This window comes from Allomuricauda sp. TY007 (assembly GCF_010468565.1).
Taxonomy (GTDB): domain Bacteria; phylum Bacteroidota; class Bacteroidia; order Flavobacteriales; family Flavobacteriaceae; genus Flagellimonas.
This window is the reverse complement of record NZ_WUEG01000004.1, coordinates 288,358-346,028: the sequence shown is the minus strand read 5'-3', so window position 1 is coordinate 346,028 and position 57,671 is coordinate 288,358. Positions and strand designations below refer to the sequence as shown.

Sequence of the window (57,671 nt, the reverse complement as noted above, 5' to 3'; positions counted from 1 at the left end):
GGGGAGCTACCATCCGTCCTCCATCAATAAAGGGCGGGGTGTCCCAAGTCCCAACAAGTCCTCCCCAGGTTCGGGTACCTACCAAAGGCCCCAGTCCTTTTTCCTTGAACATATAGGGCAATAAATCCCCTCCAGATCCTGCACGTTCATTAATGATCATTACTTTTGGTCCCCATATTCCCGCTATGGGACTGGTCCAAGGACGATTATCATTGGCTTTACTGTTGAAATATCCAAAAGGTTCCCTGGACATGATGTCGATCATATAATCGGCTGCCGAACCGCCACCATTGTTACGCTCATCCAAAATGACCCCTTTTTTATCCTGTTGGGAGAAGTAGTACTTGTTAAAACTACGGAAGCCATTGCCACTGGTGTTTGGAATGTACACATAGGCCAATTTACCTTCCGAAAGTTCGTCCACCTTCCTTCGATTTTCCTCCACCCAGTCCATATACCGTAGTTGATACTCGTTGGCAACAGGCTTTACGGTGAGCATTCGCGAACCTTCCATACTTGGTTTGCTGTTTACTTGGATGTTGATGGTACGGTCTGCAGTCTGGGCCAATAATTCATACATATTCTTGTTGGCGGATAGCGCTTTGCCGTTAATGCTAACAAGGTAATCCCCTTCCTTGACATCCATACCTGGCATGGCCAAAGGAGCGCGCAACTCTGGGTTCCAGTGTTCTCCGGTATATATTTTTTTGATTTGATAGTGGCCGTTGTTCACCTCAAAATCCGCTCCCAAAAGACCAACGGGAACGCGGTCCACATCGGGCATGTCCCCACCGGAAACATAGGAATGGCCAATGGCCACCTCTCCACTCAGGATATCGACCACGTAGTTGAGATCGGTTCTATGTTTTACGTGTTTGATCCAAGGTTGGTACCAACTGTAGACTTTGTCCCAGGGAGCACCGTGGACGTTATCGACATAAAGAAAATCCCTCATGTAGCGCCAACCTTCCTTAAAGATTTGTGCGTATTCCGCTTTAGGGTCAATTTTTATTTGGGCATTGATGCTTAGTTTGTCCTCTGGTTTTGGGGAGGCCTTGGTATCGGTAATCATCCAACCACCTGAATTTTTGACCAATGCATGTGCCCCATTCGTGGAGGTTCGCATAAAGTTAACGCCTTCGGCAAAATCAGTGGCTTTTTCTTTTGCAACATCATAAGAATGCACTTTTAGGCCAGAGGTATTGGGAATTGCTTCAGCCACAAAAATTTGCTTTTCGGGACCAGACTGTATAAACTGATAGTCCCTAGCAGAAAGCTCCAACGCGACCACCCTATCCTGAATGTTGGTAAAATCGATTACCACAGGCTTGGATGTCGATTCTTCTTCTTTTTTGTCATCCTTTTTTGATTTGGGTCCCTTGTCCGATGAACTTTCTTCCGGTTTGGAGCTTTCTTCATCAGTTTCGGGAAGGTTCGGGGCCTTGCCCGAAGCACTCAATACCAAAGCGTACAAACTCCGGGTAACTCTTGGATCATAAGAGCTCATATCCAACCAACCCGATGCCAGGCCATAATCGGTGCTGGCTAAAAAGTACAGGTATTCACCAGAAACATCCCAAATGGGACTTGTGGCATCAGCCGTTCCTTCCGTTACCTGAACCGTTTTTCCGGTTTGGGTGTCGTAAATAAAAATGGCTTTAAAATGACTGTCCTGTTGTTTTTCATAGGTAATCCAGCGGCTATCGGGCGACCAAACGGGATTCATTGTCCTGTTTGGGTGGGCATAACGGTCTGTATCGACCTTGACCACTTTTCCCGATTCAATGTTCACGTACCACATATTGTAATCCGTATCGGTATAGGCAATCAGTTTGCCGTTGGGGGACCAATCCGGTTGAAAGTAGAAGGTCGGGTTTTCCAAAGGATAGGATTTTTGGTCATTCCCATATTGATCGGAAACCACCAATTGATACTCCCCGCTGCGGTCGGAAAACCATGCAATTTTATCGCCTTTGGGCGACCACACGGGATACCGGTCCGCTACCCCGGAGGATTGGGTTATGTTTCTCCAGCTACCTTCTTCTTTAGGGAAGGTGAAAATATCGCCACGATGTTCAAAAATGGCCCTTTTTCCATTGGGCGAAATGTTTGCGTTTCGCACCGAATTCGCCGAAACCTCTTCCCATCGCTCGCGGCTGAAGTTCAAATCGCCCTTCACGGTTATGGTCAAAGGATTGCTTTGCTTTGAGGTCAGGTCTATTACGTGTAAGCGACCTCCTTGCTCATAGACCAATTGGTTGCCACGGACATCCAAGTTTTTTACATCAAATTTTTTGTGAAACGTAATCTGTTCCTCGGTCTTGGTGTTGATATCGAAGCTCCATACGTTACTGGTGTAGTCGCGTTCCGAAAGGTAATACACCTTGTTGCCCGACCATACGGGGTACAAATGACGTTCTTGGTCCAATTGAGGGGTAGTCATTAATTCGTAGGTATCCAAATTTACGATCCAAATGGGCATGGCCTGTCCACCACGATAGTTTCGCCATTCGGGGTCCCACGAAGTGATGGGAGTGTAGGCGATATGTGAACCGTCGGCAGAGATATTGCCATAGGCCCCTCTAGGTATTTCCAATGCTATGGGCAGTCCTCCGTTTGGTGAAACGGTAAAAAACTGACTTGTCATGGTCGGTCGTGCATTTCGGGTGGAACGAAACAAGATAGTTCCATCAGGTGTCCACCCCTGTACTTCGTCCATTGCAGGGTGGAAGGTAATCCGTTTGGGTGTGCCCCCATCCGAAGGTATCACATACACATCGCTGTTGCCATCGTATTCTGCGGTAAAGGCAATCCATTTTCCGTCCTTTGAAAAACGGGGATCGGACTCGTTGCCCACCCCGCTGGTAAGGCGTTGGGCTTCGCCACCGCTAAGTGGGGCTTTCCAAAGGTCGTTGGCGTGTACAAACACTAAGGAATTGTTGCTCAAGGTGGGCTCACGCAACAACAAAGTGCCTTCTTGGGACAGTAGTTGTGCCGTTGCCAGTAATGCAATTCCTAAAACACATATTTTTCTCATTGGATTGGTTTGAGGTTACTAACTAATTATTGGGATACTTCCCTAGTGCCTTAAAAATACATAAAACAATGGAGGAGTTATCCGACTAATGTATCAAAGCTGCTTCAAGAGGATAACGTACTCAACCGCTTCAGTTTTTCCAACACTTCATAGACCGAAAAACTCCGGGCGAAACGGTACATTTCCTTGTCGTCGACCTTGATGATGACTACCGGAAGGGTAAATACCATGGATTGTCCCGTAAACGCTTCTTCCTCTTCCACATCCACCAAACGGATGCCTACTTTTGGGAAGTTTTCTTGAACCGCCTCAAGGAGTTTAGGCTTTAGGACCTTGCAAACCCCGCAGGTTTTGCTGGTAAAAAAAATCAATTCCGTCATGTGATACTTCAAGTTCGAATTACCTAATAATCGGAATATTCAGTGGGGTACAAGAGCCATATATCAGCATGGTTCACATTGTTTTCATATTCGGGCATGGCAATCAGTGCCTTCCATTCTGGAGAATCCACAAAAGCTTCCCAGTTCTTGTCCCTAGTGGCCATATCGGGATGTGTGGTCATGTACATTAAATTGGGCATTTTGGGCCCGGAGAGCACTTCACCGTAAAATACAGCGTTAAATCCCAGTCGGTCAAACAGCTTTACTTCTCCTCCCGCATTGAACATATCCACTTTGTTCCAATAATATTTTTCCGTCGGAGATTCATAACTGCGTAGTTCATAAATCCGCTCCGACCTTGGACTCTCCAAATCGGGTGTTTTCATTTGGGGCATATCAACAAAGGCACGCATCAGTATGGATTGGATGCGATCATAAGGCGGATTGTCGTAATTCGCATCGATATATTGGCTGCCAGTACTTACATAGGTGCTGTCTTTCATGATTTTTTCCTCCAACGTCTGGAACTGTCCGAAATCTTCAAAAGGTAACAGTACAAAGGTTTTCTGAACTGTGTCAGTTTCGGTTGGACGTGATTTAAAAACCCCGACCTTGTCGATACCCTGTCTTTTTACAGCGGGCATAAAGGCGTTCTGAAGGTAATTGTCCACTATGGCCTCTTGTTCTTCGGAGCTGAAAGAATAGATTTTCAGTTGATAGAATTCACGATCGTCTGATGCAGTCTCTTGTGATTGGGTAGTTTCCTCGGTTTCTGGTTTTGGGTTGCCACAGCTTGCCAATGCTACTGTAAGCAATAACAAAAGTAGTTTGATAGGTTTCATTTTTATGTGCAGTTTAGTTTGATATGGTGTCTAATCTTGATTCTTCAAGTTTAATTTTGGTTTATACTATTTCTTCCGCTTCGCCCTTAGTTTTTTCACCTCCTCCACGGAAAGTCCGGTGATTTCGGAAATAGTTTCTACATCCATTCCCTTTCCCTTCATTTCTCGAGCGATTTCAATTTCACGCTTTCGTTTGGCGATGTCGGCGGCCTCTTTTTTAAAGCGTTTTTCCAAAATGTAGCTGGGTACGTACTGGGTGCTCTCCAAAAGTTCGTCCATAAGCCCAATGTCCTTAAAGCTCAGGTAGCTTTTGGTGGAGATGATCAAATGGTCCAGCACATGGGTGTTCACGATGATGCCCACTTGTATAAGGCGGTCGGTAATGTCCTTGTCCACCTCCGTGGGCGTGAGTTCGCCCGTAGGGTGGTTGTGGCACAGGATGATTTTTACGGCCCTTTTTTGCAGGGCCAGGCTAAATACCTCCATGGGCTCGGCCAATGCGCGGTTTACGGTGCCCAGACTGATCAGCTCAATGAACAAAATGCGGTTGTTGTTCTCAAGGCCAATGACCCAAAAGTGCTCCCGGTTCTGGTCTATTTTGTCCTCCCGCAAGAGAATGCGCTGCATAATGCCGTACAGGTCGTCCGAGTTCAGGATTTTGACCTTTTGGGCTTCTGTGAGTTTAATGTCCATGGATTAAAGATAGTTGATTACAAGAAATTTCGTGTAATCAAAGCAAGTTACCCAAATCTTGCCTTCCCACAATGGCCATGATTTCAACCATATCATTGTTCAGCCTAAAAAATATACTGTCCGAACCACAGACACAGCGCCTATATCCTTTTTTGATATGATCTACGGATTCAAAGGAAAAAGGGTTTTGGGCAATCCGATCAAAATGTTCAAAAAAAGCTTCAAAGTAGGTATCGGCCTGTGCAATGCCAAATTTGACCACGCCATACTGGTGTATTCGTATCAAATCTTCCTTGGCCTCATTGCTCAACCTATACTTGGCCACGCTAAGAGGATTTGGATTGCTTTAAAATATCATCCTTACTATCTGTTGTGAACCCGCTGTTTTCGGCCTTGGTGAGTTTGGCCCGTATCCAGTCCAATTGCGCCTGTTGGTTGCGAGCCTGCCGGATGAGGTCGTTTACCAATTCGCTTTTGCTGGAATATTCTTTGCTGTCCACTTGGGATTTTAACCATTCATCATTGGGTTCTGTAAGGGAAATGCTTTGTCTTGCCATGATTGTGGTGATTTGGTGCAAATATACACCAAAAATGAATCAATTTAGATGTTGTCTGTGGTATCCGAGGATTTGCTTATCAATAATCAATCATCAATGCGTCTAGAACCAATTCTCACCCACTTCCACACATTTCTTCCCCATTGCCCGCAAACCAAAGCGAAGTGCAGAAAAACTGAGACAGCACGGTGATGGGGAGGATGAGGTTGGAGGGTTTAATTAAAATAGGTTGCCATTGCACAAAATCAATTAGGATGATTTTTTTCTAGTTCTGTCCACAAGTTGTGGCAATTGTCTTCAAAATAGTCCATTTTCAGTTTGGAAAGATTCTCTTTGGATTGGTAGAATTTTTTATCGATTTCATACATTTCATTTTGAAGTTCGGGATTACTATAAAGTTTGGGGAAATCAATAAACTGGTATAACTTTTTTGAATTGATCTTATCGTGAAGATGATTGGGGGGGTCACTGTGTTTTGACAACACCTGAAAGGCACTTTTTAAAAACTTGTGGTTATAAGTGGCACCAATTAATTTCAAAGCGTCCAACGTTTCGTCAACATATCTACCCGAAGAATTAGTGAAAAATTGAAGATAGCCTCCATTGTTTACCTCCGCTTCCAGTTCGTATATCAGCCAAACCAATTGAAGCAGTTCGGGCATATTTCTAAATGAAGCTTCACTATAATTGCCAGCTTGTCTTAATTTATGAGTGAAGTAATACAACAACTCCTGTTTTTCTTCAGGAGTTGCTTTTTTAAATTTATCCTTGTTGAGTTTGGCGAATTTTACGCGGTAGTGCCATTCGCTTTTAGGTTCAGATTTTTTCGGGGCACCAAAATCAACCAATCTAGGAAGCAAAAATCTTAGGACAACAATAATGGCAATGAAAATGGTTAGTTTCATTTGAAATGAATTAAATCAATGCGCCTCCAACCAATTCTCACCAATCCCAACTTCCACATCCAGCGGCACTGAGAGTTCGTAAGCGTGCTCCATTTCAGATTTAATGAGTTTTTTCATTTCCTCCAGTTCGGGTTTGTAGCAATCGAACACCAATTCATCATGCACCTGCAACAACATCTTGGTCTTGTATTTTCCTTCGGAAAGCTTTTTGTGGATGTTGATCATCGCGATCTTAATAATGTCCGCAGCACTCCCTTGAATGGGGGCGTTCACCGCGTTGCGTTCCGCGGCACCGCGTACCACTTGGTTGCCTGCATTAATATCCTTTAAATAGCGGCGACGGCCCAAAATGGTCTGCACATAGCCATGCTCCCGGGCAAAATCTATCTGCTCACTGATGTAATTGCGTAATTTCGGGTAGGTTTTGTAATAGGTCTCAATGAGTTCCTTGGCCTCGGTACGGTTCAAATCCGTTTGGTTGCTCAGCCCAAAGGCCGAAACCCCGTAAATGATCCCAAAATTCACGGTTTTGGCATTGCTACGTTGCTCACGGGTTACTTGGTCAATCGGTACATTAAATACCTTGGATGCAGTGGAAGCGTGAATATCCTCCCCATTTTTAAAGGCGGAGATCATGGTGTCTTCCTCGCTCAATGCTGCAATAATGCGCAGCTCAATTTGGGAGTAATCCGCAGCTAACAGCACGTAGTTTTCATCCCGTGGGATAAAGGCCTTTCGCACTTGCCGTCCTCGCTCGGTACGGATGGGAATATTTTGCAAGTTGGGATTATTACTGCTCAAACGGCCCGTAGCGGCTACCGTTTGCATATAATCGGTATGCACGCGACCGGTTTTTTGTTGCACCTCGTTGGGCAACGCATCCACATATGTGCTTTTTAGTTTGGCAAGCCCTCGGTAGTCCAATACATTTTGGATAATCTCATGGTCTTTCGCCAAATAGGAGAGTACATCTTCCGAAGTGGAAAACTGTCCTGTTTTGGTCTTTTTGGGCTTGTCCACCAATTTGAGCTTTCCAAAAAGGATGTCGCCTAACTGTTTGGGGGAGGCAATATTGAATTCTTCGCCTGCATCTGCATAAATTTTCTTTTCCAGTTCGGCAATGTCCGTTTCAAGTGCAGTCGATAATTCTTTCAGATAACTTTCGTTCAAATTGATGCCCTCCAGTTCCATATCAGCAAGCACCCGAACTAACGGAATTTCGATTTCATCAAACAGCTTGTCGGTATGGGCATCCTTGAGTTCCGGGGTAAATTTCAGCCCCAGTTGAAACGTTATGTCTGCATCCTCCACGGCATACTCCGTTTGTTTTTCCAAAGGAACTTCCCGCATATTGAGCTGGTTTTTCCCTTTTTTGCCGATGAGTTCTGTTATGGAAATGGGGGTATAGTTGAGATACGTTTCAGCCAATACGTCCATGTTATGGCGCATATCTGGATTGATGAGGTAGTGGGCCAGCATGGTATCGAACAATTTTCCTTTGACCTCCACGCCATAGTTTTGCATCACCTTAATGTCGTACTTTAGGTTTTGCCCTACTTTCTCAATGGTTTCCGATTCAAAGAAGGGACGTAATTTTTCAATCAGTGGTTTTGCATCATTATGGTTATCGGGGAAGGGCACATAAAACCCTTTGCCGGGCGACCAACTAAAGGCAATACCTACCAATTCTGCTTCCAGTGGATTCAGGGAGGTAGTCTCGGTATCAAAACAGACGGAGGGTTGTTTCATCAAGGTTTCAAGGAACAGTTCCATGCCCAAACCATCTTTTACATGCTGATAAAAATGGGGGACATCGGCAATGGTCATGCGGCTGTTCACGTCTTTTATGGTGGCCGCAGCTTCCGACGGGTCGCCACCAAAGAGGGTAAACTGACCACTGCCCGCTACTTTGGCCTCTTTCTTGGCGGTTTGGGTGCTGGTCACTTGGGTGGTCGCTTCCGCTTCTTCGGTAAATAATTTGATGAATTGATCTTTCAGCCTACGGAACTCCAATTCTTCGAAGATTTCTTGCACTTTTTCCGCATCTGGCGGACACATTTCGTAATCCTCCGCGTGAAATTGCACTTCGCAATCGGTTTTGATTTCTGCCAATTGCCTGGATAAACGGCCCAGCTCAGCATTGGCTTCCACCTTTTCCTTCATTTTGCCCTTCAATTGGTCGGTGTTGGCCAAAAGGCCCTCCATGGAGTCAAACTGATCAATGAATTTTTTGGCGGTCTTGTCGCCCACACCGGGCAGTCCGGGAATATTGTCGCTGGCGTCGCCCATCATTCCCAAATAGTCGATTACCTGCTCCGGACGTTTTACGCCAAAGCGCTTTTGTACTTCGGGAATGCCCCAAATTTCGATACCGTTGCCCATTCTGGCGGGGCGGTACATAAAAATGTTCTCGCTCACCAACTGCCCAAAATCTTTGTCGGGCGTTACCATAAATACTTTGTAATTCTCTTTTTCGGCCTGTTTGGCCAAGGTTCCGATAAGGTCATCGGCTTCATAGCCCTCCAATTCCACCACGGGAATCTTCATGGCCTCCAAAATTTGTTGGATGTATGGCACCGCAATGCGGATGGCATCTGGGGTTTCGTCACGGTTAGCTTTATATGCTTCAAACATTTCGGTGCGCTCTACACTTCCCCCTTTGTCAAAAGCCACGGCTAAATGGTCGGGCTGTTCGCGTTTGATTACATCAAACAGGGAATTCATGAACCCCATAATCGCAGAGGTGTCCATTCCTTTGGAGTTGATTCTCGGGTTTTTGATCAAGGCATAATAACCACGGAATATAAGTGCGTAGGCATCGAGTAAAAAAAGTCGTTTTTGTTCGGACATGTATTTTTAGTTGTCAATTATCAATGTTCAATAAACAATTATAAAAGGCAGGTTTTAAAAGTAGAAAAAAGAACCTAGAGTTTGGAGACTAGAGCTTAGACTTTTCAATTGTTTATGCTTTTGATTTTATGTGCTTTTTCTATTATTTTCTTTCTGTTAATCAAAACTTCCTTGCTCTTGCAGTCTTTTTTCTAATAGCGTAGCGGTCTTGGTTCTTTCTTCTAACAACGCAGCGGTCTATTATCAAATGTCTATTCATAAAAACTGACGACCTCCCGGTTCTCGTGCCCATTATCGGAGTATTCCCGATAGGTAAACCCAGGATGCACGCAGTAGCCGCCCGTTTCTCCATTTTTGTTGATGGCCAAGAACCCGATTTGGAAATCTTTTCGACCCTTGTTTTTCTTCATAATACGTTTTACACCTTCTTCACAGGCTTCCTGCGGACTTTTTCCTTGCCGCATGAGTTCCACGATCAAAAAGCTGCCCACGGTACGGATTACTTCTTCGCCTACACCTGTTGCAGTAGCACCGCCCACTTCGTTATCAATAAATAGCCCGGCGCCAATAATGGGGGAGTCCCCAACGCGCCCTGCTACTTTGTAGGCCATTCCGCTTGTGGTGCAAGCCCCGGAAATATCGCCATTTTCATCAATGGCCAACATACCAATGGTATCGTGGTTTTCTATATTGATGGTGGTCTCATATTTGGAGGTCTTCAACCACTCTTCGTATTGTTTTTTGGTACTTTCGGTCAATAGGTCTTCTTTTTTGAAGCCTTGTTCATAGGCAAATTTCTCCGCACCTTTGCCCGCCAAGATAATGTGCGGGGTTTTCTCCATTACTTTTCTGGCCACGGAAACAGGGTGCACAATGTTTTGCATGCAGACCACCGAGCCGCAATTGCCATCCTTATCCATAATGCAGGCATCCAGGGTAACATTACCATCACGGTCCGGTCGGCCGCCTTTGCCTACCGTTTCGTTGGTTTCGTCCGCTTCTTCGACCCTTACGCCCTGTTCTACGGCGTCCAAGGCATTACCGCCCGATTTTAAGACCTCCCACGCCTTCTCCGTGGCATTGAAAAAGTTCCAAGTACAGACCACAATGGGTTTTATGGGATTTGGAGTTGGAATTGTCGTAGCTGGAGTAACTTCGGGTTTAGGTTCCATTTTACAGGAAACCAAAGTGGAGGCGGAAACCAGTCCGGCTGCGGAGAGGCTGGAATTTTTAAGAAATTTGCGTCGTTCCATGCGATGGTATGTTTATTTTTAAGGGCTATAAATATACAATATGCTGGTAGAAGTTTGTGCCAATTCCCTAGAATCGGCAAGGAATGCCGAAAGGGCAGGGGCTAATCGAATTGAACTTTGTTCGGAACTCGGGGTGGGGGGCATTACGCCATCCGCTGGATTGATCCAATTGGTTAAAAGAGAGTTGAATATCCCCGTTCATGTACTAATTCGTCCAAGGGGTGGGCATTTCACCTATTCCAGTACTGAGTTTGAGGTGATGAAAGCCGATATTTTGGCGTGCAAGGCTTTGGGTGTGCAGGGTATTGTTTCTGGAATTTTGATGGAAGATTTTACTGTGGATGTGGAAAGAACCAAAGCGTTGGTGGATTTGGCAAAGCCAATGCATTTTACCTTTCATCGTGCGTTTGATTGGGTGGGGGAGCCCTTGGATGCCATCAAGCAGCTTGATGGACTTGGGGTACAGACCATTTTAACCTCTGGAGGAGAGATTTCAGCGAAAAAAGGAATCAATCACTTAAAGTTATGGCAGCAAAATACCACCATGACCATTATGGCAGGTGGAGGTGTGTCTCCCAAGAATGCATTGGATTTCAAGGATATTGGACTTAGTGCCATCCATTGCTCGGGGACTTCCTTCGGACATCAAGTGGCGTTAGAAGGTAAAATCAGTATGAACTCTGCAAAACATTTGGTGGAAGATGAGGTGGCAGTTTCCAATTTGGAAACGCTGACCAGCATTGTTCGAGCCGTTAAATAAAATTAAAAAGCACTGCTTAATAGGAGATTAGCACTAATTTTGTAAAAAAATTGTATGTCCCGATTTATTGTTTTGGCAATCTTGTATGTGGTGCTGGCCTTTTATGGTTTTCAGGCATTCCGTACACTGTTCAAAAGTCCGTTGATGCAATGGGCTTATATTGTACTTTTTTTGGGTGCCTTGATTTTCTTGACCATCAAAGTAATGACATACGACCCTGGCGATGGGTTTAAAGGTACCGCCGCCATTGCAGGAACCATATTTGCTTCATTTTTTTTATTGGCTTTGGTCTTGGGCTTCTTCCTTTTGCTGGAAGATGTGGTACGCGTGATTGGCTACGGGTATAACAAAATTGTTGGGGTTTCGGATACTGATGCAGGTTACTTCCCTTCACGAAGAAAATTTATTAGCGGTATTGCCCTTGGTTTGGCTGCGTTGCCTTTTGGGGCTTTGTTGTATGGCATGTACCGTGGAAAATACAATTATCAAGTTTTAAAATACGAACTGGAGTTTGATGATCTTCCGGATGCCTTCCACAACTATCAGATTACACAGATTTCCGATGTGCACAGTGGTAGTTTTGACGATTATAAAAAAGTGGAATATGGGGTAAGTCTTATCAACCAACAAAAGAGCGATGTAATTTTCTTTACCGGAGATATTGTGAACAACCGTTCGGATGAGTTGGAACCTTGGAAAGAGGTTTTTTCCCGTTTGGATGCCAAAGATGGGGTGTTCTCTATTTTGGGCAACCACGATTATGGGGATTATGCTGTTTGGGATACGGAAGAAGAGAAGGCACAAAACTTGGAGAACCTCAAAACCATGCAAAAAGAAATGGGTTTTGACCTATTGCTCAACTCCAACCGATTTTTGGAAAAGGGTGGCGAAAAGATTGCCTTGGTAGGGGTGGAAAACTGGGGCCGTGGTGGATTTAAAAAAGCGGGCGACCTACAAAAGGCCAAAGTGGGTGTTTCCCACGATGATTTTAAAATATTGTTGAGCCACGACCCATCGCATTGGGAAGATGTGGTGATCCATGATGATTACCATTTTCACTTGACCTTGAGCGGACATACCCATGGCATGCAGTTCGGTGTTGAGATTCCTGGCTGGGTTAAATGGAGCCCTGTTAAGTGGCGTTACAAATATTGGGCGGGCATTTACAAGGAGTTGGACCAGTTTATCAATGTAAACCGAGGGTTTGGGTTTATTGGTTACCCCGGTCGTTTTGGTATTTGGCCCGAGATTTCGGTGATTACCTTGAAGAAAAAGGGAATGGCGGCGTAAATCCGATTTTATGGGTTTACAGGAAATTTTTACGACTTATGATATCATTTCCAGTTTTGGCCCTTTATTCCCATCGTAGCTTTTAGAATATCTTTTTGGGATATTTGACCAACAAGTTTTCCGTTTTCCAAAATAGGGAAACGGCGTCTTCTGACTTCGAGGAACATTTTTGCCGCATCAAAGATGTTCATATTGCCATCAATGGTCTCTACATTTTTAATCATTCGAAGCTCTACCCTGCTGTGTTCCATGGGCAAATTGTAATACCTGCTGTCACTAATGTGCTTTATACAATCCCCTTCTGAAATAATCCCTATCAACTCGTTGTTTTCGTTAACGACCGGGCCTCCCGAAATTTTATGCCGTATCAAAGCTTCGATGACCTCCTCTATAGATTGGTCAGGACTAAAGGTGATTAAGTCCCGAGTCATATAATCACTCACTTTGAGCGGTATTTCTTTTGGTATTTCCTTTACCCTTTTTCCTGTGTAACTCTTGATTCCCATATCCAATTTTTTAATCCCTCTATTAAATATACTGAATTTCAGGAACTTAAAATCATAAAAATTGTAAATAAACTGCTTTTGGAATATGGGTTTATGATGATTGATTGTATTGTTTGTGAGAACAAATATTGTAATAAGACACGGTAATGGATCACTATATGCAGAGATGGTTTAATGAAAATTTGCCATAGACTGATAGGTAAAGCATTGACTTGCTATAAAAACATTCACATTTTTTCTTATTTTTGATTGTAAACCTTAGAATACATGTCCAAATTTGGTGAACTTATAGATTTACAAGTCCCTGTATTGTTAGACTTTTACGCAGAATGGAACGAGGAGTCCACTTCCATGCATCCTGTTTTGAGCGATGTGGCCGCTGCCCTTGGCGATAAGGGAAAGGTTATAAAAATTGATGTGGACAAAAACAAGGAGCTTTCGCAGGCACTCCGCATTAAGGGATTGCCCACTTTAATGATTTACAAAAAAGGAGAGATGGTTTGGCGCCAAAGTGGCGAGCAGGACGCCAATACCCTCATAGGTATCCTAAACGAATACATCCAATAAAGAAAGAGGCTATAAAGCATTGAAACCCGTCATTCTGAATTTATTTCAGAATCTCATCATACTGATAAACACATCGCTATGAGAACCTGAATCAAGTTCAGGTTGACGAAAAGCGACATTTTGGACCCCCTCGTTTTTTATTTTCTAGTTAAAGGTTAAAACCCTGCCTTTGCCGGCAGACCTGCAAACTTGCCTTGGACGGCGGTCTGGTTTTATTGCAGTTACTTTAGTTTCTATAAGTTTTTTGGATAATCCCCTCTCCAGTCTCCCCAAAGGGGAGAAGTTTCCCTCCTTGGAAGGATTAAGGGAATATTTGATACAAGATGACAAAGAATTTTATTCTTTTTTCTTTAAAACTATGGATTTCAAATCCATAATAGCGGTTTACTCTTCAGGAAGTGCGGAATCCGGAACACTTTCTATGGTGTCCAGCAACATGGAATCTTCCATATCTGGGTCAAGAGGGAGTGGTTCGTCCAAACTCTCTTCTTCTTCGTCCACAAACTGCGAGAACTTATCTATATACTCATTAAAAATAATTGTTTCAGATTCGGCTAGCTCTTTATCGCCGTTTTCAATAAGGATGTCAATATTTCTACGATAGGCCTGCATATCGGACAGGATATCGTCAATTTTATCGTATTGCTCATCCAAAGGAATGTTGGCGTAATACTCCAAATGTTCTTGGTATACTTTTTTGAGCTTGCCGAACAACGCACGGGCCTTTTCGGTCTCGCCGACTTTGTAGTATCCATCTACAAATGGTTCCACAAAGGCATAAAAGCCATAATGGTCCACAGGCATGTTGTCCATGGCAGTGTTGATAACGTCTTTGGCCTTGTCTATTTTGTTTTCTTCGATAAGAGTTTCCATCAAACGAGCCAGATTGCTCCTAAAGGAGAGCCCTTGGGAACGCGTTTGTGGGTCGTGGTAAATTTCATCGCTTCCTGAGTTGCCCCAATCCCAATCCTTTACAATGTCGTACATCAATTCGGAATCAATACGGCCCATTTCAAAGGAATTTCTATTTGGTGTTTTAATGGGCACCAATTTGTACACCAGGCCATCTAATTGAAGATAATCCTTCATCCAAATGTATTCGGCACTGTCAAAACTTCCCCCAGAGAAATAGATGGGGCGTTTCCAATCGTTGTTAGCTATTACATCCAACATCAATATTCTGTTTTTGGGAAGTGCCCCGGTTGGAAGGTCGATATCGATATAATCCACAATCAATGCGGAATCTTTTTCCTTGACCAACCCACTTTCCAGTACATTTTGTTTGTTGACCGGAATCCTAATCTTATTGGTGGGATAGTACACAATATCCAAGGTGCTTTCCGAATAGTTACTCAAATCGGCACCTTGATTGGTTAAAATATGTCTGAACTTGGTTTGGGGTTTATCGCTCCCGATCCAGTTCATAAAATCTTTGATGTTCCATCGGTTTTCAGTAATGCCTTGATAATAAACTGCATCCCTTGTTCCATAGCTGTACTTGTCGTGGGTCAATTGCGATGGTATGGGGTCGCTCTCGTAGGCTTTACGTTTCATCTGGTCTATGTACCAGTCGGTGGCAAAAAGACTGGTGTTTACCACACGAACATCGGTTCTATAGTTTTCAATTTCCTGTGCATACCAGATCGGGAAGGTATCGTTGTCCCCAATAGTGAACAGAATTGCCCCTGCATCTTCTTGGCAGGAATCGAGATAGGCTTTGGCAGTGGCCGGTGCGGTATATCGGTCGGATCTATCGTGGTCGTCCCAGTTTTGGAAGGCCATCAACAGGGGTACAGCCAATAGGCATAAGGTTGTAATGGCTGGTGCAGCAATTTTGGCCGAAATCAGTTTTTTAAATTCTTCAAACAGGCCGTAGACCCCAATACCGATCCAAATACAGAAAACATAAAAGGATCCCACCAAAGAATAATCCCTTTCCCTAGGTTGGAAAATGTAGGGGTTGGTGTAGAACTGTATGGCCAGTCCCGTAAACATGAAGAATACGAAGAGGACCCAAAATTGTTTCGGGTTTTTGGATATCTGGAATACAATGCCCAAAATTCCGAGAAGCAACGGTAGGAAGAAATAGGTGTTGCGCCCTTTGTTGTTTTTCCAGTCGCTGGGTAGGTTTTCTTGGCTTCCCAGACGGATGCCATCAATAAAATTAATGCCGCTCAGCCAGTTCCCGTTTTCATCGTATCTACCTTGTACATCGTTTTGCTTTCCGACAAAATTCCACATAAAGTAGCGCATGTACATGTAGCTGAACTGGAAATCGAATAGGTATTCGATGTTTTGCCATACGGTTGGCGGTTCCACTTCAATGTACTCTCCAAATTCGCGCAAAAAGCGAATATATTGTTCGGTGTCGAGTTCTCCTTGGGAGTATGCCGTTTTAAATTGGTTTACGGCATCCCTAAGATCGTTGTTTGAGATGTATTCCGATTTTATCCGAAATTCCAGTGCACCAAAATAGCGCATGTAATTTTCGGCATGCTGGTCGCTCCACATTCTGGGCAAAATGCCCACATGCTTTTCGTTGGGCCCGGGCAAGGCATCTTTGTAGTGGTTTACAATAACATATTTGCCCAGTTCCAGGTCTTTTTCATATTTGGGGCTGTCGTCCCTATCTTCTCCAGCGGGAGCAAAGGTGTCCGAATAGTAAGCGCCATAAACGGGACTGTCCACACCGGGATATTGTTCCCTGTTATAGTAGGCCAAAAGGGCCCTTGCATCGGCAGGGTTGTTTTCGTTGACCACGGTTTTGGCGTTTGCACGAATGGGAAGCATCAACCAAGATGAGAATCCAAGGATAAGGAACATGAGGCAAAGCACCACAATGTTTGCATTGTAGTAATTGTGTTTTCGGGTATATCTCAATCCAAAATAGAAGGCCGCCACAAATAGGAGCCCCATGATGATGGAACCTGAATTGAACGGAAGGCCAATTTCATTTATAAAGAATACTTCGCTCCATCCAAAGAGCTCCAGTACATAGGTCAAAGAGAATTTGTAAACCAAGATGAGTACCGCTACCACTGCAATGTTGGCCAACAAAAAGTTCTTTACCGTGGTGGTTTTATATTTTTTGAAATAATAGAGTAAACCTATGGATGGAATGGCCAAAAAGCCCATAAACTGGATTCCGAAGGTAAGGCCGATGACAAAACAGATAAGCATAAGCCAACGGTGGCCTCTGGGATCACCTAAATTATCCGTCCATTTTAAACCTAACCATAGTAACAAAGCCATAATTAAACTGGCCATGGCGTATACTTCGGTCTCTACGGCATTGAACCAAAAACTATCTGAAAAAGTAAAGGCAAGCGCCCCAACAAGTCCGCTTCCAAAAACAGCAATAGCTTTGCTATTGGTCATTTTACTCTTTTTGGAAACCAATTTCCCGACCAAATTGGTAATGGTCCAGAAAGTGAACAATACGGCAAATGCACTCGAAACAACGGAGACTGCATTAACCATAAGGGCTATTTTGGTTGCATCGCCAAAGGCAAACATGGCAAAGAAAGCCCCTATCATTTGCAACAATGGAGCCCCTGGAGGGTGGCCAACCTGCAATTTTGCCGAAGTGGAAATATATTCCCCTGCATCCCAAAAACTTCCTGTGGGTTCAACGGTCAGGGCATAAACTATAAACGCGATGGCGAAGGAAATCCATCCAAGGATGGTATCCCATTTTTTGAAGTCTTTTGCAAACATAGAGTTGGTTATTAACCGAATTGTGGCGAATTTAGTAAATCTAGAACAGATGCCTAACCCTTTTTGGAAAACCTTTAACACCCTTGTTCAAGAAAAATAGGGTGCATTCTTGTGAAAAATATTTGTTGAAACCAAAGTTTGTTATAAATTTGCACGCTCAAATACGGTACTGGCCTATGGTGTAATTGGTAACACAGCTGATTTTGGTTCAGTCGTTCAAGGTTCGAGTCCTTGTAGGCCAACAAAAAAGCCCCGCAAAATTCCATTTGTGGGGCTTTTTTTGTCTTAGTATTGCGTTTCATACAATTTTCTTGTCCAAATTGGGAGCAGGTCTATAAGTGTAGTATTGTAAAACTTCTTCCAAAGCCATTTTAAGGGCCTTGTTTATGGGTACTATTTTGGAGCCCAATTGAAAATCTATTTGGCTTAATTGCATGTAGTAATCCGTGAAGACCGGGACATGCATTCCTTTCAAAATAGCTTCGGATGCAACCAAAAAGTTATCGGTCCGCCCTTCTTTGATGGTTTTGCAAGTTGCCAATCGTAAATTGCCATGTTTGTCCCTGTTGGCCGCATAGCCGAACAACCTGCAAATGAGGCCCCTGTGCCTGTAACTGCCGCAATGTCCCTTTCCAATGATGGAAACGGGTGTCAATATAAAGCAGGACATAATCGGGTATTCGTTGATGCTTGTAAGTGCATCCTCTGCTTTGCCAGATAAAAATAGATGAAATGCCCAAGGTAAAAACTCCAAAGGAGAAGCTTCAATATTAGGGTAAGTACAACATTTTCCACAACCCGAAACACAGCCAATTCCAGATGCTTCTTGAAATTGATGGGTTTCTTTCTCCAATTGATCAAATAACTTTTCAACCAATTGAACTTTATTTTCCAGTGTCATTATTCTTTACCGAAAGTATGTTTTATTTCGATACAGAGGCAAGATATTTTCAATTGAATTTTTGATACTCCTTTATGTGGGAAATACCAATGGAAAAGGTCTTTCAGCTTGAAGCATTACAACAATTGTGAATCACCTAAAAGAGGTATTTATCTGGTTTTGGGCAATACATTAGTTGTTGTTCACGCGGTAAGTTACCCCTCGGTTGGTGATGACTCTTCCTGTTTTAACGGTCAAAGATGCCTGATCCGAAGTAATTGGACTGCAGCTTCCGGTACTGTTGGAGGCAAGTACCCGGAAAATATATCCATTTTTAGAGGTGTCCGGAGAGTTTACGATGAGGTTTGCTGTTTGGGTGCCCGAATATTCAGTTCCATCCAAGATAGGCATAAAATTACTGCCTCCATCTGTGCTTACTTCCCATTGATAGGTATCTACGTTAATAGCTGTAACCGAAAAACTTCCATTATTGCCCATAACAACTGTTTGGTCTGTGGGTTGTGATGATATGGTGAAAGGCGTTATCGTAATGATCTGCTCTACATCAGTGGTGTTACCAGCCATATCCGTAATCCTGTATGTGCGAGTAATGATTTCGGGGTTGCTTCCCCCGTCGCTAACGTCACTTACAAAAGTTACCGTTGGATTTGGATCGCAATTATCAGCTTCATCTGTTATTACGGTTACATCTGGTGTAGGAATGTCAGCCGAACAATTTACCATTATTGGAGCTGGAGTACTTGCTGTAGGTGCTGTTGACTCCACAGTGATCATTGTTGTAGCTGCTAAGTCTGGATGAGTGGGGTCGCCGGGCATGCCTCCATATTCTACCAAATATCCTTTTGGTTGATAGTCCCCGCTGGCAGCTCCCGTGTTGGAAAGGTCGTTCCAAGACCCGGGCAAGCCAACTCCTGGGGCGGTGATGTGGGCATAATCCTCATCTCCGGATTGATTGGGTTCGCCGGAATTCCAGAATTCATAACCAAATGAGGTTCCGCCTCCAGTTCCTCTCCAGAACAAGGTTCCTGCTTCAGGGCCGGTTACCCAGTACCAATCTCCTTCTGTGGCGGCATCACTTGCCCCGATCCAACCTGCTCCCGGTGCTTGTGAACCCAGCAGGTCCGATTCGTCTTGAATGGAAATGGTGGCCAAATAGCCTTGGAGTCCGTAAAATGTTCTTAAGGCTGCGGCATCTCGGGCAGCGGTCCAAGTAATTCCTTCGGAAGGGACATACTCATAATAGTGCCCTGTCGATTCCAAATAGTTGGCCTCGTTCATTACTATGGAAAAAGTTCTTGTGTCGCCACTGCTTACGGTGGCCGTAGTTTGGAAAGCTACAGCGCCAATGGCTGCCTCAAATTCGGACAAAGTCGCCGGTCCTTCCAAGAACAACCTTCCTTCGGAAGTGTCATAGCTGGCCGTTATGTTGGGGTGTGTTCCCGTTAAGCTCAGAACATCGCCGGAAACATCGTAATTTGAAGTGACTTGCACATAAACACCATCCAACGTGCTGCTATCAGCGTCTGAAATATCTACACTTTCAACAATAAAAATCGTATCGCCGGGACAAAAAAATTGGTCTCCCGTAGCTGTAATGGATGGTGGTTCGTTATCGTCAAAAGTATCGTCCCTAAAATCCAAGTCACCTCCCGAAGCAACATCGCCATCGGAATCGGATAGCATCAAAGAACCGCCGTTGGTGTTCAAGGGGTTGTCTATAGTGCCTCCGGGGTCGGAATACCCTGTCGAGCTATCCACATTGTTGTCCAGGCCATCATTATCGCTATCCGATCCAGCAAGGGTAAGGGTAGCTTCAATGGTATCCAATGTCCCATCATTATCGCTGTCGGTATCCATAAAATCGGGAGTGCCATCGCCATCGGTGTCCACAGCGGATAAGCCACTTCCTTCGTAGGCATCATCCAGTCCATTGTTATTGGCATCAACTCCCGAAGGGGATATATAGTTTAAGGATGTTTGTGCTTCCACATTGTCGGGTATGCCGTCACCATCACTATCCAGATCTTGGTAATTGGGTATACCGTCGCCATCGGTATCGACCGTGGTACAATCTACAGACCCACCGTAACCGGCCCCGTGAACTCGGGCTCCAAGTTGATATGCTACTACTCTAAAGGATTGAAAATTGCTGGCTGAAACGTTGAATGTTATTTCTGTTATAGATCCGGGTGTAATGTTGTTGGCACTTGCAATCCAGCCGCCACCGGCATTTTGGATTTGCATATCTGTGGAGCTGACTGAAGGATCCGCACTTAAAAAAACGCTCACAGTGGTCCCCATGGGAATAGGTTGGGCGAACTGGAACGATAATATGGACTGACCCTGATAGGTGGAAACTGCGTTGGCAGCATAAGTGGTTCCCGGATCTCCCTCGGCATTGGAGGGATTGTTGAAATTTTGAACGTTGGTCGCTGTTTGGACAAAATTCCCAGAGGCTCCGCCACATTCATCAGTATCAAGGATTCCATCGTTGTCATCATCAATATCGGCCACATCATTAACACCGTCTCCATCAAGGTCGGCACTGGCCACACTACAATTCGAGTATAATTTGGAAAACGGCACATTTTGTTTGGACAAGTAGGGTCCTTGATATTGTACGTTCAGTGTTTCACCGCCACCATTTTCAAAAAACAGAACGGTAATGTCGTGCAGTCCAGTGGTCAGCGAAATGTTGCCAGACCTTTCTTGTGTGCCGTGGTTTCCGTCATTGTCAACCACTTCGGTTCCATCAATAAAAAGCTTGGAGCCGTCGTCCGATGATGTAAAAAAGGTATATGAGCCTTCCGTATCAATCTGAATGTAGCCCGAATATCGAATACTGAAATCGTCGGCATCGCCAGGGTCTTCTTGGTTTTGTAATGCATCGACATTAAAACTGGTAAAAGTCCCGGCCCCCTGATAACCCGTTGTGGGAATATTGTCCGTGGTGTACCCGGAAGGTGCACTATCATAAAATTCAAAATCAATTTCACCATTACATAGGTCCAAAACTCCATTCACGGTCAAATTGTCCAAATAATATCGTTCGTTGCCTGAATCATTGTACATTCTTACCCTGATTTCCAAAGTGGAGCCCGTTGAGGGGAGGTTAACCGTGTACGAGGTGTCCAATGGGTCCGAAGTAGCCCCGGAAGCATCTTCAAACTTTACCCACGAACCTCCATCAATACGATATTCCCCAATAAAATAGTCTGAGTTTTCAAATCGATTGGCCTGAAAAACCGTAGCGTTCATGCTAAAATCCACGGCGGTGTACCCATATATATTTATAGGCCCTGTTTGAAAAATACTTTCAGTGCCCAGGTTTTTGCCTTCAAGTCCGTTGTCAATGACCCTTAACCTTCCGGGGTTGTTGGAAGACCAATTTGTATTGGACGGGCCTGTGGCCGTTCCGTTGGAAGTTTCATCGGGATAGGAGAAGCTTTCGCTCCAAATAGTGGTTTGGGAAAATGAAAGAAATGTTCCCAGTAGGAAAAATGTGATAATCAGCATCCATCCATTCGGAAAATGATTCATCTTCTTATCGAAGAAAGAGGTTGTGCCCATGTACTTTAATTGATTGTACCACAAAATTAGCGGGGGCTACTTAGCTTCAAAATATTTGTTGTGAAAGGGAGGGAAACGAATGTTAACCCTGTAATAATGTAGGGATTGTTGTTGTTACGTTTATAAATAACCCTGCAAATGGCATTCATGTTATACAGATTATTGGGAAGCCGGTCATCTATAAATTATTGTAATACACTGAAAAGTAGATGGCAAAAGGTTTATTTTTGTGGTTGAATGAGTTGCACAAGCGATATTATTTGTTGTATATTTGCAAAACTGAACGGATATAAAAGTATTCATGAGGGGACCTTGAGTCCCCTCTTTTATTACTTATTTCTCATTTTTATGTTGAAGGATAAAGTGGAATCGTTGCTGGGCAAGGCGTTGGAAGAGCACTCTTCCTTGTTCTTGGTAGATTTTAAAATGGGCAGCGACAACAGTATCAAAGTGGTTTTGGATGGTGATGAAGGGGTGAGTCTGCAAGACTGTATGAACATTAGTAGGGCCATTGAACATAATTTGGATCGCGAGGAAGAGGATTTTTCCTTGGAGGTTACATCGGCCGGAGCTACTTCTCCGTTGAGATTGCCCCGTCAGTACAATAAAAATGTTGGAAGAAAATTACAGGTCAAGACCAGCTCCGAGCAATTGGAGGGTACATTGGTAGCGACCTCGACAGATAGCATTACCTTGGAGTGGAAGGCGAGAGAGCCCAAACCAGTAGGTAAAGGAAAAGTTACAGTGCAGAAAAAGCAGGAAATCGCATTTTCTGATATTCAAGAGGCAAAAGTTAAATTAAAATTTTAATTGTAGTAGAAAATGGAAAACCTAGCGCTCATCGAATCCTTTTCGGAGTTTAAGGACGATAAGTTTATTGATAGGGTTACTCTTATGGCGATTTTGGAAGAAGTATTCCGAAGTGCGCTCAAGAAAAAATTTGGTTCTGACGACAATTTTGATATTATTATCAACCCCGATAAAGGGGATTTGGAGATATGGAGAAACCGTGTGGTTGTTGAAGATGGCGAAGTAGAAGAGCCTAACGAGGAAATTTCCTTGTCCGAAGCTAGAAAAATTGAGCCCGATTTTGAAGTGGGCGAAGACGTTTCGGAAGAAGTAAAATTGGTGGACCTTGGTAGAAGGGCGATTTTGGCATTGCGTCAAAATTTGATCTCCAAGATCCATGAGCACGACAATACCACCATCTACAAGCAATTTAAAGATCTGGAAGGTGAGATCTATACTGCAGAGGTGCACCATATAAGACATCGTGCAGTTATTTTGTTGGATGATGAAGGAAACGAGATTATTCTTCCAAAAGAGAAGCAGATTCCTTCCGACTTTTTCCGTAAAGGAGACAATGTGCGTGGCATTATTGAGAGTGTCGAACTTAAAGGAAATAAGCCGGCAATTATCATGTCCAGAACTTCCCCGAAATTCCTGGAGCAATTGTTCTTCCAAGAAATCCCAGAAGTGTTCGATGGGCTGATAACCATTAAAAAGGCAGTTCGTATCCCTGGCGAAAAAGCTAAGGTTGCTGTGGATTCTTACGATGACAGAATTGATCCCGTAGGGGCCTGTGTGGGTATGAAAGGGTCCCGAATCCACGGAATTGTACGTGAGTTGGGCAACGAAAATATTGATGTGATCAATTGGACCAACAACCCACAATTAATGGTCACCCGGGCACTTAGTCCTGCTAGGGTGTCGTCCGTTAAATTGAACGACGAGAAAAAAACAGCTCAAGTATACCTTAAGCCAGAGGAAGTTTCCAAGGCAATTGGTAGAGGTGGGCATAACATACGATTGGCAGGTCAATTGACTGGTTACGAAATAGATGTGTTCCGCGAAGGCGTTGAGGAAGATGTGGAGTTGACCGAGTTTTCCGATGAAATCGAAGGCTGGGTGATCGAAGAATTCAAGAAGATTGGATTGGATACCGCACGTAGCGTTTTGGAGCAAGATGTAAAAGATTTGGCAAAGCGAACCGATCTAGAAGAAGAAACAATCCAAGAGGTCGTTCGCATCCTCAAGGAAGAATTTGAAGATTAGGCTTATATTAGCAGCGAAAATTTAGGGCAAGTAAAATTATTTATGGCAGAAAATCCAACAATACGACTTAACAAAGTTCTCAGAGAATTGAACATTTCACTGGATAGGGCAGTCGATTACCTAGCCTCGGAAGGGCATGAGGTAGAGGCGCGTCCTACCACTAAAATATCCAATGAGGTGTATCAAGTTCTGTTGGATGAATTCCAAACGGATAAGAGCAAAAAGGTTGCTTCCAAGGAAGTTGGTGAAGAAAAGCGCAAGGAAAAGGAGGCCATCCGAATCCGAATGGAAAAAGAACAAGAAGAGCGCAGATTGGCCAAGGAGAAAAAAGAAGCTGAACAGCAAGTTGTAAAAGCCAAGGCCGAACTTTCCGGGCCCAAGACCGTGGGTAAAATTGATTTGGATAAAAAACCCGATAAGCCCAAGGAGGAAGAGCCAAAACAAGAAGAGGCGCCAAAAGCTGAGCCGGAAAAAGCCAAAGAGGAAGTAGAAGTAAAAGAAGAAGTACCAGCTAAAGAAAAGACTGAAAAGTCGGAAGCTGAAGCACCGGAAAAGAAAGCGATTGAAGCCAAGGAAGAAAGTGCCGAAAGCAAAGAAGAGTCCGAAAGCGGAACCATAAAGACTAAATACCAAAAGCTTTCAGGTCCTAAGATAACTGGGGATAAAATTGACCTTTCCCAGTTCAAAAAACCTGCCAAAAAGAAGAAAGAGGATAGTCAAAAAGCCAAAGGTGGTTCATCCGATGCCGGAGAGCGAAAAAAGCGCCGAAGAAGAATTGTGAAGAATGGCCCACAAGCAGGTGGTGGCCGAAATACAAGAGGAGGTGCTGTAAGAAAGGGACAACGTTCATCCGCGCCTAAAGTAGAGCCTACCGAGGAAGAAGTACAAAAACAAGTACGGGAAACCTTGGAGAAACTCCAAGGCAAATCCAGTAAGGGCAAAGGAGCCAAATATCGTAGGGAAAAGAGAGATCAGCATCGTCAACAAACGGAGAAAGATCTTGAGAAACAAGAAATGGATAGCAAAATCCTCAAGGTGACCGAGTTTGTAACGGTTAATGAGCTTGCAACCATGATGAATGTTTCCACGACCCAGATTATTTCGGCCTGTATGTCCTTGGGAATAATGGTAACGATGAATCAACGTTTGGATGCCGAAACGCTTTCCATTGTGGCTGATGAATTTGGTTACGAAGTCGAATTTGTAACCGCTGAAATCGAAGAAACCATCGAGGAGGTGGAAGATGCCCCTGAAGATTTAAAATCCCGTGCACCAATAGTTACCGTGATGGGACACGTAGATCACGGTAAAACATCCTTGTTGGATTATGTTCGTCAAGAGAACGTGATTGCAGGTGAAAGTGGGGGAATTACCCAACACATCGGAGCCTACGGAGTTTCGCTTGAAGATGGACAAAAAATAACATTCTTGGATACACCGGGCCACGAGGCGTTTACCGCAATGCGAGCCCGTGGTGCCCAGGTAACGGATATTGCAATTATTGTAATTGCTGCGGACGATGATATTATGCCTCAGACCAAAGAAGCCATAAGTCACGCTCAAGCGGCGGGAGTACCTATTGTATTTGCAATCAACAAAGTTGATAAGCCTACGGCAAACCCCGATAAGATCAAAGAGGGCTTGGCCAGTATGAATCTGTTGGTGGAAGACTGGGGAGGAAAAGTTCAGTCCCACGATATTTCTGCCAAAACAGGGGAGGGAGTTAAAGAATTATTGGAGAAAGTACTGTTGGAGGCAGAATTGTTGGAGCTTAAGGCAAATCCGAACAGGCTTGCATCTGGTACAGTTGTAGAAGCTTTCCTGGATAAAGGTAGAGGGTATGTGGCCACAATCTTGGTACAGACCGGTACCTTGAATATAGGTGATTACGTTTTGGCCGGAACTTGTAGTGGTAAGGTCAAGGCAATGCACGATGAAAGAGGTAAGAACATAGAAAGTGCCGGGCCATCCACGCCAATTTCAATTTTGGGATTGGATGGAGCGCCCCAGGCAGGTGATAGATTCCACGTATTGGAAGATGAACGTGAGGCAAAACAGATTGCAGCAAAACGTTCACAGTTGCAACGTGAGCAATCCGTAAGAACACAACGCCATATTACCTTGGATGAAATTGGACGTAGAATCGCTTTGGGCGACTTCCAAGAACTGAACATTATCCTTAAAGGTGATGTGGACGGTTCAGTGGAAGCCTTGACAGATTCATTCCAAAAATTGTCCACCGACGAGATACAGGTGAATATTATCCATAAAGGAGTTGGAGCCATTACAGAATCCGATGTGTTGTTGGCAAGTGCTTCCGATGCGATTATAATCGGATTTAACGTACGGCCAATGGGCAATGCCAGGACCATTGCGGATAAGGAGGAAATCGATATCAGGACATACTCCATCATTTATGATGCAATCAACGACCTTAAAGATGCGATGGAAGGGATGTTATCCCCAGTGATGAAAGAAGAAATCACGGGTAACGCTGAAGTTAGGGAAACCTTCAAGATTTCCAAGATCGGAACCATTGCTGGTTGTATGGTTACCAGTGGTAAAATATTCAGGAACTCACGCATCAGGTTGATTAGGGACGGTGTTGTGATCTACACTGGAGAATTGGCCTCGTTGAAACGATTTAAAGATGATGTCAAGGAAGTGTCCAAAGGATATGATTGTGGACTACAGGTTAAAAACTACAATGACGTTAGGGAGGGTGATATTATAGAAGCCTTCCAAGAAGTAGCAGTGAAGAAAAAGCTGTAGGAAGAGATGATCGAATAAAAAAATCCCGCCTTTAGAGCGGGATTTTTTATGGCTAAGATTCTTTTTCTTCCGGTTTTAGTAGCATGGCATGCGGATATTTTTTACGCACCTCCAAATACTTCCTTTCTGCCTCTAATTTGGTTTTGAACCTTCCCAACCTAACACGGTAGGTGGGGGATTCAAACTCTATTTTGGAATACCAGTCAGGGAAATCGACTTCCACTTGGTTCAAGAGATCTAGTGCTTTTTTATAATTGCCAAAACCCACCTGAATCTGATAATACCCGGTATTGGAATTAACCTTGGTGTAGAGTTTTACCAATTCATCAATCTTTGGATCTTGTTGAATGGTCACTTGGGCGTTCTGAGCCGAAAGATGCGTTGTTAAGCCAATTAAAATTGCTGCAAATACAGTGGTTTTCATGTCGTTGCTGTGTTGTATCGTTTACGCTTTTTGCAAATGTAGATTATTATAGGTTAATCATGTGCGGACAAAGTTATTTAGAATCTTTATAAATTATGAGTTATAAATACCTTAACATTTCAAAAAATGACTGTATGTCTTACTTTTGTTGCCATTCTTGGCAGGGTAAAAAGCTATTGCTCTCAAACTCAGTAGAAAGAATCATGCCAAAGATTTCGATAGAAATTTCACGAATATGAAAAAGGTTTTATACCGCCATCTATTTTCTAAAGTTTTAGGTTTAACTTTCCTACTGTTCTCATCATCTTTTTATGCACAGGAAGAGGCTGAGGTCGCTACGGATGCTGCAGCGGAACAAACTGCCGATGCCGTTGAGGGCGACCCGGTAAAGGGGAAGCAGTTGTTCAACCAGAACTGTGCTGCATGTCACTCCTTGGACAGGAAAATGACCGGTCCTGCATTGGCCAATGTGGAAACAAGGTTGATGGAAGATGAGGGGTTGGATAAAGAATGGATTTATGAGTGGATAAAAAACAGTCCTGCTGTTATATCTTCCGGCGACGCTTATGGAAACAAGATTTACGCAGAGTACAATCAGGCGGCAATGACGCCATTCCCAACGTTGTCGAACGAGGATATTGACGATATTTTGGCCTACACGGCCGCACCTCCATCTACACCCGCACCTACTGCAACTGCAACAACGGCTGGAGGGGAAGCAACTGGTTCAAGTTCGGGAATATCCAATGAGATGATTCTTGGGGCCTTGGCTTTGGTATTTGGTCTTTTGGTGATCATGTTGGTCTTGGTGAACAAGACCTTGAGAAGAATCGCCGAAGCCAATGGAGTTGTTCTTGAAAAGGAAAAAGAAAAGCGTTTGCCTCTTTGGAAAGCATTTGTTCAAAACCAGTTCTTGGTTTTGGTAAGTGTGGTGTTCTTGCTATTGGCCAGTGCTTATTTCGCCTATGGTTGGATGATGCAAATTGGTGTGGATCAAGGTTATGCCCCTGTGCAGCCAATCCATTTTTCGCACAAAATCCACGCTGGTGATAATAATATTGACTGTAAATACTGTCACTCTTCTGCTAGGGTGTCAAAAACTTCAGGGATTCCATCTTTGAATGTCTGTATGAACTGTCACAAATCCATATATGAATACACAGGTAACCCGGAAGGTCCATCTGCAGAGGATTTGGCGGCGGGCCATACCAATGAGTTTTATACTGGAGAGATCAAAAAATTATATAAGGCAGTAGGTTGGGATGAAGAAAACCAAAGCTACACGGGTGAGACACAGCCAGTAGAGTGGGTAAGGATTCACCAATTGCCCGATTTTGCCTACTTCAATCACTCCCAGCACGTTTCTGTTGCTGGTGTTGAATGTCAGACTTGTCACGGCCCGGTCGAGGAAATGGAAATCGTGGAGCAGTTTGCTCCGTTAACCATGGGGTGGTGTATCAATTGTCACCGCGAGACCAATGTCAAGGTTCAGGGCAATGCGTACTACGAAGCAATTCACGAGGAGTTGTCCAAGAAGTATGGGGTAGAGAAATTGACCGCTGCCATGATGGGTGGTCTTGAATGTGGAAAGTGTCACTATTAAGAATTAAAAGAAGATAATCTCAGATATATCGTATGGCATCAAACAAAAAATATTGGAAAAGTGAAGCGGAGTTGAATCCGAACGATTCCATTGTTGAGGCGCTAAAAAACAACGAGTTTACCGAAGAGATTCCCGTTGATGAATTTTTGGGCGACAAGGAAAACCTGTCTTCCTCCAACACATCCCGTAGGGATTTCTTGAAATATGTAGGTTTCAGTACGGCAGCAGCTACAGTTGCGGCTTGTGAGGGCCCTGTTCATAAATCCATTCCTTATGTGGTACAGCCGGACAGTATTGTTCCCGGTGTGGCCAATTACTATGCCACCACCATTGCGGACGGTTTTGATTTTGCCAGCATCTTGGTGAAGACCCGAGAAGGTAGGCCCATCAAAATTGAAAACAATACCGATGCCAAGGTTAACGGAGGTGCCAATGCAAGAGTGCAGGCTTCTGTTTTAACCTTGTACGATAGCAAAAGGGTTCAGGGGCCGATGGCCAATGGTGAGCCCGTGGAATGGAAGGTGTTGGATGCTACTGTTAAGGCGAAGTTGAATGCCTTGAAAGGTTCCAATAAGCAAGTGGTTTTGTTGACGCAAACTTATGCCAGCCCCTCAACTACAAAATTAATATCTGAGTTTAAGGCAGCTTACGGAGAAAATGTGAACCATGTGGTTTACGATGCCATTTCTGAAGATGCTGCATTGAATGCATACCAAAAAGCTTACGGTGAGCGTGCCTTGGCTGATTATGATTTTGAGAAAGCAGGATTGATTGTTTCTTTCGGAGCGGATTTTCTTGGTGATTGGCAAGGTGGGGGTTACGACTCTGGTTACGCCAAAGGACGTGTTCCCAAAAATGGAAAAATGTCCAGACACGTGCAATTGGAGTCCAATATGTCTTTGACTGGAGCCAATGCCGACAAGAGATACCCAATGACGCCTACGCAACAAAAAATTGCCCTTGCCAAATTGTACGGCAAGTTGAATGGCAGTAGTGTTGGAGGTGGAACTTCTGATGTAGACGAAGCTGTTGACAAGGTTGCGGCCGAAATTAAAAAAGCTGGCCGTAAAGCGGTTGTGGTAAGTGGTTTGAACGACGAAAATGCACAGACAGTTGTGTTGGCCATCAACAAATTGTTGGCTAGCGAAGCTTTTGATCCTGAAAAACCAAAATATGTACGTCAAGGTGATGCTGCAAAAGTGGCCAAATTGGTTGCTGATATGAACGCAGGACGTGTTGGGGCATTAATTATGGATGGGGTTAACCCGGCGTATACATTGCCAAATGCTGAAGAGTTCCTTTCTGGGCTTGAGCAAGTGGATCTGTCGGTTGATTTTGCTTATACCAACGATGAAACCGCACAAGCGTCCAGTTATGTCGCTGCCGCATCCCATTATTTAGAGTCTTGGGGTGATGCCCAGTTCAAAAAAGGAGAATACAGCTTGATGCAACCTGCCATTCGCGAGTTGTTTGATACAAAACAGTTTCAAACAGCACTTTTGACATGGATGGGTATCGAGAAGACATACTACGAATACATCAAGGAAACTTGGAGTACAGATGTGCTTCAGGGTGGATCTTGGAATCAAGCATTGCAAGATGGTGTGTTCGCTGCACCTGCGGTGGCTATTGAAGATACCGAGCCAACAACTACTGCTGAATCGGAAGAAGAACAGCCCGAAATAGTTCCGATTGCCTCGGCAATCCGTTCTTTGGTAAATTCAACAAGCCCGGGTACCGAGTTGGTGCTCTATTCCAAAGTTGGGATGGGTGACGGCCGTCAGGCCAACAACCCTTGGTTGCAAGAGTTCCCCGATCCTATTTCTAGGGTGTCTTGGGATAATTATGTAACGGTTTCCAAAGCTGATGCTGAGTCTTGGGGGCTTGAAAATACTATCGAAGCCGATGGGGGTGTTAACGGTAGCTATGTAAAATTGACCGTAGATGGTAAAGTACTGGAAAATGTCCCGGTCATCATTCAACCAGGTCAAGCGATAGGTACTGTTGGTCTGTCTTACGGTTATGGTAAGAAGGCCGGTATGCAGGAAGAGATGGCAACAGGAGTTAATGCTTATACTTTGTATAGTAACTTCTCCGATGTGCAATCTGTAACCGTTGAGAAAACTGGAGGTGAGCATGAGTTTGCTTGTATCCAATCACATAAGACATTGATGGGTAGAGGAGATATCATCAAGGAAACTACCTTGGAAATCTTCAATACCAAAGACCACGAAGAGTGGAACCCAATGCCTCACGTTTCGTTGAACCATCAGGAAATTCCTGTGACTTCGCCAGATGCGGATCTATGGGATGAATTTGATAGAAGCATTGGGCATCACTTTAATTTGTCCATCGACTTAAATGCATGTACCGGATGTGGTGCTTGTGTTATAGCATGTCATGCAGAGAACAACGTTCCTGTTGTTGGTAAAGCTGAAATGCGTCGTTCCAGAGATATGCACTGGTTGCGAATCGATAGATATTATTCTTCTGAAGAAACCTTTGAAGAGGATAATGAGAAGAAGGAAAGCATGGATGGCCTTTGGGGAGATAAAGGTTCCCTTGGAGGATTCAGGGAGATGGAAGATCCATCTGCCAATCCACAAGTTGCCTTCCAGCCTGTAATGTGTCAACACTGTAACCACGCTCCTTGTGAAACTGTTTGTCCGGTTGCGGCAACATCTCACGGTAGACAAGGTCAAAACCATATGGCATATAACCGTTGTGTGGGTACAAGATATTGTGCCAACAACTGTCCGTATAAAGTTCGTAGGTTCAACTGGTTCTTGTACAGCAACAACGACGAGTTCGACTTTAACATGAACAACGATTTGGGTAAAATGGTAATCAACCCAGATGTTAACGTACGTTCAAGAGGTGTAATGGAAAAATGCTCCATGTGTATCCAAATGACCCAAAAAACCATTTTGGATGCGAAGAGGGATGGAAGAGTGGTCAAGGATGGCGAGTTCCAAACAGCTTGTTCTGCAGCATGTAGCAGTGGAGCAATGGTATTTGGGGATATCAACGACCACGACAGTAAGGTTGCGGAGTTGAAAAATGATGACAGAATGTACCACTTATTGGAGCACGTGGGAACAAAACCAAACGTGTTCTACCATGTAAAAGTTAGAAACACCAACGAGGCTTAATCAATAAAAGAAGTAACTAGAAGATAAATTATGGCGTCGCATTACGAAGCACCTATTCGAAAGCCCTTAGTGGTCGGAGACAAAGGATACCACGATGTAACAGTGGACATTGCCCGTCCGGTTGAGGGAAAGGCCAATAAACAATGGTGGATAGTATTTTCCATCGCATTAGTGGCATTCCTCTGGGGTCTAGGATGTATCATTTATACCGTTTCCACGGGTATTGGGGTTTGGGGACTTAACCGAACCGTTAACTGGGCCTGGGATATTACCAACTTTGTATGGTGGGTAGGTATTGGTCACGCAGGTACACTTATTTCAGCTGTACTCTTGCTTTTCCGTCAAAAATGGAGAATGGCGATCAACCGTTCTGCAGAGGCGATGACCATTTTCTCGGTTGTTCAGGCAGGTTTGTTCCCGATTATCCACATGGGGCGTCCATGGTTGGGTTACTGGGTACTTCCAATCCCTAACCAATTTGGTTCCTTGTGGGTGAACTTTAACTCGCCATTGCTTTGGGACGTATTTGCGATTTCGACCTACCTTTCTGTGTCATTGGTGTTCTGGTGGACAGGTCTTTTGCCTGACTTTGCCATGATCCGTGACAGGGCGGTAAAACCATTTCAAAAGAAAATATACAGCTTGTTGAGCTTTGGTTGGACAGGTAGAGCTAAAGACTGGCAACGTTTCGAGGAAGTCTCCTTGGTATTGGCCGGTTTGGCAACACCACTTGTACTTTCTGTACACACCATCGTATCGTTTGACTTTGCTACTTCGGTAATTCCAGGATGGCACACCACCATTTTCCCACCGTACTTTGTTGCCGGTGCGATTTTCTCTGGGTTTGCCATGGTGAACACACTTTTGATCATTATGCGAAAAGTGTGCAGCCTTGAAGCCTATATTACCGTACAGCATATCGAATTGATGAACATCGTAATCATGATTACAGGTTCCATTGTAGGATGTGCCTACATCACTGAGCTGTTCATAGCGTGGTACTCTGGTGTGGAGTACGAACAGTACGCCTTCTTGAACAGGGCTACCGGACCTTACTGGTGGGCTTACTGGTCCATGATGACCTGTAACGTGTTCTCTCCGCAGTTTATGTGGTTCAAAAAATTGCGTACCAGCATCATGTTCTCCTTCTTTATCTCTATTGTGGTAAACATAGGGATGTGGTTCGAGCGTTTCGTAATCATTGTCACCTCTTTGCATAGGGATTACCTACCATCTTCATGGACCATGTTCTCCCCAACATTTGTGGATATCGGAATCTTTGTAGGAACCATCGGATTCTTCTTTGTACTGTTCCTATTATATTCCAGAACATTCCCCGTAATTGCACAGGCAGAGGTAAAATCAATCTTGAAATCATCAGGAGAGAAATACAAAAAGCTAAGGGATGCAGGAAAGCCTCTGTATCAAATGCCACAAGGTGTTAACAAGGTAGTCAGCTACGATGAGCCTATTACCGATGATGTTTTGATGGGCGAGCCCAAACCAACAGTTGGCGATAAAGTAGGAGTTTCTGAATTGTTGAGCGCTATCGGAACTTTTGATTCGGCAACAGAAACCCCCGACGATTTGAAAAAGATAAAAGGTGTAGGTCCGGAGATGGAGCGTACCTTAAACGAAATTGGCATATTCACCTATGCCCAGGTCGCTAGAATGACTGAAAAGGAGTATGATTTGCTAGACTCGATTACTGGAAGATTCCCAGGGCGCGCACAACGCGATGATTGGGCTGGTCAGGCAAAGTTGTTAAACGATAAAAAATAATTATGGCGTCAAAAGTTATACAGGCACTTTACAACGATGACGATGTGTTGATGCATGCCGTAAAAAAGGTTAGGGCAGAGCATCATCATATTGAAGAAGTGTACACTCCGTTCCCCGTTCACGGTTTGGATAAGGCCATGGGGTTGGCGGATACACGAATAGCTATTACCTCTTTCCTCTACGGATGTTTGGGGTTGACGGTTGCCGTAGTTATGATGAACTATATCATGATCGAGGATTGGCCGCAGGATATTGGTGGTAAGCCAAGCTTTAGTTATTTGGAAAACATGCCGGCCTTTGTTCCTATCATGTTCGAGCTTACGGTGTTTTTTGCAGCTCACTTGATGGTGATCACCTTTTACCTTAGAAGTAGAATGTGGCCGTTCAAAAAAGCAGAAAACCCCGATAAACGTACAACCGACGACCACTTTTTAATGGAAATAGGGTTGCACGATAACGAAAATGAACTTGCCGATTTGTTGTGGGAAACAGGAGCGGTAGAAGTAAAAGTTACAGAAAAGGAGTCTTAATAATATGAAGCAATTAGGTAAAATAAGTGTTGCTTTGGTCTTGGTGATGTTCGCGGCCTCTTGTGCGGACAAGAGCAGTCCAAACTACCAATTCATGCCAAACATGTACGAACCTGTAGGATATGAGACCTATCAAGGTGTGGATAATGGGTTGTTCCCCGATGGGACAGAGGCCCTTTTGCCACCAGAAGGTACCATCTCCAGAGGATACATGCCCTATGAGTTTGAAAACACTCCGGAAGGTAAAGAGCTAGCAAGATTGAATACAAGCCCTTTGGATTCGTTAAAACAAGAAGAGAACTTGGCAAAAGGTGCAGAACTCTATGCAATTTACTGCGCTGTTTGTCATGGACCAAAAGGAGCTGGACAGGGAAATCTTGTGAAAAGAGAAAAAATATTGGGTGTTCCCAGCTACGATGATCCAGCCAGAAATATTACGGTAGGAACCACATACCACACTATCTATTATGGATTGAACTCCATGGGCTCATACGCCTCTCAGTTTGCCAGTGAGGAAGAGATGTGGCAAGTGTCCGAATATGTAATGAAGTTAAAGGAAGACCTAACAAAATAATAGGATAAGAAGAAACTATGTATACCTTTTCAAACAAACTTAGAATAGGATCTTTCATCGCCATGGGGCTAGGATTCATTTTCCTTGTAATTGGTTTTATGTCTGCCCCATCAACCGTGGAAGAAGCCAAGGCCATGGTAGCAGTACATGATGATGGTCATGGGGGAGGACATGCAGAAGCGGCCGCCGAAAGCCATGGAGCAGAGGCTTCTCATGGTGAGGAACACGATGCTTCCCACGATGAGCATTTGTTGAGCCAGTTGAAAAACAGGCCGTGGTCCGCACTTTATGTAGCTGCCTTCTTTTTCTTTATGATATCATTGGGCGTTTTGGCATTCTATGCCATACAGCGCGCCGCACAAGCAGGTTGGTCCCCATTGCTCTTTAGGGTCATGGAGGGTATTACCGCTTATTTGGTTCCGGGCGGGATCATTGTTTTTGTGATTTTGTTACTTTCCGCAATGCATATGAATCATATGTTCGTGTGGATGGATCCCGAGGTTGTGGCCCATGATGAATTGCTGCAAGGTAAAGCGGGATATTTGAACCCAACCTTCTTTTTGATAAGAGCTGCAATATTCTTGGGTGGGTGGATTTTTTACCGTCAATATTCAAGAAAATTGTCCTTGGCGCAAGATGAATCAGATGACAACACCAACTTTGTAAAAAACTTTAGATGGTCAGCAGGTTTCTTGGTATTTTACCTTGTAACCGAGTCCATGATGTCTTGGGACTGGATTATGAGTGTTGATCCACACTGGTTCAGTACATTGTTCGGATGGTACGTATTTGCAAGTATGTTCGTTTCTGGTATCACTGTTATCGCTATGGTAACCGTTTACCTTAAATCAAAAGGATATCTGGAAGATGTAAATGATAGCCATATTCACGATTTGGCCAAGTTTATGTTCGGTATCAGTATTTTCTGGACGTATTTGTGGTTTGCACAATTCATGTTGATTTGGTACGCGAACATTCCAGAAGAAGTTACCTATTATGTGGCGAGGTTCCAAGATTATAAATTGCCATTCTTCGGAATGTTGGTCTTGAACTTTGTGTTCCCGTTATTGGTGCTTATGAACAGTGATTATAAGCGTATCAACTGGTTTGTGATCATGACAGGTATTGTGGTTCTATTTGGCCACTATTTGGATATATTTAATATGATAATGCCTGCAACGGTTGGTGACCAATGGTCTATTGGATTGCCAGAGATTGGTGGTATTTTGTTCTTCGGAGGTTTGTTCGTTTACTGGGTGTTTACTGCTTTGACAAAGGCACCATTACAGCCCAAACGAAACCCATTTATTGAGGAGAGTAGACATTTTCATTATTAATACAATACGATTTAAGTCTTAGATAGATATACGATGACTGCATTATTAACATTAACTGTTTTAGTACTGGTTGCGATTGCAATTTGGCAGATGACCAAAATTTTTGAATTATCGCAAACAAAAACAGAGCACGATGAGATTGCGAACGATTCCGATAATAAAAATAACGGCTACCTATTATTCGCCTTCCTGATTTTTATTTACGGAATAACTATTTTCAGTTTTGCCAAGTATTATAAGATGCTTTTGCCTGAGGCTGCATCCGAACATGGGGCAGATTATGACCAATTGATGTGGGTCTCTTTCGCAATTATATTCTTTGTTCAAACCATAACCCAAGCTTTGCTCCACTATTTTGGATATAAGTACAGGGGACAAAAGGGTAAAAAAGCACTCTTTTTTGCGGATAATGACAGATTGGAGTTCATTTGGACCATTATTCCAGTAATTGTACTGGCTGGTTTGATTCTTTGGGGATTGTACACATGGACCAATATCATGGACATCAACGAAGATGATGATCCGTTGATTGTGGAACTTTACGCACAACAATTTAACTGGACTGCTAGATACGGTGGAGACGACAACGTTCTTGGTGAAGCCAATGTTCGTTTGATTGATATTGCCAATGCCAATGTACTCGGTTTGGATGAGTCCGACCCCAACGCAGAAGATGACATTATTGTAAAAGAATTGCACTTGCCCGTAGGAAGAAAAGTGAACTTTAAAATGAGGTCACAAGATGTACTGCACTCGGCATATATGCCACACTTTAGGGCGCAGATGAACTGTGTGCCCGGTATGATTACCCAGTTCTCTTTTACACCAACAGTTACAACAGAAGAAATGCGTTTAAACCCAGATGTTGTGGACAAGGTAAAAAGAACCAATGCCATTAGGGCACAAAAAGCAGCAGAAGGGATACCAAATAACGAACCGTGGGAGTTCGATTACGTATTGCTGTGCAACAAAATATGCGGAAAATCCCATTATAACATGCAGATGAAGATTATAGTGGAAACCGAGGAAGAGTTCAATAAATGGCTTGCCGAACAGAAAACGTTCAAAGAAACTGTTATGATCGATGAAACGGAGCAAGCACATAACTTGGAAGATGACGCTGATATTGAATTGAGCGAAACAGCTTCGGTAGAATAACAAACAAAAGAGAATAACGAAATAAATTAATTGGAATATGTCTGAAGTAGCCCATGTAAATCACGATGATCACCACGATGATCACGGACATCACCATAAGGAAACCTTCATAACAAAATATATTTTCAGTCAGGACCACAAGATGATATCCAAGCAATATCTCATTACGGGTCTGATCATGGGATTCATAGGTATAGCCATGTCATTGTTGTTTAGAATGCAATTGGCTTGGCCAGGCGAATCTTTCGGTATTTTTGAAGCTGTTTTGGGCAAATGGGCCCCAGACGGTGTAATGGATGCCGATATCTATTTGGCATTGGTTACCATTCACGGTACATTAATGGTGTTCTTTGTATTAACGCAGGGATTGAGTGGTACTTTCAGTAACCTGTTGATTCCATTGCAAATCGGTGCCAGGGATATGGCATCAGGATTCATGAACATGGTTTCTTACTGGATGTTCTTCGTATCCTCTGTGATCATGATTATTTCATTGTTCGTGGAAGCAGGACCTGCAGCAGCAGGTTGGACCATCTATCCTCCATTGAGTGCACTTCCAATGGCGCAGCCAGGTTCAGGTATGGGTATGACACTTTGGTTGGTATCCATGGCCATATTCATCGCTTCCTCCTTGTTGGGGTCGTTGAACTACATTGTGACCGTAATCAACCTTAGGACAAAAGGAATGTCGATGACACGTCTGCCTTTGACAATTTGGACATTTTTTGTGACCGCAATAATCGGTGTAGTTTCGTTCCCGGTATTGCTTTCGGCAGCCTTGTTGTTGATTATGGACAGAAGTTTTGGTACATCGTTCTTCTTGTCGGATATCTTTATTCAAGGTGAAGTATTGCATTATCAAGGGGGGTCCCCGGTATTGTACGAACACTTGTTCTGGTTCTTGGGTCACCCGGAAGTATATATCGTTATTCTTCCTGCTATGGGAATAGTTTCGGAGGTAATGGCCGTTAATGCACGTAAACCAATTTTTGGATATCGGGCGATGATTGCCTCTGTTCTGGCCATTGCATTTTTATCCACTATAGTATGGGGCCACCACATGTTCGTGTCCGGTATGAATCCGTTTTTGGGGTCAGTATTTACGTTTACGACACTTTTGATAGCTATTCCTTCTGCGGTGAAGGCATTTAACTGGATTACCACCTTATGGAAGGGTAATCTCCAGCTCAATCCTGGAATGCTCTTTTCAATAGGTATGGTGTCCACTTTCATTACAGGTGGTTTAACAGGTATCATTTTAGGTGACAGTACGCTCGATATCAACGTTCACGATACATACTTCGTTGTTGCCCACTTCCATTTGGTAATGGGTATATCCGCCCTGTATGGTATGTTTGCGGGCATTTATCATTGGTTCCCAAAAATGTTCCATGGAAGAATGATGAACAAAAATTTGGGTTATGTCCACTTTTGGATTACTGCAGTTTGTTCCTACGGTGTCTTTTTCCCAATGCATTTTGTGGGTATGGCCGGTGTGCCAAGACGTTACTATGAGAATACGGCGTTCCCAATGTTCGATGAACTGACCAATGTACAGGTTTTGATGACCGTGTTTGCGATTATTGCTGGTTTTGCCCAGTTAATATTCGTTTACAACTTTATCTCCAGTATTTTCTATGGTAAAAAAGGACCTGTTAATCCATGGGGTGCCAATACATTGGAATGGACAACCCCTCAAGAGCATATTCACGGTAACTGGCCGGGAGAAATTCCACATGTTTACCGTTGGGCTTACGATTATAGCAAAACATACGAAAATGGAGAGTACATTATTGCAGGGCAGGATTTTGTTCCGCAAAACGTTCCGCTTCAAGAGAACGAAGAAGAACTCAACCATTAAGATTACATTTATATTAGTGAGAAGGCCCGTCCGTTTTTGGATGGGCTTTTTTTGTTGGAATAGATTTTGAAGTGAATTGCATATCTTTAAAAAGCATTTCCCACTTCAAAAAGATAACCATCATGAAAAAGTTACTAATCCTACTGTTGATATTAACCCCGATACTTTCCTTTGCTCAACGTAAACCCAAAATAAAAGGCACTAGAATCGTTACTGAAATAAGCGAGGAACTTCCGCCCTTTAATGCCATTATGTTGACTGATGACCTTGAAATTATACTGAATAAGGCGTTGGGGCCAAGCTATCACCTTATCGCTGATGACAATTTGGTGGACATTCTCAAGTTTGAAGTGGAAGACGGTACTTTGGTAATCAGTTCTTATTACAATATTACAGCTAAAAAAGAATTGCAAATAACTGTTAACTATACCGAGCTGCAGGCAATCACCTTAAAAAATGGTAGTATTCTCTCCAAGGATGTAATTCATGCCAACGAATTGTTCGTGGACGGATTTAATAATACCAAGTTGGATATCAAAGCAAATGCTGCCTTAATGGATATTAATCTGGAAGATACGAGCAGCGGGGATTTTCATGTGGAAGTCGATTCTTTGAATATTAACCTGAACAAAAGGGCTCAAGCCTATGTTTATGCCCAAATCAATGCAGGAGTCTTGGATTTGGAAGGAAATTCATCCTTGGCCATGGAGGGCACTTCGGATAGATTGCATGCCAATTTATTGGACGATACCAACTATAAGGGCGAAACCATGCAGATAAATTCAGCGCAACTGGAAATTACCGGAACCGCAAATGCTAGGATATATTCATTTGGTGATATTTCGATAAAATCATCAGGAAGCGCGGGTATTTATCTCTATGGTACCCCAAAAATTACCATAGAGGAATTTTTGGATACCTCCCAACTTATCAAAAAGGAAGAATGACAATTACTTTGTAATTGGGGCGGTTAGGCAATGCTCGGGAATGCCAAAACCATCTACCAAAACTTCTATGTGTGGACGTAATTCGGTGGATAAACGCTCCACCCGTTGGCGGATCGCTTTCGATTTTGTGCCACCAATATATCCCTGCTCCAAAAACCATCTGGCATCCAAATTGATTTGATCAAGGGCGTAAAGACACCCCACCTTCTGCATCAATGCCCTGTACTTTAGGTCTGTAATCTGTTCACAATGATTACAAAAAATATGGTAGGCCAATTCCACACTATAAGCTTTCCCGAGAGCCAACAAATGGGTCTGTACCTTTAAGAAAGCCTGGTACGATGGAATCCCTTTTTTAATATAGTTGCGAATACGCATCGCCAAGGTATAGGTCAATCTTCGGGTACGATAATCAAAGGCGTGCTTGTGAAACTTAGGGTTATACAGGTGTTCCGCATCGACCTTATTTGAATATAGGGGATTTATAGTGGTAAGCCTGTCCGATAGTTGGGTTTGTAAAAGTTTCAGCACCGATGCAAAACCTGCACTATTGAATTCGGACCTAAAATCGGAAAGAATACCCTTGGCCGCCAGTTGCAGTAATACGGTGTTGTCACCTTCAAATGTGGTAAAAATATCAACGTCGCCTTTTAAATCGGCAATTCTATTCTCCAATAGATAACCTTTGCCACCGCATGCTTCGCGGCATTCTTGAATGGTATCGTTGGCAAACCAGGTAATAATGGACTTTAGCCCCGCCACTTGGGTCTCTATTTTTCTTTTGTCAGGCTGTGAGTCATCACTATAACGCTTTATCATCTCTTCCAAGGTAAAGTGATAGACATAGGCTCCCGCAATCGCAGGAGTAAGCCTGAGTTGATGCGTGGGATAATCCATGATCAAGTCTTCTTGGACCTTCACATTATCATTGAACTGCCTGCGGTTCAGGGCATATTTTACAGCGATGGACAAGGCCATTTTGCTTCCCCCCAATGCGCCACGGGCCACACAAATACGTCCGCCGACCAAAGTTCCCAGCATGGTAAAAAATCGCTTGTTCGGATTTTTTATGGAGGAAAAGTAGGTTCCATCATCCCGTATTTCGCCATATTTGTTGAGCAGGTTTTCTCGTGGTACCTTTACGTTGTTAAACCAGATTTTTCCATTATCAACGCCATTTAACCCCAACTTGTACCCATTGTCCTCAACGGTAATGCCTTTCAAAGTATCATGATTTTCATTTCTGAGGGGAACCAAAATGGCATGTACCCCCTCATTTTTACCATTTACAATCAATTGTGCGAAAACGGTGGCCATTTTGGAATGTAAGGCATTGCCAATGTATTCTTTGTTGTCATTTTTTCCAGGCGTGTGTATAATAATGGAATCGGAAGCTTTTTCATAGGTGGCGGTAGTCTTTATGCCCTTAACGTTGGAACCGTGTCCCGTTTCCGTCATGGCAAAACAACCCAATAGTTTGGTTTCCCCGGCTTGGGTCAAGTATTGATCGTGATGTTTTTTTGTTCCCAATTTCTGGATGCTTCCTCCAAAAAGACCAAACTGTACCCCAAACTTTACCGCCAAACTGCCATCCACGAACATCAGATGTTCAAAAATAGCTGCGTAGGCGGGCATGTTTCCCGTTCCTCCATACGCATTGGGGTAGGCCATAGCGCCGTACCCTGCTTCTCCCAAAAGCTGGACTTGATGCAAAACCCTGTTCCTAAAATCTTCTTTGTCTCTTAAAACCTGCCATGAAAAGTCAGGCCTATCCAAAAACTTTCGGAACCTGTCGACTACCTCGGAATGTTCTCCCTTTTGTATGTTGTCCAGAATTTTAGCGTCGTATTCATTTGAAGTTTTTTCATGCACTACTTCCACATCAAATAAATGGTTGTAATGGTTGGGCTGTATGCCCAGATGGATTTCGATATGCTTCAGTTGTTCGTTTACATCATCACCATTGACCAAGCGTTGGCTAAGGGAAGAAAGAGGGTAGATGTCGCTTTCGATCAATTTCACTCCGGAATTGGCAATGGCCTGCTTCCAATTCTTGATTTCATCATCAAAAGGAGGGGCATCTCTTTTTAACCATCTCTGTAATTGATGTTTTTCATCCACATTCAAAGATGTGTCCAGTTCGATCACTTTTTGTACGACCGAAATTTCTGAAGCAGAGAGCAAGTCATCAGACCAGATTACATAAAAAAAAGGGATGTATTGTAGAATTCCAGAGGAATAATCTGTGGTAATCATATTGAACCTTATTGATGAAGTTATGACTTTCCTAAGTTAAGGTTTAGAATATTAAGAACCATCTGTAGCACTATTTTTATGTATAAGGTTTTAGGTCGATGGGGTTTTCGGTTATATTTGTTGTAGAATGAACGAGAATTTAGATCCAACAGCCGATAATTTTTCACCGGAGGAGCTCGATATAGAAAGAGCTTTGAGGCCCGTTAGTTTTGATGACTTTACAGGGCAGGCCCAAGTACTGGAAAACCTCAAGGTTTTTGTACAGGCAGCCAATCTCAGGGGCGAGGCATTGGATCATACCCTTTTTCATGGTCCCCCAGGACTTGGCAAGACAACTTTGGCCCATATTTTGGCCAACGAACTTGGTGTGGGCATTAAAGTTACATCAGGTCCCGTATTGGACAAACCCGGTGATTTGGCGGGACTGTTGACCAATTTAGAGGAACGCGACGTACTTTTTATTGATGAAATCCATAGGTTGAGCCCCATTGTAGAGGAGTACCTGTATTCGGCCATGGAAGATTATAAGATCGACATCATGATTGAATCGGGTCCCAATGCCCGTACCGTTCAAATTAACCTTAGTCCATTTACGTTGATTGGAGCTACGACCCGTTCGGGATTGCTTACAGCCCCCATGAGGGCCCGTTTTGGTATCCAGAGCCGGTTGGAATATTATAACACCGAGCTGTTGTCCACCATCGTGGAACGTAGTGCGGAAATACTTAAGGTACCTATCACCAATGATGCAGCCATAGAAATTGCCGGGCGAAGCAGGGGAACTCCCAGAATATGCAATGCACTATTGCGCAGGGTCCGGGATTTTGCCCAAATAAAGGGCAACGGAAATATTGATCTTGAAATTTCCCAATTTGGACTTAAGGCCTTAAATGTGGATGCCCATGGTCTGGATGAAATGGATAATAAAATATTGACCACCATTATAGATAAATTCAAGGGAGGGCCCGTTGGTATCACCACTTTGGCGACAGCTGTGTCCGAAAGTGCAGAGACCTTGGAAGAAGTTTACGAACCCTTTTTGATTCAACAAGGTTTTATAATGCGAACCCCAAGAGGGCGAGAAGTCACCGAACTTGCATATAGACATTTGGGCAAGGTAAAAGGGGGTACGCAGGGCGGATTGTTTTGATGTTTTGTTGCTTTCCAGTTAAATCTTTTTGTAATTTACTTGCTTGTTTGATTGTCTTCTTGGATTGGAAATTCATTTTATGAGAATCAAGGAAAGTGCCCCTATCTTATCATTTCGTAATTGCTTTGCATGATTAAAGAAGAATCATGGAAGAACCAATACATCCAGAAGAGTGGAGTTCGGATAAAAACATAGCCATTGCTCGGCAGATTAAAAAGCTGTGCGTACAACTGGGTGTTTGTGTCATTTTGATGCTGGGGTTGGCCTTTACTGTTGTTTTGGTCGCATTCGGCGACTTCGGTTCCAAAGAATATGCAGCATTTCCAGATGATGTCTATTACTTGGATTACAATGTGTACAATCTCTCTAATTCTGCTAAAAATCAAAAAATAAAGGAAGGTTTTGACGTATTTAGGAACACCCCACAACATTTGGGTCCCAAACAAGGGGATTCAACACAGATGTACGCCGGGAACAATTTGGCTTGTGCCAGTTGTCATTTAAATGGAGGGACAAAGCCTTATGCTGCTCCGCTGATAGGTGTGGTCAAGCGATTTCCACAGTATCGTGGTCGAGAGGATAAAATGGGGACCATCGAGGAGCGAATCAATGGTTGCATGGAGCGCAGCATGAACGGTAAGGTTATGCCAGAGGACAGTGAAAAAATGAAATCTTTGCTCGCCTACATGGAATGGTTGGGAAGGGCTGCCCCATCAAACGGAAAAATAGAAGGACAAGGTTTTTTGACCATTGAAATCCCTGATAGGGCCGTGGATTTACAGCATGGAGAACAGGTTTTTGTCAAAAATTGTGTTGAATGTCATGGCGCGGATGGGCAAGGAGAGTCCCAAGCAGATGGCACTTATCTCTACCCGCCATTGTGGGGAAACGATTCTTACAATAATGGCGCCGGCATGACACGTGTGATTACCGCCGCACAGTTTATAAAAGGGAATATGCCCTACGGAACCACATTCGATAACCCTGTACTTACCGATGCTGAAGCATATGATGTGGCGGGGTACATCAATCAAAAATTGAGACCGACAAAGCCCAATCGGGAAGTTGATTTTCCTGATTTGGTCAAGAAACCGGTATCTACTCCGTACGGACCATATTCTGACAATTTTACCGAAGAGCAGCATCAATTGGGGCCGTTCCAACCCATAATGAAATATTATAAGGACGAGTTTGATATGGTCAAAACCAAGTAGGTTTTAGGAATGATAAATTACTTATCTATTCCGCAGCCTTTCAAAATCATTTGTAAGCCCCATGATAAGGTGTCGGTAGCTGTTTGATTGTCCAATCCGCATACATCCTTAACTGTGATGATAGACTCTATCCCCATTAAAAGTACGGATAGGTGAATCAACTTTTCTTTATCCGCTTCGCTCAAATCTACCTTATTGGATTTAAAGTGCTCCTTAATGGTATTGATGCGGTTTTTTCCCCTTCGCATATGTGGGTTCGATGATGCCAACACCGCTGTCAAGAACTTTCTGGAGGTTTGCTCATTTCGAAGGCTAAAATCTAGGTAGGCTTTTTGGATGTCTAGAAGCGCATCATTGTGGGAGGCTCCTTCATTGTTACTAAAAATGGTTTCAGGATTGGGTACATCGAGTTGAAGGATCAAATCCATGGAAATGGAATCAATATTGGTGTAGTACCTATAAATGGTTGCTCTGGAAATACCGGCTTTTTCTGCTACGTTTTCCATGGTCAACGCCACTTTCTTTTCTAATAATTGCCGAGATGCCTCAAGGATTTTGTCTCGTGTATTCTGCTTCTGTTTTTTACGCCCGGACGTAATATGTTCCTTTTTCATGAGACAAATATCTCATAAAATTTTGAACTGTGAAAATTAATATATATGTTTGTGAGACAAAAATCTCACGAAAATGAAAAACAATACTTCAAAATGGGTCTTGGGCCAAAAAGTGACGTTGCATCCGACCACGGGTGATTATGATTTAGTTGTTTGTGAAACTCCAGCTGGTGCACAAGGACCCCCGCCACATGTGCACAGCGAATACAAAGAGGCTTTTATGGTGATCCAAGGCGAGCTTGAGTTTTTTGTAAACGGGGAAACTTTTATCTGTAAACAGGGAGAGTCTGTGGATGTGCCACCTGGAACCTTGCATACCTTTAGTAATAAAACCGATTCACCTTGTACCTGGGTCAATATTCACAGTCCCAAAGGATTCTACAAGTTTTTTGAGACTTTCGGCATTCCCGAAACAGAAGATAATGCTGTCATGAAATCTGTTAAACCAGAAATTATTCAAAAAGTATTGGTCACGGCAGCCGATTTTGACATGGCTATTGCTCTCCCTTCACAATAAAATTGCGTATGTCTTTTGTATATTGGTGCTTCAAAATATAAGTAGTCACCGATATTGAGATCGACCACAAAACATACATCAATGATTAAGACCGAAGCCAAGCGCCTCGGTTTTTTGTCGTGTGGTGTTTCAAAGGCCGAATTTTTGGAAGAAGAAGCGCCCCGTTTGGAGAAATGGCTCAACCAGAACATGCATGGCGAAATGCAGTACATGGAAAACCATTTTGACAAACGACTGGACCCAACAAAATTGGTAGAGGGTTCCAAATCGGTGATTTCATTGCTGTTGAATTATTTTCCTTCCAAACAACAAAACCCGGATTCCTATAAAATTTCCAAATATGCCTATGGCATGGATTATCACTTTGTGATAAAGGATAAACTCAAAAGCCTGCTCCACTTTATTCAAGAAGAAATCGGAGAAGTTCATGGGCGAGCCTTTGTGGATTCTGCACCTGTTCTGGACAAAGCTTGGGCCGCAAAAAGTGGTCTGGGTTGGATCGGCAAGCACAGTAACCTGCTTACCCAGCAAGTGGGCTCTTTTTATTTTATAGCCGAACTGATCGTGGACCTGGACCTGGAATACGATACTCCCGTAACCGATCACTGCGGAACCTGTACTGCCTGTATAGATGCTTGCCCAACCGACGCCATTGTACAACCTTATGTGGTGGATGGAAGCAAGTGCATATCATACCTCACTATTGAATTAAAGAACGAAATCCCCTCCGAATTTGATGGTAAATTGGATGATTGGATGTTTGGTTGCGATGTTTGCCAAGATGTGTGCCCATGGAACCGTTTTTCCAAATCGCATAGCGAACCCCTTTTTGACCCAAACCCAGAATTATTGTCCTACACCAAAAAGGATTGGGAAGAGATTACGGAAGATGTCTTTAAAAAAATCTTCAAAAAATCAGCGGTAAAAAGAACAAAACTGTCCGGCCTTAAACGTAATGTTGAATTTATTAAAAAATAAATGGACAGCCTAGTTTGAATTTTTGTTCATATTTATATTGAAAACAAAATCAACGAGTTGAAAGACCGTTAGTTTTGTATGTAAGACGTCAATAAAAAATTGATTGTTATAGATCTCCCTATAAAACCTTGGAATACCCTAACTTTACCAATTCATTTTCGACAATATGAGCAAGGAAAAACAAAGAAGGGAAGCGTTACTCTACCACGCAAAACCACAACCGGGAAAAATAAAAATTGTACCAACAAAGCCTTATTCTACACAAAGGGACCTGGCATTGGCTTATTCCCCGGGGGTGGCCGAACCTTGTTTGGAGATTGAAAAGAACAAGGATGATGTGTACAAGTACACCGCAAAAGGCAATATTGTTGCCGTAATCTCCAACGGAACCGCAGTTTTGGGCTTGGGGGATATTGGACCGGAAGCCTCTAAACCAGTTATGGAAGGGAAGAGTTTGCTATTCAAGATTTTTGCCGATATCGACGGAATTGATATTGAACTTGACACCAAGGATGTGGATAGATTCATCGAGACTGTTAAGACGATAGCTCCAACCTTTGGGGGCATCAATTTGGAAGACATCAAGGCCCCCGAAGCATTTGAGATTGAACGTAGATTGAAGGAGGAACTTGATATCCCTGTAATGCACGACGATCAGCACGGAACCGCGATCATTTCCGCCGCCGCTTTGTTGAATGCCTTGGAAATTGCCGATAAAAAGATAGAGGAAGTCAGAATTGTGGTGAGCGGAGCAGGAGCAGCGGCCGTTTCCTGTACACGCTTGTACAAGGCCTTTGGTGCCAAGGCAGAAAACATTGTGATGCTGGACAGCAAGGGAGTAATACGGAGCGACAGGGAAACCCTGAGTGAAGAGAAAAAAGAATTTGCCACCGATCGGAAGATTGACACTTTGGAAGAAGCCATGAAAGATTCCGATGTGTTCATTGGACTATCCATTGCCGACATTGTTTCCCCCGAAATGCTGAATTCCATGGCCGAAAACCCCATTGTTTTTGCCATGGCAAATCCTAACCCTGAGATTGAGTACGATTTGGCCATGAAGACCAGGGACGACATTATTATGGCAACAGGCCGTTCCGACCATCCCAACCAGGTGAACAATGTGTTGGGCTTTCCTTTTATTTTTAGAGGGGCTTTGGATGTGCGGGCAACCAAAATCAACGAGGAAATGAAAATGGCCGCAGTAAGGGCCTTGGCCGATTTGACCCGTGAACCCGTGCCGGAACAGGTAAATATTGCTTACGATGCCACTAGGTTGACCTTTGGACGTGATTACATCATTCCAAAACCATTTGATCCCCGTTTAATCACCAAAATTCCACCTGCTGTGGCCAAAGCGGCCATGGACAGTGGCGTGGCGAAATTCCCCATACAAGATTGGGCAAAGTATGAAGAGGAGCTTTACCAAAGATCGGGTAATGACAACAAAGTTGTCCGTTTGCTTCACAATAGGGCCAAAGTAAACCCAAAACGCATTGTTTTTGCTGAAGCTGAACTTTTGGATGTGATGAAAGCGGCCCAAATCGTTCATGATGAGGGTATAGGTATCCCAATCCTTTTAGGAAATAAGGAAACCATAGAAAATTTAAAGAAGGAACTCGAATTTGATGCTGAAGTCCCCATTATAGACCCTCGCTCCGATGAATTCAGTAAGATGAGGACCAAATATGCCTTAAAACTTTGGGAACTGAGAAAAAGAAAGGGTGAGACCAAATATAGTGCTCGGGTAAACATGGGCAAACGTAATTATTTTGGCGCCATGATGCTCAAGGAAGGAGATGCTGACGGTATGATTTCCGGATACTCAAGATCGTATCCCAAAGTGCTTCGTCCCGTGTTTGAAGTTTTGGGTAGGGCCAAGAATGTAAAAAATGCGAGTACGGTAAATATTATGATAACGGACAGAGGGCCGCTCTTTTTGGCGGATACTTCTATCAACATAGACCCCAATGCGGAGGAGTTGGCCGAGATTGCGCAAATGACGGCCAATGTGGCCAAAACCTTTGGTTTCAATCCTGTAATGGCCTTGTTGTCCTATGCGAACTTTGGGTCATCGAGTCATCCACATGCCAAAAAAGTACGGGAAGCCGTGAAAATTTTACACGAAAGAAACCCAGATTTGGTGGTTGATGGAGAGATTCAGACTGACTTTGCATTGGATCCTGAAATGAGTAGCAAAAACTTCCCGTTCTCCAAAATATCCGGGAAGAAAGTAAATACTTTGGTTTTCCCGAATCTGGAGTCCGCCAACATCACCTACAAACTCTTGAAGGGCTTGAACAATGCGGATTCCATTGGTCCAATAATGGTGGGGCTCACCAGAGCTGCCCATATTTTACAGTTGGGCGCCAGCGTGGACGAAATGGTGAATATGGCCGCCGTGGCCGTGATTGATGCCCAAGAGCGGGAGAAACGAAGAAAAGCCAAAATGCAAGGGGAGTAACTCCTGGTCAAACTGATTTTTATGATTACCCACTTAAGAGGAAAGCTAGTAGAGAAAAATCCAACCTATGCCATTGTGGAGTGCAATGGGGTTGGGTATTTTTTAAACATTTCGTTGCACACCTTTTCCCAGCTTCTGGACGAGGAAAATATATTTATTTACACCGAATTATTGATCAAAGAAGACTCCCATACCCTGTTCGGATTTGCCGAGCGTGCCGAACGCGAAGTCTTCCGTTTATTGATATCGGTTTCAGGGGTCGGGGCAAGCACTGCACGAACCATGTTATCCTCCTTGTCCCCATCCGATGTCAGGGATGCCATAGCCAATGGAGATGTGCCCACAATCCAGTCTGTAAAAGGGATTGGCGCCAAAACGGCCCAGCGTGTAATCTTGGATTTGAAGGATAAGATTTTAAAAGTCTACGACATGGGCGAAGTTTCACAACAATCAAACAATACAAATAAAGAAGAAGCGTTATCTGCATTAGAGGTTCTTGGTTTTACCAGAAAGCAATCTGAAAAGGTGGTGGACAAGGTAGTTTCCCAAGATACTTCGCTAAGCGTAGAGAACATTATTAAACTGGCGCTGAAAAATTTGTAACTAGTTTGAAAAAAGGGGCAAAACCAATACTTAAACCAACACGCTTTAAGTACATATTCTTTGTTGTTTGTTTGCTGTCCATAGCTACAATAATGGCACAGGAAACCAACGAACAGGCTCAGGATTCTGTAAAAACAGGTGTAGAGCTTGGTCGCCTTATCATGGAAAACCCTGATAGTATTGTTGCAAAATACACCTACGACCCCAAAACCAATACGTACGTTTACAGAGAGAGCATAGGGGATTTTAATGTCAACTACCCCGTAATTCTTACCCCGGAACAGTACTACGACCTTGTTGAAAAGGAACAAATGAAATCCTACTTTAAGCAAAAGGCAGATGCCTATGCAGGGAAGAAAGAAGGGAGTGAAGAAGCAAGAAGAAACCTGTTGCCCAATTTTTACGTGAACAGTAACTTTTTTGAGACCATTTTTGGAGGGAATACCATTGAAGTAATCCCACAAGGGTCGGTTGCGATGGATTTGGGGATTTTATGGCAAAAGAACGATAACCCAGCACTATCTCCCAGGAACAGAACCAATCTTTCTTTTGATTTTGATCAGCGTATCAGTTTGAGTTTATTGGGAAAAGTAGGCGAGCGTCTTCAGGTTACCGCAAATTATGATACCGAAGCCACATTCGATTTTCAGAATTTGGTAAAACTCGATTATACCCCGACCGAGGATGATATTCTTCAAAAAATTGAAGTGGGTAACGTAAGTATGCCGCTCAACAGTTCATTGATTACAGGTGCACAGAGCTTGTTCGGGGTGAAAACACAACTTCAGTTTGGAAAAACAACGGTTACCGCGGTTTTTTCCGAGCAAAGATCACAAAACAACACCGTGGTTGCCCAAGGTGGAGGAACTGTAAACGAATTTTCCTTGACCGCATTGGATTACGATGAGGATAGGCACTTTTTCTTGGCCCATTATTTCCGGGATAATTACGATCGCGCTTTGGAGTTCTATCCATTCATTCAAACGCAAGTGCAAATTACACGTTTGGAGGTCTGGGTGACCAACCGAAACCAACAAACACAGAACGTTAGAAATGTTGTGGCCATTCAGGATTTGGGAGAGGCCATTTCGGATAATACCCGTATCGGTGTCAACAACGGTGACCCTGCCGGGTTTTTCAATGCCCAGGCCGTGGTAAGCGGACTTCCGCAGAACGGGGCCAATGCTTACGACCCCAATCAAATAGGAAGTGGTGCGCTAACACCAGCTATTCGGGATATTGCCACGGTGGAATCCGGGTTCAATATTCCAGGGTATACCGTAAACCAAGGTTTTGATTATGCAATTCTTGAAAACGCCAGAAAACTTGAGGCAGGAAGGGATTATGAGTTCGATTCCCAATTGGGATATATCTCCCTAAGTCAGAGTTTGAGCAACGATGAGGTACTGGGAGTAGCTTTTCAGTATACCTACAATGGTGAGGTTTATCAGGTAGGTGAGTTTGCCAATGGTGGGGTTGATGCGACATCGGTTTCGGTTAACACAAGTTTTGTTGAAAATAATTCATTGGTCTTAAAATTACTGAAAAGTAACATTACCAATGTAGAGGACCCTATTTGGGATTTGATGATGAAAAACATCTATTCCACAGGGGCCTATCAATTGAATCAAGAGGATTTTAAGTTGAACATCCTTTATTCCGACCCAACACCACGAAACTATATTACGCCAGTAGACCCCAACGCAGGTTGGCCCTCGGGCTTGGAAGATCAGATATTGCTCAATGTGTTCAATTTGGACCGTTTGAACACCTATAATGATGTACAACCAGGCGGGGATGGATTTTTTGACTATGTTGAGGGGATTACGGTGGATTCCCAATCGGGACGAATTATTTTTACCAAGGTAGAACCCTTTGGAGAATACCTTTTTGAGAAATTGGGAGGCGGAGTTTACGATGTGGATAACGACCAAGGGTACAATCCCAACCAAAGGCGTTACGTATTCCGGAACATGTATGCCAAGACCAAGGCGGCTTCGTTGCAAAATGCGGAAAAAAACCGATTCCAAATCAAAGGGCGGTATACTTCACAATCCAATAATGGTATTCCCATCGGGGCTTTTAATGTGCCACAAGGTTCCGTTACTGTTACCGCAGGGGGGCGCCAATTGCAAGAAGGTATCGATTATACGGTGAACTATCAAGCAGGAACGGTTCAACTTTTGGATCCAAGTTTGGAGGCATCCAATACCCCTATCAATATTTCTGTAGAGAACAATGCTGTATTTGGTCAACAGACACGGCGATTTGCCGGGGTCAATGTAGAACATAAGTTCAATGATAAATTTGTTTTGGGCGGTACGCTGCTCAACTTAAACGAGCGTCCCCTTACCCAAAAATCAAACTACGGGATTGAGCCCGTCAACAATACTATTTTTGGTCTGAACGGAAATTTCAGTACCGAAATACCATTCTTGACAAGATTGGTCAATAAGTTGCCAAATATTGATACAGATGTGCCCTCCAATCTCTCGTTGAGGGGCGAAGTGGCTTTTTTAAAGCCCAATTCACCTAAAAATGCTGATTTTCGAGGGGAAACCACCACCTATTTGGATGATTTTGAAGGAGCACAGGCCTTAATCGATATCCGTTCCTCATTGGGATGGACCTTGGCCAGTCCTCCAGTTGAGTTTATAGATGATAGAACAGGGATTGATGTGGGCTATGAGCGTGCAAAAATGGCATGGTACACTATAGACCCTATTTTTTATACGAATCAGAGACCATCAGGATTGTCGGACAACGATATTTCCCTGAACTCGACACGTAGGGTTTTTATTGATGAGGTGTTTACCGAAACCGATATTGCCCAAGGACAGACGCAGGTGCAGAGCACACTGGATATTGTGTATTACCCAAATGAAAAAGGGCCCTACAATGCCAATCCAAGTTTTGAATCCGAAACCCCAGATGCCAAGTGGGGCGGTATTATGAGACCCTTGAGCAGTACCAACTTTGAACAATCCAACGTGGAATTTGTTCAGTTTTGGGTGTTGGATCCCTATATTGATGGAGAAACAACCGATGCCAACGCCGGGGAACTGGTGCTTAATTTAGGCAATATCTCCGAAGATATCCTAAAAGATGGCCGTAAGCAATATGAAAACGGACTTCCCGCAAGCACGAACAACGAAGTGCCAAGGGAAACCGCCTGGGGCCAAGTGCCATCGACCCAATCTTTAGTATATGCCTTTGATGCCGATGAGGCCAACAGAACAGCTCAAGACCTTGGTCTGGATGGCTACGGCGACGCCCAAGAGGCTGCAATTTATAATGGTCCGGCGGAAGACCCTGCTTTGGATAACTATCAATATTATTTGAACAGAGAGGGTGGTATCTTAGAACGTTATTTTGATTTCAATAATACCCAAGGAAATTCACCGGTTTCCGTAACAAATACCAACAGAGGTTCCACAACTTTGCCCGATGTAGAAGATATTGACAGGGATTTGACCATGAACACGGTGAACAGTTACTATGAATACCGTATTCAGATAAAGCCCAATACCACTATCGACGATCAATATGTAACCGATATCCGCGAAGGGCAAACACCAACACTGCCAAACGGTACACAATTGAACCGTAGATGGATTCAATATAAAATTCCATTGAGCGATTTCACCGATGCCGTGGGCGGGATTGCCGATTTTAGGTCAATTAGCTTCATGAGAATGTACATGACCGGGTTTTCGGATGATATGGTACTGCGTTTTGCAACTTTGGATTTGGTACGTGGCGATTGGAGAACGTATACCAACTCCTTACAGCCCACTGTGGACAACGATCCTTCGGATGATGCCACGGTAACCGATGTGAATACCGTGAACATTGAAGAAAACTACGGAAGGCAGCCCATACCTTATGTACTGCCCCCTGGAGTGGTACGTGAACAATTGAACAACAACAACACGATTATCCGTCAAAATGAACAGTCTTTATCTTTTGTGGTAGAGAATTTGGAGTCTCAGGATGCTCGCGGGGTATTCAAAAATGTAAACATCGATGTACGCCAGTACGAACGCCTAAAAATGTTTATGCACGCCGAAAAAATATTCAATGCGGATTACTCGGACAGTGATACACCGTTGGTCGGTTTCCTAAGAATCGGTACCGATTTCTCCGAAAATTTCTATCAAATAGAGTTGCCGCTTCAATTTACTTCCTTTGGAGCATCTTCGGCAGAAGAGATTTGGCCCGATGTAAACGAAATTGATGTCGCATTGAGCGATTTGGGCAAGGTTAAATCCAAAGGGATATCGGATCAGACCTTGGACGATATCAAATACTACGAAATTGTGAACGGTGAGGCCGTTCTTGTGGATGAATTTGCTCCACGTACCTTGGGAAGGGTTCGAATAGGAATCAGGGGTAATCCATCTTTGGGAAGTATTCGTGGTATGATGGTCGGTATCAAAAACATTGATGATATTCCGGCGCGTGGGGAAGTATGGTTCAATGAGCTTCGCTTGGCAGGTCTCGAGAATAGTGGAGGTTGGGCCGCTACCGCTGCTTTGGACGCCAACATGGCCGATTTTGCCAATGTGACGGCAACAGGAAGCAGAAGCACATCGGGCTTTGGTTCCATTGACCAAACTCCTACGGAGCGTTCTTTGGAAGATGCCATTTCTTACGATGTGGTGACCAATGTAAATGTGGGGCAGTTGTTTCCCAAAAAATGGAACCTACAGCTACCGTTCAATTATGGAATTTCTGAAACCTTGATTACCCCGGAGTTCGACCCCGTATATGACGATCTTAGGTTGGATGATAGGATAGCCGCTGCGTCAACGGCAGAAGAAGCAGAGGATATAGAGGAACAAGCCGAGGATTATACAAAACGTACCAGTATCAATTTGATCGGTGTGCGAAAAAATAGAGGAGAGGAAGCCGAGGAAAACTTCTTCGACGTGGAAAACTTTACCTTTAATTATTCCTACAACGAAACCGACCATAGGGATTTTGAAGTGGCCGAACTTAGAGATCAAAATGTTTCTACTGGATTTGTGTACAATCATAACTTTAGACCTGCTCCCGTAGCACCTTTTGCCAAAAAAGATTCCATGCTCACGAGCAAGTACTGGCAATGGTTAAAGGATTTGAACTTCAATGCCCTGCCCACAAGTCTTTCGGTAAACGCCAATTACAACCGCTCCTTCAACCAACAACGGTATCGGGATGTGTTGGAACCTGGTGTGGATGCTTTGGAATTACCATTGTTACAACAGCGAAATTATTTGTTCAACTGGCAATATGCCCTCAATTATAGCATTACAAAATCGTTACGGTTGAATTTGACCGCGTCCAACAATAACATTGTCCGTAATTATTTTAATGTGGATGAAAATCCCGACTCTGGCATAAACGAGGCACTTGACCTTTGGGACGGATTTTTTGATATAGGCGAACCCAACAGACATGCGCAACAAATGCAGTTGAACTACGAGCTGCCCTTTAGCAAGATACCCTTCCTAAATTTTATAAATGCACAGTACACCTACACCAGTAATTTTGATTGGCAACGTGGGGGCGATGCATTGCGAGAGGTGGCCAAAGTGGATATCAATACAGTTCAAAATGCAAGCACCCATAATTTAACGGCCAATATGAGCATGCAACGTTTTTACGACTTTTTAGGTCTGAAGAAGCGTGATGGCAAAGTGACGGCAAACCAAGCTGCTATTAGAAGGGATAAAGCGGGTAATCCTGCAAATGGTGAAGCTGCCGATGGACCAAGAAAAACAAGTAAGGGTTTTAATACGTTGGTGGATATAGTTACCATGGTAAAACGGTTAAATGTAAATTACAGCGAAAACCGCGGTACCGTACTGCCAGGGTATACCCAATCCATTGGTTTTATCGGGACCACCCGACCAACTTTGGGCTTTGTGTTCGGAAGTCAGGCCGATATTCGATTCGAGGCGGCCCGTAGGGGATGGTTGACCGATTATCCCGAGTATAGCCGTCAGTTTATGCAAAACACCAACAAACAATTGAACATTACCGCTACGGCACAGCCCACCCAAGATTTGACCATAGATTTGAGTGCTGATAGAAATTATATGAGTTCCTCCCAAGAAAGTTACAGTCCAGAAGAATGGATGAATGGACAGAATGGACTGATCAATGAAATGGGCAACTTTAGTATTTCCACAGTGATGATCGGAACAGTCTTCAATAAAAGTGATGAGTTCGATTCCGAAACCTTTGAGCAATTCAAACAAAATAGAATAACCATCGCCAACAGATTGGTATCCGATAGGGGAGAGAGCCCAGGAGAATTGGATGAGGATGGTTTCCCGGAACGTTACGGTAAAACACAACAGGAAGTATTGCTTCCCGCATTCTTCGCAGCCTATACCGGGCAGGATGTGGAACGTGTAAACATGGATGCCTTCCGTGATATTCCAATCCCCAACTGGAACATTAAGTACACAGGTTTGATGAAGAATAGGTGGTTCAAGAAGAAATTCAAGCGTTTCTCCTTGAGTCATGGGTATCGTGCCGCCTATAGTGTGAACTCGTTCCAGACCAACTTGGAACGCCAGAACACCACATTCGACCCAGAAAATGGGGATTTGCTCCCCAAAACACTGATCAATAACGTGGTGCTTACGGATGAGTTCAGTCCGTTGATGCGGGTGGATTTTGAAATGCAGAACTCCTTTAGTTTCTTGGCCGAAGTACGGACCAGTAGAACCTTGTCCTTGAGTTTTGACAACAATTTGTTGACGGAAATCAATGGAAATGAATATACGTTGGGTCTTGGTTACCGCTTTAAGGATGTAAAGTTTGTGACCAATATCGGAGGCGAGAAAACTAGGCTGAAAGGAGATTTGAACCTAAAAGCGGACCTTTCACTTCGTGACAACATTACCATAATCCGTAATTTGGATATCGACAACAACCAAATCACTTCAGGGCAAAAATTAATGTCCATCAAGTTCACGGCCGATTATGCCCTGAGCAAAAGTTTGAATGCGCTGTTCTTTTACGATCATTCCTTCTCGGAGTTTGCGGTTTCCACGGCATTTCCACAAACAACCATCAATGCGGGCTTTACGTTGCGGTACAACTTTGGGAACTAATACATAAGGTTATCCGATTTTCTTTCATTTTGTCGCAAAGTTTCTTTGAAAAGCTTTCCGCAATCTGTTACATTTGTCCATCGACTAATTCAAATATATAGTAATGAACATACCATCAGAATTAAAATATACAAAAGACCATGAATGGGTCAAAATAGATGGAGATATCGCTACCGTAGGCATTACGGATTTTGCCCAAAGCGAGCTAGGGGATATCGTTTACGTTGAAGTGGAAACTTTGGACGAAACATTGGATAAAGAAGAAGTTTTTGGAACAGTTGAAGCAGTAAAGACCGTTTCTGACTTGTTTTTGCCCTTGAGTGGAGAGATTGTTGAGTTTAATGAAGCTTTGGAAGACGAGCCCGAGAAAGTAAACTCCGACCCCTATGGTGATGGATGGATGGTGAAAATTAGACTAAGCGAGCCCTCTGAGGTGGAAGGCCTTATGAGTGCCGACGACTACAAGGCGTTGATAGGTGCTTAAGAAAAATATATATACCTTATTATTTGTAAGCTGGGTAATCGTTATTACGATACTCAGCTTATTTTCTTTTTCGGATATGGACTTGGATACAGGTAACCTAAACATTCCCTATGTCGATAAAATCACACACTTTATATTTTATATGGTGTTCGGATTTGTAGGTTGTTTGAGTTTTCGGGAAAGAACCAAGGGAAGCCTTGGATTGAGCAAAACCACAAAAATTGTTGTGGGCTTGGCAATCGTATATGGTATAATTATT

General features: G+C 43.6%; 40 protein-coding genes and 1 tRNA gene (2 of these 41 only partly in view). 25 read left to right on the top strand and 16 right to left on the bottom strand.

Features of this window, described 5'->3' with window-relative positions; genetic code table 11:
* The 9 genes from GO009_RS06395 to GO009_RS06355 all read right to left on the bottom strand — a co-directional run.
* Window positions 1–3,037: the 5' portion of a S41 family peptidase gene (locus tag GO009_RS06395; protein ID WP_163625384.1), read on the bottom strand. 239 nt of this gene lie to the left of the window's left edge; only the first 3,037 of its 3,276 coding nucleotides appear in the window; its start codon is at window positions 3,035–3,037; its stop codon lies beyond the left edge, outside the window.
* A 104-nt stretch (window positions 3,038–3,141) separates the two neighbouring features.
* Window positions 3,142–3,417 (bottom strand): co-chaperone YbbN, encoded by a 276-nt coding sequence (locus GO009_RS06390; RefSeq protein ID WP_163625383.1) that lies wholly within the window; start codon window positions 3,415–3,417, stop codon window positions 3,142–3,144.
* A 23-nt stretch (window positions 3,418–3,440) separates the two neighbouring features.
* Window positions 3,441–4,259 (bottom strand): NIPSNAP family protein, encoded by an 819-nt coding sequence (locus GO009_RS06385; protein ID WP_163625382.1) that lies wholly within the window; start codon window positions 4,257–4,259, stop codon window positions 3,441–3,443.
* A 66-nt stretch (window positions 4,260–4,325) separates the two neighbouring features.
* A complete protein-coding gene (locus GO009_RS06380; protein ID WP_163625381.1) occupies window positions 4,326–4,952 on the bottom strand; it encodes a JAB domain-containing protein in 627 nt (208 codons plus the stop codon).
* Window positions 4,953–4,989: 37 nt separating this feature from the next.
* Window positions 4,990–5,277 (bottom strand): type II toxin-antitoxin system RelE/ParE family toxin, encoded by a 288-nt coding sequence (locus GO009_RS06375; RefSeq protein ID WP_163625380.1) that lies wholly within the window; start codon window positions 5,275–5,277, stop codon window positions 4,990–4,992.
* Between the two features lies 1 nt (window position 5,278).
* Window positions 5,279–5,509: a type II toxin-antitoxin system ParD family antitoxin gene (locus tag GO009_RS06370; protein ID WP_163625379.1), complete on the bottom strand. Its 231-nt coding sequence runs from the start codon at window positions 5,507–5,509 to the stop codon at window positions 5,279–5,281.
* 245 nt (window positions 5,510–5,754) lie between these two features.
* Window positions 5,755–6,414 carry a DMP19 family protein gene (locus GO009_RS06365; RefSeq protein WP_163625378.1) on the bottom strand — a complete coding sequence of 220 codons (660 nt, stop codon included), beginning with the start codon at window positions 6,412–6,414 and terminating at the stop codon, window positions 5,755–5,757.
* A gap of 15 nt (window positions 6,415–6,429) precedes the next feature.
* Window positions 6,430–9,264 carry a DNA polymerase I gene (gene polA / locus GO009_RS06360; protein ID WP_163625377.1) on the bottom strand — a complete coding sequence of 945 codons (2,835 nt, stop codon included), beginning with the start codon at window positions 9,262–9,264 and terminating at the stop codon, window positions 6,430–6,432.
* A gap of 251 nt (window positions 9,265–9,515) precedes the next feature.
* Complete coding sequence (locus GO009_RS06355) at window positions 9,516–10,517, bottom strand: isoaspartyl peptidase/L-asparaginase family protein (RefSeq protein ID WP_163625376.1); 1,002 nt, start codon at window positions 10,515–10,517, stop codon at window positions 9,516–9,518.
* Window positions 10,518–10,557: 40 nt separating this feature from the next.
* Here GO009_RS06355 and GO009_RS06350 point away from each other — a divergent pair, with 40 nt between their 5' ends.
* Together GO009_RS06350 and GO009_RS06345 are read left to right on the top strand one after the other, a co-directional pair.
* Complete coding sequence (locus GO009_RS06350; RefSeq protein WP_163625375.1) at window positions 10,558–11,277, top strand: copper homeostasis protein CutC; 720 nt, start codon at window positions 10,558–10,560, stop codon at window positions 11,275–11,277.
* 54 nt (window positions 11,278–11,331) lie between these two features.
* Entirely contained in the window at window positions 11,332–12,567 is a 1,236-nt protein-coding gene (locus GO009_RS06345) for a metallophosphoesterase (RefSeq protein WP_163625374.1), read from the top strand.
* 44 nt (window positions 12,568–12,611) lie between these two features.
* Here GO009_RS06345 and GO009_RS06340 read toward each other — a convergent pair whose 3' ends face one another.
* Window positions 12,612–13,073, bottom strand: coding sequence for a CBS domain-containing protein (locus GO009_RS06340; RefSeq protein ID WP_163625373.1), 462 nt, complete (start codon window positions 13,071–13,073; stop codon window positions 12,612–12,614).
* Window positions 13,074–13,340: 267 nt separating this feature from the next.
* On the opposite strand from GO009_RS06340, the gene GO009_RS06335 reads away from it, so the two are divergent.
* The gene (locus tag GO009_RS06335) at window positions 13,341–13,640 is read left to right on the top strand and encodes a co-chaperone YbbN (RefSeq protein ID WP_163625372.1); all 300 of its coding nucleotides are present in this window, start codon (window positions 13,341–13,343) and stop codon (window positions 13,638–13,640) included.
* Window positions 13,641–14,024: 384 nt separating this feature from the next.
* Here GO009_RS06335 and GO009_RS06330 read toward each other — a convergent pair whose 3' ends face one another.
* A complete protein-coding gene (locus GO009_RS06330) occupies window positions 14,025–17,357 on the bottom strand; it encodes a DUF2723 domain-containing protein (protein ID WP_163625371.1) in 3,333 nt (1,110 codons plus the stop codon).
* 170 nt (window positions 17,358–17,527) lie between these two features.
* Here GO009_RS06330 and GO009_RS06325 point away from each other — a divergent pair.
* Window positions 17,528–17,599: transfer RNA gene (locus GO009_RS06325), tRNA-Gln, on the top strand.
* A 56-nt stretch (window positions 17,600–17,655) separates the two neighbouring features.
* On the opposite strand, the gene GO009_RS06320 is transcribed toward GO009_RS06325, so the two are convergent.
* Window positions 17,656–18,258: a YkgJ family cysteine cluster protein gene (locus tag GO009_RS06320; RefSeq protein ID WP_163625370.1), complete on the bottom strand. Its 603-nt coding sequence runs from the start codon at window positions 18,256–18,258 to the stop codon at window positions 17,656–17,658.
* Window positions 18,259–18,429: 171 nt separating this feature from the next.
* Window positions 18,430–21,828, bottom strand: a complete 3,399-nt coding sequence (locus GO009_RS06315; RefSeq protein ID WP_163625369.1) for a PA14 domain-containing protein — start codon at window positions 21,826–21,828, stop codon at window positions 18,430–18,432.
* 348 nt (window positions 21,829–22,176) lie between these two features.
* On the opposite strand from GO009_RS06315, the gene rimP reads away from it, so the two are divergent.
* From rimP to infB, 3 genes are read left to right on the top strand one after another with little or no spacing between them, the layout of a single operon-like run.
* Window positions 22,177–22,638, top strand: coding sequence for a ribosome assembly cofactor RimP (rimP, locus tag GO009_RS06310; RefSeq protein ID WP_163625368.1), 462 nt, complete (start codon window positions 22,177–22,179; stop codon window positions 22,636–22,638).
* Window positions 22,639–22,650: 12 nt separating this feature from the next.
* The gene (gene nusA, locus GO009_RS06305) at window positions 22,651–23,883 is read left to right on the top strand and encodes a transcription termination factor NusA (RefSeq protein ID WP_163625367.1); all 1,233 of its coding nucleotides are present in this window, start codon (window positions 22,651–22,653) and stop codon (window positions 23,881–23,883) included.
* A gap of 42 nt (window positions 23,884–23,925) precedes the next feature.
* Window positions 23,926–26,655 carry a translation initiation factor IF-2 gene (gene infB, locus GO009_RS06300; RefSeq protein ID WP_163625366.1) on the top strand — a complete coding sequence of 910 codons (2,730 nt, stop codon included), beginning with the start codon at window positions 23,926–23,928 and terminating at the stop codon, window positions 26,653–26,655.
* A gap of 52 nt (window positions 26,656–26,707) precedes the next feature.
* Here infB and GO009_RS06295 read toward each other — a convergent pair whose 3' ends face one another.
* Entirely contained in the window at window positions 26,708–27,079 is a 372-nt protein-coding gene (locus GO009_RS06295) for an SPOR domain-containing protein (protein ID WP_163625365.1), read from the bottom strand.
* A 235-nt stretch (window positions 27,080–27,314) separates the two neighbouring features.
* On the opposite strand from GO009_RS06295, the gene GO009_RS06290 reads away from it, so the two are divergent.
* The 9 genes from GO009_RS06290 (at window position 27,315) to GO009_RS06250 (ending at window position 40,023) form a co-directional block, all read left to right on the top strand.
* Entirely contained in the window at window positions 27,315–28,682 is a 1,368-nt protein-coding gene (locus GO009_RS06290) for a cytochrome c3 family protein (RefSeq protein ID WP_163625364.1), read from the top strand.
* Between the two features lie 32 nt (window positions 28,683–28,714).
* Entirely contained in the window at window positions 28,715–31,834 is a 3,120-nt protein-coding gene (locus tag GO009_RS06285) for a TAT-variant-translocated molybdopterin oxidoreductase (protein WP_163625363.1), read from the top strand.
* Between the two features lie 30 nt (window positions 31,835–31,864).
* A complete protein-coding gene (gene nrfD / locus GO009_RS06280) occupies window positions 31,865–33,616 on the top strand; it encodes an NrfD/PsrC family molybdoenzyme membrane anchor subunit (protein WP_163625362.1) in 1,752 nt (583 codons plus the stop codon).
* A 2-nt stretch (window positions 33,617–33,618) separates the two neighbouring features.
* Window positions 33,619–34,146, top strand: a complete 528-nt coding sequence (locus GO009_RS06275; protein ID WP_014033174.1) for a DUF3341 domain-containing protein — start codon at window positions 33,619–33,621, stop codon at window positions 34,144–34,146.
* Between the two features lie 4 nt (window positions 34,147–34,150).
* A complete protein-coding gene (locus tag GO009_RS06270) occupies window positions 34,151–34,720 on the top strand; it encodes a c-type cytochrome (RefSeq protein ID WP_163625361.1) in 570 nt (189 codons plus the stop codon).
* Window positions 34,721–34,737: 17 nt separating this feature from the next.
* Window positions 34,738–36,057 (top strand): quinol:cytochrome C oxidoreductase, encoded by a 1,320-nt coding sequence (locus tag GO009_RS06265; protein ID WP_163625360.1) that lies wholly within the window; start codon window positions 34,738–34,740, stop codon window positions 36,055–36,057.
* A gap of 33 nt (window positions 36,058–36,090) precedes the next feature.
* On the top strand, window positions 36,091–37,215 hold the full coding sequence (locus GO009_RS06260; protein WP_163625359.1) for a cytochrome c oxidase subunit II: 1,125 nt from the start codon (window positions 36,091–36,093) through the stop codon (window positions 37,213–37,215).
* Window positions 37,216–37,252: 37 nt separating this feature from the next.
* Entirely contained in the window at window positions 37,253–39,076 is a 1,824-nt protein-coding gene (locus GO009_RS06255) for a cbb3-type cytochrome c oxidase subunit I (protein ID WP_163625358.1), read from the top strand.
* 122 nt (window positions 39,077–39,198) lie between these two features.
* On the top strand, window positions 39,199–40,023 hold the full coding sequence (locus GO009_RS06250; protein ID WP_163625357.1) for a DUF2807 domain-containing protein: 825 nt from the start codon (window positions 39,199–39,201) through the stop codon (window positions 40,021–40,023).
* Window positions 40,024–40,026: 3 nt separating this feature from the next.
* Here the strand turns inward: GO009_RS06250 and GO009_RS06245 are convergent, their stop codons facing one another.
* Window positions 40,027–42,279 carry an acyl-CoA dehydrogenase gene (locus GO009_RS06245; protein ID WP_163625356.1) on the bottom strand — a complete coding sequence of 751 codons (2,253 nt, stop codon included), beginning with the start codon at window positions 42,277–42,279 and terminating at the stop codon, window positions 40,027–40,029.
* Window positions 42,280–42,406: 127 nt separating this feature from the next.
* Here GO009_RS06245 and ruvB point away from each other — a divergent pair, with 127 nt between their 5' ends.
* Together ruvB and GO009_RS06235 are read left to right on the top strand one after the other, a co-directional pair.
* Window positions 42,407–43,429 (top strand): Holliday junction branch migration DNA helicase RuvB, encoded by a 1,023-nt coding sequence (gene ruvB, locus GO009_RS06240; protein WP_163625355.1) that lies wholly within the window; start codon window positions 42,407–42,409, stop codon window positions 43,427–43,429.
* Between the two features lie 146 nt (window positions 43,430–43,575).
* On the top strand, window positions 43,576–44,643 hold the full coding sequence (locus GO009_RS06235) for a c-type cytochrome (protein ID WP_239057398.1): 1,068 nt from the start codon (window positions 43,576–43,578) through the stop codon (window positions 44,641–44,643).
* A 17-nt stretch (window positions 44,644–44,660) separates the two neighbouring features.
* On the opposite strand, the gene GO009_RS06230 is transcribed toward GO009_RS06235, so the two are convergent.
* Window positions 44,661–45,257, bottom strand: a complete 597-nt coding sequence (locus tag GO009_RS06230; RefSeq protein ID WP_163625354.1) for a TetR/AcrR family transcriptional regulator — start codon at window positions 45,255–45,257, stop codon at window positions 44,661–44,663.
* Between the two features lie 73 nt (window positions 45,258–45,330).
* Between GO009_RS06230 and GO009_RS06225 the strand changes: the two genes are divergently transcribed.
* The 7 genes from GO009_RS06225 to GO009_RS06195 all read left to right on the top strand — a co-directional run.
* Entirely contained in the window at window positions 45,331–45,774 is a 444-nt protein-coding gene (locus GO009_RS06225) for a cupin domain-containing protein (RefSeq protein ID WP_163625353.1), read from the top strand.
* Window positions 45,775–45,855: 81 nt separating this feature from the next.
* Window positions 45,856–46,752 carry a tRNA epoxyqueuosine(34) reductase QueG gene (queG, locus tag GO009_RS06220; protein WP_239057397.1) on the top strand — a complete coding sequence of 299 codons (897 nt, stop codon included), beginning with the start codon at window positions 45,856–45,858 and terminating at the stop codon, window positions 46,750–46,752.
* A 166-nt stretch (window positions 46,753–46,918) separates the two neighbouring features.
* On the top strand, window positions 46,919–49,216 hold the full coding sequence (locus GO009_RS06215) for an NADP-dependent malic enzyme (protein ID WP_163625351.1): 2,298 nt from the start codon (window positions 46,919–46,921) through the stop codon (window positions 49,214–49,216).
* A gap of 21 nt (window positions 49,217–49,237) precedes the next feature.
* Window positions 49,238–49,819, top strand: coding sequence for a Holliday junction branch migration protein RuvA (ruvA, locus tag GO009_RS06210; RefSeq protein ID WP_163625350.1), 582 nt, complete (start codon window positions 49,238–49,240; stop codon window positions 49,817–49,819).
* A 92-nt stretch (window positions 49,820–49,911) separates the two neighbouring features.
* On the top strand, window positions 49,912–56,928 hold the full coding sequence (sprA, locus tag GO009_RS06205) for a cell surface protein SprA (protein ID WP_239057396.1): 7,017 nt from the start codon (window positions 49,912–49,914) through the stop codon (window positions 56,926–56,928).
* Window positions 56,929–57,031: 103 nt separating this feature from the next.
* Window positions 57,032–57,412: a glycine cleavage system protein GcvH gene (gcvH, locus tag GO009_RS06200; RefSeq protein ID WP_163625348.1), complete on the top strand. Its 381-nt coding sequence runs from the start codon at window positions 57,032–57,034 to the stop codon at window positions 57,410–57,412.
* Window positions 57,405–57,671, top strand: the 5' portion of a protein-coding gene (locus tag GO009_RS06195; protein ID WP_369008826.1) for a VanZ family protein. It continues 141 nt past the right edge of the window; only the first 267 of its 408 coding nucleotides appear in the window; its start codon is at window positions 57,405–57,407; its stop codon lies beyond the right edge, outside the window. Before gcvH ends, GO009_RS06195 begins: the two co-directional genes overlap by 8 nt.

Coding starts and splice junctions, on each gene's coding strand:
- GO009_RS06390 (WP_163625383.1), bottom strand. CDS start 3,417: ATGACGGAATTGATTTTTTTTACCAGCAAAACCTGCGGGGTTTGCAAG.
- GO009_RS06385 (WP_163625382.1), bottom strand. CDS start 4,259: ATGAAACCTATCAAACTACTTTTGTTATTGCTTACAGTAGCATTGGCA.
- GO009_RS06380 (WP_163625381.1), bottom strand. CDS start 4,952: ATGGACATTAAACTCACAGAAGCCCAAAAGGTCAAAATCCTGAACTCG.
- GO009_RS06370 (WP_163625379.1), bottom strand. CDS start 5,509: ATGGCAAGACAAAGCATTTCCCTTACAGAACCCAATGATGAATGGTTA.
- GO009_RS06365 (WP_163625378.1), bottom strand. CDS start 6,414: ATGAAACTAACCATTTTCATTGCCATTATTGTTGTCCTAAGATTTTTG.
- polA (WP_163625377.1), bottom strand. CDS start 9,264: ATGTCCGAACAAAAACGACTTTTTTTACTCGATGCCTACGCACTTATA.
- GO009_RS06355 (WP_163625376.1), bottom strand. CDS start 10,517: ATGGAACGACGCAAATTTCTTAAAAATTCCAGCCTCTCCGCAGCCGGA.
- GO009_RS06350 (WP_163625375.1), top strand. CDS start 10,558: ATGCTGGTAGAAGTTTGTGCCAATTCCCTAGAATCGGCAAGGAATGCC.
- GO009_RS06345 (WP_163625374.1), top strand. CDS start 11,332: ATGTCCCGATTTATTGTTTTGGCAATCTTGTATGTGGTGCTGGCCTTT.
- GO009_RS06340 (WP_163625373.1), bottom strand. CDS start 13,073: ATGGGAATCAAGAGTTACACAGGAAAAAGGGTAAAGGAAATACCAAAA.
- GO009_RS06335 (WP_163625372.1), top strand. CDS start 13,341: ATGTCCAAATTTGGTGAACTTATAGATTTACAAGTCCCTGTATTGTTA.
- GO009_RS06330 (WP_163625371.1), bottom strand. CDS start 17,357: ATGTTTGCAAAAGACTTCAAAAAATGGGATACCATCCTTGGATGGATT.
- GO009_RS06320 (WP_163625370.1), bottom strand. CDS start 18,258: ATGACACTGGAAAATAAAGTTCAATTGGTTGAAAAGTTATTTGATCAA.
- GO009_RS06315 (WP_163625369.1), bottom strand. CDS start 21,828: ATGGGCACAACCTCTTTCTTCGATAAGAAGATGAATCATTTTCCGAAT.
- rimP (WP_163625368.1), top strand. CDS start 22,177: ATGTTGAAGGATAAAGTGGAATCGTTGCTGGGCAAGGCGTTGGAAGAG.
- nusA (WP_163625367.1), top strand. CDS start 22,651: ATGGAAAACCTAGCGCTCATCGAATCCTTTTCGGAGTTTAAGGACGAT.
- infB (WP_163625366.1), top strand. CDS start 23,926: ATGGCAGAAAATCCAACAATACGACTTAACAAAGTTCTCAGAGAATTG.
- GO009_RS06295 (WP_163625365.1), bottom strand. CDS start 27,079: ATGAAAACCACTGTATTTGCAGCAATTTTAATTGGCTTAACAACGCAT.
- GO009_RS06290 (WP_163625364.1), top strand. CDS start 27,315: ATGAAAAAGGTTTTATACCGCCATCTATTTTCTAAAGTTTTAGGTTTA.
- GO009_RS06285 (WP_163625363.1), top strand. CDS start 28,715: ATGGCATCAAACAAAAAATATTGGAAAAGTGAAGCGGAGTTGAATCCG.
- nrfD (WP_163625362.1), top strand. CDS start 31,865: ATGGCGTCGCATTACGAAGCACCTATTCGAAAGCCCTTAGTGGTCGGA.
- GO009_RS06275 (WP_014033174.1), top strand. CDS start 33,619: ATGGCGTCAAAAGTTATACAGGCACTTTACAACGATGACGATGTGTTG.
- GO009_RS06270 (WP_163625361.1), top strand. CDS start 34,151: ATGAAGCAATTAGGTAAAATAAGTGTTGCTTTGGTCTTGGTGATGTTC.
- GO009_RS06265 (WP_163625360.1), top strand. CDS start 34,738: ATGTATACCTTTTCAAACAAACTTAGAATAGGATCTTTCATCGCCATG.
- GO009_RS06260 (WP_163625359.1), top strand. CDS start 36,091: ATGACTGCATTATTAACATTAACTGTTTTAGTACTGGTTGCGATTGCA.
- GO009_RS06255 (WP_163625358.1), top strand. CDS start 37,253: ATGTCTGAAGTAGCCCATGTAAATCACGATGATCACCACGATGATCAC.
- GO009_RS06250 (WP_163625357.1), top strand. CDS start 39,199: ATGAAAAAGTTACTAATCCTACTGTTGATATTAACCCCGATACTTTCC.
- GO009_RS06245 (WP_163625356.1), bottom strand. CDS start 42,279: ATGATTACCACAGATTATTCCTCTGGAATTCTACAATACATCCCTTTT.
- ruvB (WP_163625355.1), top strand. CDS start 42,407: ATGAACGAGAATTTAGATCCAACAGCCGATAATTTTTCACCGGAGGAG.
- GO009_RS06235 (WP_239057398.1), top strand. CDS start 43,576: ATGGAAGAACCAATACATCCAGAAGAGTGGAGTTCGGATAAAAACATA.
- GO009_RS06230 (WP_163625354.1), bottom strand. CDS start 45,257: ATGAAAAAGGAACATATTACGTCCGGGCGTAAAAAACAGAAGCAGAAT.
- GO009_RS06225 (WP_163625353.1), top strand. CDS start 45,331: ATGAAAAACAATACTTCAAAATGGGTCTTGGGCCAAAAAGTGACGTTG.
- queG (WP_239057397.1), top strand. CDS start 45,856: ATGATTAAGACCGAAGCCAAGCGCCTCGGTTTTTTGTCGTGTGGTGTT.
- GO009_RS06215 (WP_163625351.1), top strand. CDS start 46,919: ATGAGCAAGGAAAAACAAAGAAGGGAAGCGTTACTCTACCACGCAAAA.
- ruvA (WP_163625350.1), top strand. CDS start 49,238: ATGATTACCCACTTAAGAGGAAAGCTAGTAGAGAAAAATCCAACCTAT.
- sprA (WP_239057396.1), top strand. CDS start 49,912: ATGGCACAGGAAACCAACGAACAGGCTCAGGATTCTGTAAAAACAGGT.
- gcvH (WP_163625348.1), top strand. CDS start 57,032: ATGAACATACCATCAGAATTAAAATATACAAAAGACCATGAATGGGTC.